Origin of the sequence: Aquibium sp. ELW1220, from assembly GCF_030398385.1 — a bacterium.
In the GTDB taxonomy this organism is placed as follows: domain Bacteria; phylum Pseudomonadota; class Alphaproteobacteria; order Rhizobiales; family Rhizobiaceae; genus Aquibium.
On the sequence record NZ_JAOAOQ010000011.1, the window covers coordinates 1 to 55382 of the forward strand.

General features: G+C 65.9%; 62 protein-coding genes (1 of these 62 running past the window's edge). 17 read left to right on the forward strand and 45 right to left on the reverse strand.

Annotated features, from left to right (window positions below; all coding sequences use genetic code 11):
- Window positions 1-203 precede the first annotated feature (203 nt).
- From N1F91_RS12110 to N1F91_RS12135, 6 genes are all read left to right on the forward strand, one after another.
- The gene (locus tag N1F91_RS12110) at window positions 204-878 is read left to right on the forward strand and encodes a hypothetical protein (RefSeq protein ID WP_289992435.1); all 675 of its coding nucleotides are present in this window, start codon (window positions 204-206) and stop codon (window positions 876-878) included.
- 96 nt (window positions 879-974) lie between these two features.
- Window positions 975-2054 carry a peptide chain release factor 1 gene (gene prfA / locus N1F91_RS12115; RefSeq protein WP_289992436.1) on the forward strand — a complete coding sequence of 360 codons (1080 nt, stop codon included), beginning with the start codon at window positions 975-977 and terminating at the stop codon, window positions 2052-2054.
- The gene (prmC, locus tag N1F91_RS12120) at window positions 2047-2925 is read left to right on the forward strand and encodes a peptide chain release factor N(5)-glutamine methyltransferase (RefSeq protein WP_289992437.1); all 879 of its coding nucleotides are present in this window, start codon (window positions 2047-2049) and stop codon (window positions 2923-2925) included. The genes prfA and prmC overlap by 8 nt, the downstream gene beginning before the upstream one ends.
- Window positions 2926-3261: 336 nt before the next feature.
- Complete coding sequence (locus tag N1F91_RS12125) at window positions 3262-4260, forward strand: DUF4167 domain-containing protein (RefSeq protein ID WP_354670541.1); 999 nt, start codon at window positions 3262-3264, stop codon at window positions 4258-4260.
- Window positions 4261-4533: 273 nt separating this feature from the next.
- On the forward strand, window positions 4534-6396 hold the full coding sequence (locus tag N1F91_RS12130; RefSeq protein ID WP_289992438.1) for a feruloyl-CoA synthase: 1863 nt from the start codon (window positions 4534-4536) through the stop codon (window positions 6394-6396).
- Between the two features lie 35 nt (window positions 6397-6431).
- Window positions 6432-6854 (forward strand): acyl-CoA thioesterase, encoded by a 423-nt coding sequence (locus tag N1F91_RS12135; RefSeq protein ID WP_289992439.1) that lies wholly within the window; start codon window positions 6432-6434, stop codon window positions 6852-6854.
- Here N1F91_RS12135 and N1F91_RS12140 read toward each other — a convergent pair.
- The 6 genes from N1F91_RS12140 to N1F91_RS12165 all read right to left on the reverse strand — a co-directional run bounded on the left by N1F91_RS12140 (window position 6802) and on the right by N1F91_RS12165 (window position 11843).
- Window positions 6802-7812 (reverse strand): alpha/beta hydrolase, encoded by a 1011-nt coding sequence (locus N1F91_RS12140; protein ID WP_289992440.1) that lies wholly within the window; start codon window positions 7810-7812, stop codon window positions 6802-6804. The two genes, N1F91_RS12135 and N1F91_RS12140, sit on opposite strands and share 53 nt — an antisense overlap.
- Window positions 7813-7941: 129 nt before the next feature.
- Window positions 7942-8382, reverse strand: a complete 441-nt coding sequence (locus N1F91_RS12145; protein ID WP_289992441.1) for a MarR family transcriptional regulator — start codon at window positions 8380-8382, stop codon at window positions 7942-7944.
- An 83-nt stretch (window positions 8383-8465) separates the two neighbouring features.
- Complete coding sequence (locus tag N1F91_RS12150) at window positions 8466-8933, reverse strand: DUF3237 domain-containing protein (RefSeq protein WP_289992442.1); 468 nt, start codon at window positions 8931-8933, stop codon at window positions 8466-8468.
- Between the two features lie 5 nt (window positions 8934-8938).
- On the reverse strand, window positions 8939-10234 hold the full coding sequence (locus N1F91_RS12155; protein WP_289992443.1) for a TRAP transporter permease: 1296 nt from the start codon (window positions 10232-10234) through the stop codon (window positions 8939-8941).
- Window positions 10221-10766: a TRAP transporter small permease gene (locus N1F91_RS12160; RefSeq protein ID WP_289992445.1), complete on the reverse strand. Its 546-nt coding sequence runs from the start codon at window positions 10764-10766 to the stop codon at window positions 10221-10223. The genes N1F91_RS12155 and N1F91_RS12160 overlap by 14 nt, the downstream gene beginning before the upstream one ends.
- A 60-nt stretch (window positions 10767-10826) precedes the next feature.
- A complete protein-coding gene (locus N1F91_RS12165) occupies window positions 10827-11843 on the reverse strand; it encodes a TRAP transporter substrate-binding protein (protein ID WP_289992446.1) in 1017 nt (338 codons plus the stop codon).
- 147 nt (window positions 11844-11990) lie between these two features.
- On the opposite strand from N1F91_RS12165, the gene N1F91_RS12170 reads away from it, so the two are divergent.
- Window positions 11991-12785 (forward strand): crotonase/enoyl-CoA hydratase family protein, encoded by a 795-nt coding sequence (locus tag N1F91_RS12170; RefSeq protein WP_289992447.1) that lies wholly within the window; start codon window positions 11991-11993, stop codon window positions 12783-12785.
- A gap of 52 nt (window positions 12786-12837) precedes the next feature.
- Here N1F91_RS12170 and N1F91_RS12175 read toward each other — a convergent pair whose 3' ends face one another.
- The 36 genes from N1F91_RS12175 to N1F91_RS12350 form a co-directional block, all read right to left on the reverse strand.
- Window positions 12838-13377, reverse strand: coding sequence for a hypothetical protein (locus N1F91_RS12175; RefSeq protein WP_289992449.1), 540 nt, complete (start codon window positions 13375-13377; stop codon window positions 12838-12840).
- Complete coding sequence (locus tag N1F91_RS12180; RefSeq protein WP_289992451.1) at window positions 13374-13799, reverse strand: hypothetical protein; 426 nt, start codon at window positions 13797-13799, stop codon at window positions 13374-13376. The genes N1F91_RS12175 and N1F91_RS12180 overlap by 4 nt, the downstream gene beginning before the upstream one ends.
- A 20-nt stretch (window positions 13800-13819) precedes the next feature.
- Window positions 13820-14383, reverse strand: a complete 564-nt coding sequence (locus N1F91_RS12185; RefSeq protein ID WP_289992452.1) for a rod-binding protein — start codon at window positions 14381-14383, stop codon at window positions 13820-13822.
- A gap of 60 nt (window positions 14384-14443) precedes the next feature.
- On the reverse strand, window positions 14444-14851 hold the full coding sequence (locus tag N1F91_RS12190) for a hypothetical protein (protein WP_289992453.1): 408 nt from the start codon (window positions 14849-14851) through the stop codon (window positions 14444-14446).
- Window position 14852: 1 nt separating this feature from the next.
- A complete protein-coding gene (gene fliR / locus N1F91_RS12195; RefSeq protein ID WP_289992454.1) occupies window positions 14853-15605 on the reverse strand; it encodes a flagellar biosynthetic protein FliR in 753 nt (250 codons plus the stop codon).
- On the reverse strand, window positions 15602-17692 hold the full coding sequence (gene flhA, locus N1F91_RS12200; protein WP_289992455.1) for a flagellar biosynthesis protein FlhA: 2091 nt from the start codon (window positions 17690-17692) through the stop codon (window positions 15602-15604). Before flhA ends, fliR begins: the two co-directional genes overlap by 4 nt.
- Window positions 17693-17798: 106 nt before the next feature.
- Complete coding sequence (gene fliQ, locus N1F91_RS12205) at window positions 17799-18065, reverse strand: flagellar biosynthesis protein FliQ (protein ID WP_289992456.1); 267 nt, start codon at window positions 18063-18065, stop codon at window positions 17799-17801.
- 34 nt (window positions 18066-18099) lie between these two features.
- Complete coding sequence (gene flgD, locus N1F91_RS12210) at window positions 18100-18489, reverse strand: flagellar hook assembly protein FlgD (RefSeq protein ID WP_289992458.1); 390 nt, start codon at window positions 18487-18489, stop codon at window positions 18100-18102.
- A complete protein-coding gene (gene flbT / locus N1F91_RS12215) occupies window positions 18486-18932 on the reverse strand; it encodes a flagellar biosynthesis repressor FlbT (protein ID WP_289992460.1) in 447 nt (148 codons plus the stop codon). Before flbT ends, flgD begins: the two co-directional genes overlap by 4 nt.
- Complete coding sequence (gene flaF, locus N1F91_RS12220) at window positions 18929-19276, reverse strand: flagellar biosynthesis regulator FlaF (RefSeq protein WP_289992462.1); 348 nt, start codon at window positions 19274-19276, stop codon at window positions 18929-18931. Before flaF ends, flbT begins: the two co-directional genes overlap by 4 nt.
- 41 nt (window positions 19277-19317) lie before the next feature.
- Entirely contained in the window at window positions 19318-20367 is a 1050-nt protein-coding gene (locus tag N1F91_RS12225; RefSeq protein ID WP_289992464.1) for a flagellar hook-associated family protein, read from the reverse strand.
- A gap of 7 nt (window positions 20368-20374) precedes the next feature.
- Window positions 20375-21835 (reverse strand): flagellar hook-associated protein FlgK, encoded by a 1461-nt coding sequence (flgK, locus tag N1F91_RS12230; protein ID WP_289992466.1) that lies wholly within the window; start codon window positions 21833-21835, stop codon window positions 20375-20377.
- A gap of 32 nt (window positions 21836-21867) precedes the next feature.
- On the reverse strand, window positions 21868-23127 hold the full coding sequence (locus N1F91_RS12235; RefSeq protein ID WP_289992469.1) for a flagellar hook protein FlgE: 1260 nt from the start codon (window positions 23125-23127) through the stop codon (window positions 21868-21870).
- A gap of 142 nt (window positions 23128-23269) precedes the next feature.
- A complete protein-coding gene (locus N1F91_RS12240; protein WP_289992472.1) occupies window positions 23270-23941 on the reverse strand; it encodes a response regulator transcription factor in 672 nt (223 codons plus the stop codon).
- Window positions 23942-24125: 184 nt separating this feature from the next.
- Window positions 24126-24683: a transglycosylase SLT domain-containing protein gene (locus tag N1F91_RS12245; protein ID WP_289992473.1), complete on the reverse strand. Its 558-nt coding sequence runs from the start codon at window positions 24681-24683 to the stop codon at window positions 24126-24128.
- A complete protein-coding gene (locus N1F91_RS12250; RefSeq protein ID WP_289992474.1) occupies window positions 24634-25929 on the reverse strand; it encodes a flagellar hook-length control protein FliK in 1296 nt (431 codons plus the stop codon). Before N1F91_RS12250 ends, N1F91_RS12245 begins: the two co-directional genes overlap by 50 nt.
- A complete protein-coding gene (locus tag N1F91_RS12255; protein ID WP_289992475.1) occupies window positions 25926-27209 on the reverse strand; it encodes a chemotaxis protein MotC in 1284 nt (427 codons plus the stop codon). The genes N1F91_RS12250 and N1F91_RS12255 overlap by 4 nt, the downstream gene beginning before the upstream one ends.
- A complete protein-coding gene (locus N1F91_RS12260; RefSeq protein WP_289992476.1) occupies window positions 27206-28492 on the reverse strand; it encodes a MotB family protein in 1287 nt (428 codons plus the stop codon). The genes N1F91_RS12255 and N1F91_RS12260 overlap by 4 nt, the downstream gene beginning before the upstream one ends.
- Window positions 28489-29148 carry a hypothetical protein gene (locus N1F91_RS12265; RefSeq protein ID WP_289992477.1) on the reverse strand — a complete coding sequence of 220 codons (660 nt, stop codon included), beginning with the start codon at window positions 29146-29148 and terminating at the stop codon, window positions 28489-28491. The genes N1F91_RS12260 and N1F91_RS12265 overlap by 4 nt, the downstream gene beginning before the upstream one ends.
- An 89-nt stretch (window positions 29149-29237) precedes the next feature.
- Window positions 29238-30941, reverse strand: coding sequence for a flagellar basal-body MS-ring/collar protein FliF (gene fliF, locus N1F91_RS12270; RefSeq protein ID WP_289992478.1), 1704 nt, complete (start codon window positions 30939-30941; stop codon window positions 29238-29240).
- 135 nt (window positions 30942-31076) lie between these two features.
- Window positions 31077-32036 (reverse strand): flagellin, encoded by a 960-nt coding sequence (locus N1F91_RS12275; protein WP_289992479.1) that lies wholly within the window; start codon window positions 32034-32036, stop codon window positions 31077-31079.
- A gap of 175 nt (window positions 32037-32211) precedes the next feature.
- Window positions 32212-33177: a flagellin gene (locus N1F91_RS12280; protein WP_289992480.1), complete on the reverse strand. Its 966-nt coding sequence runs from the start codon at window positions 33175-33177 to the stop codon at window positions 32212-32214.
- Window positions 33178-33387: 210 nt separating this feature from the next.
- The gene (gene fliP / locus N1F91_RS12285) at window positions 33388-34125 is read right to left on the reverse strand and encodes a flagellar type III secretion system pore protein FliP (RefSeq protein ID WP_289992481.1); all 738 of its coding nucleotides are present in this window, start codon (window positions 34123-34125) and stop codon (window positions 33388-33390) included.
- Window positions 34122-34694, reverse strand: coding sequence for a flagellar basal body-associated FliL family protein (locus tag N1F91_RS12290; protein WP_289992482.1), 573 nt, complete (start codon window positions 34692-34694; stop codon window positions 34122-34124). The genes fliP and N1F91_RS12290 overlap by 4 nt, the downstream gene beginning before the upstream one ends.
- A 14-nt stretch (window positions 34695-34708) precedes the next feature.
- Window positions 34709-35413: a flagellar basal body L-ring protein FlgH gene (flgH, locus tag N1F91_RS12295; RefSeq protein ID WP_289992483.1), complete on the reverse strand. Its 705-nt coding sequence runs from the start codon at window positions 35411-35413 to the stop codon at window positions 34709-34711.
- Window positions 35410-35940: a MotE family protein gene (locus tag N1F91_RS12300; RefSeq protein WP_289992484.1), complete on the reverse strand. Its 531-nt coding sequence runs from the start codon at window positions 35938-35940 to the stop codon at window positions 35410-35412. Before N1F91_RS12300 ends, flgH begins: the two co-directional genes overlap by 4 nt.
- A gap of 11 nt (window positions 35941-35951) precedes the next feature.
- Window positions 35952-37172 (reverse strand): flagellar basal body P-ring protein FlgI, encoded by a 1221-nt coding sequence (locus tag N1F91_RS12305; protein WP_289992485.1) that lies wholly within the window; start codon window positions 37170-37172, stop codon window positions 35952-35954.
- The gene (flgA, locus tag N1F91_RS12310; RefSeq protein WP_289992486.1) at window positions 37172-37639 is read right to left on the reverse strand and encodes a flagellar basal body P-ring formation chaperone FlgA; all 468 of its coding nucleotides are present in this window, start codon (window positions 37637-37639) and stop codon (window positions 37172-37174) included. The genes N1F91_RS12305 and flgA overlap by 1 nt, the downstream gene beginning before the upstream one ends.
- 6 nt (window positions 37640-37645) lie before the next feature.
- Window positions 37646-38434, reverse strand: a complete 789-nt coding sequence (gene flgG, locus N1F91_RS12315; RefSeq protein ID WP_289992487.1) for a flagellar basal-body rod protein FlgG — start codon at window positions 38432-38434, stop codon at window positions 37646-37648.
- Between the two features lie 11 nt (window positions 38435-38445).
- Complete coding sequence (locus tag N1F91_RS12320) at window positions 38446-38760, reverse strand: flagellar hook-basal body complex protein FliE (protein ID WP_289992488.1); 315 nt, start codon at window positions 38758-38760, stop codon at window positions 38446-38448.
- Complete coding sequence (gene flgC / locus N1F91_RS12325; RefSeq protein WP_289992629.1) at window positions 38760-39176, reverse strand: flagellar basal body rod protein FlgC; 417 nt, start codon at window positions 39174-39176, stop codon at window positions 38760-38762. The genes N1F91_RS12320 and flgC overlap by 1 nt, the downstream gene beginning before the upstream one ends.
- Window positions 39177-39184: 8 nt before the next feature.
- Window positions 39185-39559 (reverse strand): flagellar basal body rod protein FlgB, encoded by a 375-nt coding sequence (gene flgB / locus N1F91_RS12330; protein ID WP_289992489.1) that lies wholly within the window; start codon window positions 39557-39559, stop codon window positions 39185-39187.
- 79 nt (window positions 39560-39638) lie between these two features.
- On the reverse strand, window positions 39639-40250 hold the full coding sequence (locus tag N1F91_RS12335; RefSeq protein ID WP_289992490.1) for a hypothetical protein: 612 nt from the start codon (window positions 40248-40250) through the stop codon (window positions 39639-39641).
- On the reverse strand, window positions 40243-41649 hold the full coding sequence (fliI, locus tag N1F91_RS12340) for a flagellar protein export ATPase FliI (protein ID WP_289992492.1): 1407 nt from the start codon (window positions 41647-41649) through the stop codon (window positions 40243-40245). The genes N1F91_RS12335 and fliI overlap by 8 nt, the downstream gene beginning before the upstream one ends.
- An 8-nt stretch (window positions 41650-41657) precedes the next feature.
- Window positions 41658-42377, reverse strand: a complete 720-nt coding sequence (gene flgF, locus N1F91_RS12345; RefSeq protein WP_289992495.1) for a flagellar basal-body rod protein FlgF — start codon at window positions 42375-42377, stop codon at window positions 41658-41660.
- A gap of 10 nt (window positions 42378-42387) precedes the next feature.
- Complete coding sequence (locus N1F91_RS12350; RefSeq protein WP_289992496.1) at window positions 42388-43164, reverse strand: DUF1217 domain-containing protein; 777 nt, start codon at window positions 43162-43164, stop codon at window positions 42388-42390.
- Between the two features lie 165 nt (window positions 43165-43329).
- Here N1F91_RS12350 and motA point away from each other — a divergent pair, with 165 nt between their 5' ends.
- From motA to N1F91_RS12380, 6 genes are read left to right on the forward strand one after another with little or no spacing between them, the layout of a single operon-like run.
- The gene (motA, locus tag N1F91_RS12355; protein WP_289992497.1) at window positions 43330-44199 is read left to right on the forward strand and encodes a flagellar motor stator protein MotA; all 870 of its coding nucleotides are present in this window, start codon (window positions 43330-43332) and stop codon (window positions 44197-44199) included.
- Window position 44200: 1 nt separating this feature from the next.
- Window positions 44201-45148, forward strand: a complete 948-nt coding sequence (locus N1F91_RS12360) for a FliM/FliN family flagellar motor switch protein (protein WP_289992498.1) — start codon at window positions 44201-44203, stop codon at window positions 45146-45148.
- 39 nt (window positions 45149-45187) lie between these two features.
- Window positions 45188-45682, forward strand: a complete 495-nt coding sequence (gene fliN, locus N1F91_RS12365) for a flagellar motor switch protein FliN (RefSeq protein ID WP_289992500.1) — start codon at window positions 45188-45190, stop codon at window positions 45680-45682.
- Window positions 45683-45689: 7 nt separating this feature from the next.
- A complete protein-coding gene (locus N1F91_RS12370) occupies window positions 45690-46733 on the forward strand; it encodes a flagellar motor switch protein FliG (RefSeq protein WP_289992501.1) in 1044 nt (347 codons plus the stop codon).
- A gap of 45 nt (window positions 46734-46778) precedes the next feature.
- Window positions 46779-47870, forward strand: coding sequence for a flagellar biosynthesis protein FlhB (flhB, locus tag N1F91_RS12375; RefSeq protein ID WP_289992504.1), 1092 nt, complete (start codon window positions 46779-46781; stop codon window positions 47868-47870).
- Window positions 47867-48307 (forward strand): hypothetical protein, encoded by a 441-nt coding sequence (locus tag N1F91_RS12380; RefSeq protein ID WP_289992505.1) that lies wholly within the window; start codon window positions 47867-47869, stop codon window positions 48305-48307. The genes flhB and N1F91_RS12380 overlap by 4 nt, the downstream gene beginning before the upstream one ends.
- A gap of 43 nt (window positions 48308-48350) precedes the next feature.
- Here the strand turns inward: N1F91_RS12380 and N1F91_RS12385 are convergent, their stop codons facing one another.
- From N1F91_RS12385 to N1F91_RS12395, 3 genes are all read right to left on the reverse strand, one after another.
- Entirely contained in the window at window positions 48351-49097 is a 747-nt protein-coding gene (locus N1F91_RS12385) for a helix-turn-helix transcriptional regulator (RefSeq protein ID WP_289992506.1), read from the reverse strand.
- 2 nt (window positions 49098-49099) lie between these two features.
- Complete coding sequence (locus tag N1F91_RS12390) at window positions 49100-49810, reverse strand: helix-turn-helix domain-containing protein (RefSeq protein ID WP_289992508.1); 711 nt, start codon at window positions 49808-49810, stop codon at window positions 49100-49102.
- Window positions 49811-49991: 181 nt separating this feature from the next.
- Entirely contained in the window at window positions 49992-51047 is a 1056-nt protein-coding gene (locus tag N1F91_RS12395; RefSeq protein WP_289992510.1) for a LacI family DNA-binding transcriptional regulator, read from the reverse strand.
- A 362-nt stretch (window positions 51048-51409) separates the two neighbouring features.
- On the opposite strand from N1F91_RS12395, the gene N1F91_RS12400 reads away from it, so the two are divergent.
- The 4 genes from N1F91_RS12400 to ugpC all read left to right on the forward strand — a co-directional run.
- Window positions 51410-52642, forward strand: a complete 1233-nt coding sequence (locus N1F91_RS12400) for an ABC transporter substrate-binding protein (RefSeq protein WP_289992511.1) — start codon at window positions 51410-51412, stop codon at window positions 52640-52642.
- 104 nt (window positions 52643-52746) lie between these two features.
- Window positions 52747-53649 (forward strand): sugar ABC transporter permease, encoded by a 903-nt coding sequence (locus N1F91_RS12405; protein ID WP_289992512.1) that lies wholly within the window; start codon window positions 52747-52749, stop codon window positions 53647-53649.
- A gap of 25 nt (window positions 53650-53674) precedes the next feature.
- Window positions 53675-54577, forward strand: coding sequence for a carbohydrate ABC transporter permease (locus N1F91_RS12410; protein WP_289992630.1), 903 nt, complete (start codon window positions 53675-53677; stop codon window positions 54575-54577).
- Window positions 54578-54582: 5 nt separating this feature from the next.
- On the forward strand, window positions 54583-55382 hold the 5' portion of the coding sequence (ugpC, locus tag N1F91_RS12415) for a sn-glycerol-3-phosphate ABC transporter ATP-binding protein UgpC (protein WP_289992514.1). The gene runs 283 nt beyond the window's last position; 800 of the gene's 1083 nt are visible here — the first part of the coding sequence; its start codon is at window positions 54583-54585; the stop codon falls past the right edge of the window.

Below are 55382 nucleotides of genomic sequence, written 5' to 3' on the forward strand. Positions count from 1 at the left end.
GTGGCTCGCGCGATGTTGTCGGCAGGATTGGCCTAAGCAACCGAATCCTACGCCAAATCAACCGCTTATGCTACATCCGCCAGCCTTGCGAAAACGCCGTCATGAATAAGACGGGCTAGCGATATGTTGTCAGCCGCATTAAATGTCGGTGGAGCCGTCGTTTACATTCGTCTGGACGACGACCTTGCCTGGAGGCGACAGTGATGTCCTTGGCCATGAATCGTTCCGTGGATGATGCAGAGACCGAGTTCCTGGAGAGTATGCGCCCATACTACGAAGGCCTTGGATACCATTTCAAGGTGCACCCGCTCCGGACAGAGGTTCCCGGCTTCCTTGCTTCCCATCTTCCGGACGCGGTGGCATCCAAGGAGGACGGCGGCATCGTGGTCAAGCTGGTTTCGCTACTGCCGCGGACCCTCCAGCCGTCGGTCGTCGAGCTTCGCAACCTGATCAAGGAGCGTCCCGAATGGCAGCTGACCGTCGCTCACATGGGCGGGGATCCATCCGGCAAACATGAAATGCCCGTGGTGGGAAAGGATCCCATACTGCTCAGGGCCGATGAAGCGGAGCAGCTGGCTGCGGATGGTCATGTGGCTGCGGCCTTCGTATTGGGCTGGAGCTTGCTGGAAGCTACTCTCAACAGTCTCCATCCTTCTGCCGACAAGCGTCCTCGAACGCCAGGCACCGTGGTGCAGACGCTGTCGATGAATGGCGATATCTCCTACGAGATGGAAAAAGTGCTGCGACCGTTGATCGATCTGCGGAACAGGGTCGTTCACGGCGATCTGGATGCAATGCCGAGCCTCGACGACGTGGATCAGGTGCTGACCGCTGTACGGACGGCGCTAACGGAGCCTGCCGTAGACGCTGCCAGCTAGACTCTCGGCGGAATATGCGCAATCAGCGGCAGCGCATCCGTGTGCGCAGCCATACGCACTCGTAGCACCTTCAACCGAGACTCCAGTTCAGCGCGCATGACCGCTCTTCCCGCCGATCGCATGGACCAGGTCCTCAAGCGCCACGATTACATCGAGGCGCAGCTGGCGGCCGGGCCGGATTCGGAGACCTATGTCCGACTCGCCTCGGAATATTCCGAGATCCAGGACCTCGTCGTCCAGATCAAGGCGCTACGTGCGGCCGAGCGGGAGCGGGACGGCATCCGGGCGATGCTCGCCGACAAGGCCACCGATGCCGAGATGCGGGCGCTGGCCGAGGCCGAACTCGACGAGGTGGAGGAGCGGATCGAGACCGTCGAGCAGGCGATCCAGCTGCTGCTGCTGCCCCGGGACGCGGCCGATGCCCGCAGCGCCATCCTCGAAATCCGCGCCGGCACCGGCGGCGACGAGGCGGCGATCTTCGCCGGCGACCTGTTTCGCATGTACGAGCGCTACGCCGCCGACCATGGCTGGAAGGTCGAACTCGTCTCGGCGAGCGAAGGTGACGCCGGCGGCTACAAGGAGATCATCGCCACCGTCTCGGGCAAGGGCGTGTTCTCGAAGCTGAAGTTCGAGTCGGGCGTCCACCGCGTACAGCGCGTGCCGGCGACGGAGGCAAGCGGGCGCATCCATACCTCTGCGGCCACCGTCGCGGTGCTGCCGGAGGCCGAGGAGATCGACGTCGAGATCCGCAACGAGGACATCAGAATCGACACGATGCGGGCCTCGGGCGCCGGCGGCCAGCACGTCAACACCACCGATTCGGCGGTGCGCATCACCCATTTGCCGACGGGCGTGGTGGTGGTGCAGGCGGAGAAGTCGCAGCACCAGAACCGGGCGCGGGCCATGCAGATCCTGCGCGCGCGCCTGTTCGACATGCAGCGCACCAAGGCGGCGGACGAGCGCTCGGAAGCGCGCAGGCTGCAGGTCGGCTCCGGCGACCGGTCCGAGCGCATCCGCACCTACAATTTTCCGCAGGGCCGGCTGACGGACCACCGCATCAATCTCACCCTCTACAAGCTCGACCGGGTGATGGAAGGCGACCTCGACGACGTCATCGACGCGCTGATTTCCGATCACCAGACGAAGCTCCTCGCCGAGATGGGCGAGAATGGCTGAGATACCCGCCGGGCCGGGCGAGCCGCTCGACGCCCTGCTGCGGCGACTGCGCGGAACGCTCGCCGCAGCCGGCATCGCGGACGCCGCGCTCGACGCGCGGCTGCTGCTCGAGCACGCGACGTCGACCGACCGGATGGACATGATCCGCGACCCCGGGCGCCTGGTCCCCGCGGAGGCGGTGCTGGCCGCGGAGACGATGGTGTCGCGGCGGCTGGCGGGCGAACCGGTCCATCGGATTCTCGGACAGCGCGGCTTCTACGGCCTGACGCTCCATCTGTCGCCGGACACGCTGGAGCCCAGGCCGGACACCGAGACGCTGGTCGACCTGGTGCTGCCGCGCCTGCGGGCGATCGCGGCCGAGCGCGGACGATGCCGTATCCTCGATCTCGGCACCGGGACCGGCGCCATTGCGCTGGCGCTGCTGTCGCAGATCCCGCAAGCCCGCGCGGTCGCCGCCGACATCGCAACGGGCGCGCTTGCCATGGCACGGCGGAATGCCGAGGCAAATGGTCACGCGGACCGCTTCGAAACGGTGCTGTCGGACTGGCTCGAGGATATTTCCGGCCGCTATGATGCAATCCTGTCGAACCCTCCCTACATAACGCGAAGCGAGTACGACGCGCTTGCACCAGAGGTGAAGGATCACGATCCGCCGCGGGCGCTGCTTGCCGGGTCCGATGGGCTTGAAGCCTACCGTGCGATCGCCGCAGCGGTGACGCTCAACCTGGAAGCAGGCGGTATCGTCGGGCTGGAGATCGGAGCCAGCCAGAAGGACGACGTCACAGAAGTCTTCGAAGCGGCGGGACTGGTCCTGATCGATGCGGCCAAGGATATCGGCGGCCGCGACCGGGCGCTGGTCTTCGGCCTTTGATCTTCAAAATTGTGCCATGCGAAAAAGTGCTTGGCATACGTTGCGATACCGGATAGCTTCCGGCCACCGGATGAGACGAAGCAGGCAGTGCTGATCGGTTCGGTTCCTTCAGGAAACAAGCTGCCGGCCGCGTGACCCACGCAAGTGCTTCGTATGGGGTTCCTCCGGCCCATGGTGAGAAACCAGGAACGTGATGGCTGGGCCGGCGGCCGAGGCATGCCGCGGTGCTCGTAATCGGAAGGCGCTTCAGAAGCCCTTGTCGGCTGTGGCGCCCGCTTATTTCAACATGATTGAATCGAAGAGTATCGGATGAGGCCACAACAGCAGAACAGGCGCATGCGCGGCAGAAACAACAATAATAATAACAGTAACAACAATGCCAATCGCAAGGGCCCCAATCCTCTTACCCGTAGCTACGAGAGCAACGGGCCCGACGTGAAGATCAGGGGCTCAGCCCAGCAGATCGCAGAAAAATACGCTACGCTCGCCCGCGACGCCCATAGCTCGGGGGATCGGGTCATGGCGGAGAACTACCTGCAGCACGCCGAGCACTACAACCGCATCATCATGGCGGCGCAGGGCCAGATGCCGGCTCCCGTGCCGCGCGACCAGCGCGACGAGTTCGACGACGAGGATGGCGACGAGTCGGGCGAGCAGCCCTTCAACCAGCCGCAGGAAGCGCGCCAGCCGGACGCACGCCAGAACGATGGCCGCCAGAACGAGAATCGCGACGGGCGCCAGCAGGATGGCCGCCAGAACGAGTCGCGCCAGAATGACGGCCGGCAGGGCGAGAACCGCGAAGGCCGCCAGCAGGACGGCCGCCAGCGGGAGAATCGTCGGGAAGACGGGCGTCGCGACGACGGGAACCGCCGAGAAGACGGGCGTCGCGAGGACGGTCGCCGCGACAGCGAGAATCAGCCGCGCGAGCATCGTCGCGACCAGCAGCCCCAGCCCGTCGTGGCGCGGGAGACGGCCGGCGCCGGTGAGACCCGGCCGCATGACGGCAGCGGTCCACAGCCCGTGATCGAAGGCATGCCGGCCGAGGTCGCGCTCGAGCAGGAAGCCATGGCCGGCCAGAAGGCAGCCGGTCGCCGCCGCGGTCGTCCGCCGCGCGCCGAGGGTGGAGACGACGTCGCTCCCGTCGCTTCGACGCCCGCTCCCGAACCGGCGGCTTCCGAAGCCGTCGCTGCGCCTGCACCGGCCGAAGCGCCAGCCGCAGCAGCAGCCGACGACGCAGCACCGCGCCGTCCCCGACGGCCCCGCCGTCCGCGCAGCCGCGACGAGGGCGAGCAGGGTACCGAGGATCCTGCCGACGAGACCGTCGCCGCGCAGTAGATAGCGCGACGCGACATCTTCTATCTGCGGAAACGCGCAGAGACCGCCGGGCACTTCCCCGGCATCCAAGGGGGCCGCGAGGCCCCCTTTCGTTTGTCGGCAGCTTGCGCCTTCCCGCGCGGCCGCTGTCGGGTGACGGGTGCAACCGAGGCGACGCTGCGCGCATGCCCGTGCCCGCTTCGGTCGGAACCTCGCAGGTCGGCCTTTGCCGCAGCTTGAAATTCCCACGAGATCGTTATACTCAATAACATTATTTCTCGGGAGGAGATCAGCATGCCGGTCATCGCCGCATCAGGAGTGCGGGCTGTTCGCATGGGCGAGCAATCCGTTATCTCGACCAAAGGGCCCTCCGGCGCGACCTATGTCGAGTCCGTGCGTCCCTTGGGCGACTATCCTCGTTCGATGATCGACTGGCTGCGACGCTGGGCGGTCGAGACTCCCGAACGGGTATTCCTCGCCGACCGCGGGGAGGACGGCGAATGGCGCAAGGTCACGTACGCGCAGGCGCTGGCGAAGGCGCGCTCGATCGCGCAGTACCTGCTCGACCGGAAACTCTCCGCCGAGAGACCGATCGTCATCCTCTCTGGCAACTCCGTCGAACACGGTCTGATCGCGCTCGGCGCGATGATGGCAGGCGTTCCCTTCGCGCCGGTCTCGCCGGCCTACTCGCTGGTCTCTAAGGACCATGCCAAGCTGCGACACATCTTTTCGCTGCTCACGCCAGGTCTCGTCTTCGCAGCCGACGGCAGGCCCTTCGAGGCTGCGCTCCGTTCGGTGATGCAGGACGACATCGGTCTGGTGGTGGCGCGCCATGCCGTCGGCGGTCTTGCGTCCGACAGTTTCGACACGATGGCCTCCACGGTCGCCACCGATGCGGTCGAAGCGGCCGATGCGGCAGTCGACCCCGACCAGCCGGCCAAGTTCCTTTTCACGTCGGGCTCCACCGGCATGCCGAAGGCCGTCATCAACACGCAGCGGATGATGACCTGCAATCAGCTGATGATCGTCTCGGCCATGGCGTTCCTCGCAGACGAGCCGCCGGTGATGGTCGACTGGCTGCCGTGGAACCACACGGCAGGCGGCAACCACAATTTCGGGATCGCGCTTTCCAATGGCGGCACGCTCTACATCGACGACGGCGCGCCGACGCCGGGGGGCATCGACAAGACGGTCCGAAACCTCACCGAGGTCGCGCCGACGCTCTATTTCAACGTTCCGAAGGGCTACGAGATGCTGACCGAGCATCTCGCCCGCAATGCGGCGCTGCGCGAGCGCTTCTTCAGCAAGCTCAAGCTCATGCAGTATGCCGGCGCGAGCCTCGCCAAGCACGTCTGGGACGCGCTGGAGAAGCACGCGATCGACACGACGGGCGAGAAGGTGATGATCATCACCGGCTATGGCTCGACAGAAACGGCGCCCTTCGCCTTCACCACGACCTGGCCGGTCAACCAGCCGGGCGAGGTGGGGCTGCCGGCCCCGGCGCTGAAGATCAAGCTCGTGTCGAACGCCGAGAAGCTGGAGATCCGGCTGAAAGGTCCGAGCATCACACCCGGCTACTGGCGCCAGCCCGACAAGACCGCCGAGTGCTTCGACGACGAGGGCTACTACATGATCGGCGACGCAGTGCGGTTCGTCGATCCCGCCGACGTGTCAAAAGGCTTCATGTTCGATGGCCGCGTGACCGAGGACTTCAAGCTGTCGACCGGCACTTGGGTGAACATGGCCGGCGTGCGCGGCTCGATCGTTTCCGGATTCGCGCCCTATGTGCGCGACGTGGTCCTGACCGGGCTCGACCGCAACCACATCGGCGCGCTGCTGTTCCTCGATATCGATGCCACGCTGCGGCTCGCGCCGGAAGTGCCCGTCGCCGACGAGAAGCATCTGGCGCATCATCCCGCGGTGCTCCTGCATTTCCAGGACAAGCTCGACGCGCTTGCGAAGAAATCGACCGGCAGTTCCAATCTCGTGGCGCGCGTCATCATCCTCGACACACCACCCTCCATCGACGCGCACGAGATCACCGACAAGGGTTCGATCAACCAGCGTGCCGTCATGCAGACGCGGGCGAAGCTGGTCGCGGATCTCTACACCGATCCGGCGCCGCTCCACGTGCTGGTGGCGAACCGGAAGGGCTGACGACCCGCGGCATCCCACCGGAAAAGGAGCCGGCCATGCTGGTCAACCGACGCGACGTGGAGATCGAGTGGGGCGACTGCGATGCCGCAGGCATCGTCTTCTATCCACGCTACTTCGCCATGTTCGATGCCTCGACGGCCTATCTCCTGGAAATGGCGACGGGGATGAAGAAGATCGCCTGGACGAAGGCCTACGGCATCGTCGGTACCCCGATGGTCGATACCGGCGCGAAGTTCATCCTGCCGTCCCGCTATGGCGACGTGATCACGATCGAGACGGCCGCCGGAGAGGTCCGGCGCTCGAGCTTCGACGTCAGGCACCGGGTGTTCAAGGGCGAGACGCTGGCGATCGAAGCGCACGAGACGCGGGTCTGGGCGGGCCGGGATCCCGAGAACCCCGACCGCATCAAGGGGTTTGCGATCCCGGACGCGGTCGTGGCGGCACTGAGGGGCGAATAGCTGCCTCCGTTCCTCTGTGGGAAGCAATGAAAGCCTTGATTGCCGACCAAACCTCCGTTTCATGGCCGACCAGCATGTGTCCGCCGTCGCCGTAGATGTTCAGGCGCGCGCCGGGGGCGGTCGACGCGATGTGGCGCGCTGCCGCTGCCGTCCCGTAGAGATCGTCTTCGGCGCTCAACGCCAGGACTGGACAGGTGATGTCTTGCAGCGGGTAGGGCGGCGGATCGCCTGCCGTGGCCATGTCCATCAGCAATCCCTGCTTCCGCCGGCTCACCGGCAGAATGTGGAAGAGCATGTCGCGGAGGCGGGCGCGTTCGGCGGACCCGGCGACATCCACCAGCGACGGGTCAGTCGCCAGGACCATGCGCGTCATGAAGGCGGGCGCGACCCTGATCGCGGCCCAGAACAGGGCGTCCGAGCCGAGCGCGGCTTCGATGAGCGGCCAGGCGGCTGGCGCGGCGTTGGTGCCGGGCGGTCGGTCGGGCGCATGGCTTGCCGGCACGACGAGGATCAGTGCACGGCAGCGGGCCGGGTGGCGGAGGGCGAACTGGATCGCCGACAGGGCACCCGCCGAGCCTCCCACCACGACGGTCGCGTCGATGCGCAGCGCATCCAGGAGGGCGGCGAAGGCGTCGGCCTGGCTTGCCGGCGTCGCATCGGCCGGCATCGCGCTGCGAAGATAGCCGAAGCGTGACGGGGCGATGACGCGGAAGCCGTCGTCCAGCAGCGGTGCGGCGAAGGCAAGGCCCTGGTCGAAGCCGCCACCGCTGCCGTGGATCATCAGGACGGGCGAGCCATGGCCGACGTCGGCGTATTCGACGGCGCCCCAGGGGCTGTCGGCGAGCCTGCTCGCCACGCTTGATGCTGCCCGTGCGATGGCAATGTCGTGGCGGTAGGCGGCGGCGGCCAGACCCGCCGGGACGAGCAGGACGAGGACGAGCAGGATCGATCGCATCATCGGGAAGGTGTCTCCGGCCGCGGCCGGTGGCCACGAACGCGGATGAGACTGCACCTCGGCGCGGGGCAGCGACATGATCGGAATCAAGCCGGCAGGACGGCGGGCTGCGTCGTCGCGGTGCGCCCGGGGCTAGGTCTCGGAAAGCGGCCCCTCGCCAGCGGGCGGGCAGAGCAGCCTGTCGAGCAGTTCGATCAGCCGGTCGCGTTCGGCGGTGCCACCGAGGCGCTCGATCAGGCGGTTCTCGTGTTCCGCCCACATCGCGGTCATCCTGCGGACGAAACGCGCGCCTTCCTCGGTCAGATGGACGGAATGCGAGCGGCGATCGGTCTGCGCCTTGCGGCGCTCGGCAAGGCCACGCTTTTCCAGATTGTCCATCAGGGCGACGAAGTTGGCGCGCTTGACGCCCAGCATCTCGGCGATCTCGGACTGCTTGAGCCCCGGCGTCTCGGCGATGATGGCGAGCACGGAGAACTCGGTCGGGCGCAGCTTCATGCGCGAGAAGGTTTCGATGAAATCCTGGAAAACGTAGAGCTGCGCGCGTCTGAGCTTGTAGCCGATGATGGTGGCCATCGGCGGGACTTCAAGTCGGCCCGACGCCTTCGCAAGGGTCTCGATGCCCTTGCCTGCACGTCCGGTCCGGGTCTCCCGCGCGGTCATTTCACTTCATAGACCGAAATGAGGACCGCCGCCGCCAGGCGCGCGCCGGTGCCGACGCAGATCATCCGGTTGAGCCAGCCGTAGCGTGGATCGCCGGTCTCGAAACGCGGAAGGGTGCGCATGTAGTAGAGCGCCGGGTCGACCGGTTCGCCGCGGCCAACAGCCGCCAGCACGTCGGCCGGGCCGTGGCGGTAGCCGAAGTTGCGGATGTCGATCAGAGCGCCGTCATGCGTCTCGATCGCATAGCGCGTGTCGAGTTCCGCATTGGCGTCCGCCATGATCGTCTGCCAGTCGGCTCCGAGGTTCAGAATGCGGCCATTGAGGCGCTCCCCCTCCACCTTGCCGCCGATGATGGGAATGATCCGCCGCCTGCCGCGCGGCGCGTCGCCGAGTTCCATGGGCTTTGCCAGTTCGACGGTCAGGTCGCAGAGGTGGACGAGGTCGGGTCTGGCGAGAGCGGTCATCGTCGTCACTTCATGGTCAGGGGCAGGAACAGCACGATCGCGGGAAAGACGATCAGCAGGATCAGCCGGAGAATGTCGGTGAGGACGAAGGGGAAGACGCCCTTGAAGATCGTCACCAGACTGACTTCGCGCGCGATGGTGTTGATGACGAAGACGTTCATGCCGACGGGAGGCGTGATCAGGCCGAGTTCGACCGTCATGACGATGATGACGCCGAACCAGATCGGGTCGAAGCCGAGATGGAGGATGACCGGGAAGACGATCGGCACGAGGAGAATGATCATGGCCATCGCATCCAGGATGCAGCCCATGAGCAGGAAGAAGGCGAGGATCAGGGCCAGCGTGCCGTAGGCGCCGAAGTCGAGCGCGACGAGGAAGGCGGTGATCTTCTGGGGCGTCTGGGTGATGGCGAGGAAATAGCCGAACAGCACCGCGCCGATGAGGATGGTGTAGATCGCAACGGAGGTGCGCAGCGCCTCGATCAGGCTGTCCATGATCTTGTTCAGGTTCAGCCGGCCGCGCAGCACGCCGATCAGGCAGGTGAGGACGGAGCCCACGGCGGCGGCTTCGGTGGCGGTGGCGATGCCGAGATACATCGAGCCGATGATGGCGATGAACAGGATCAGCACCGCCCAGACGTCGCGCAACGACTGCACGGCATCGCGGATCACGAAACGCTCGCCCGGCGGTAGCGAGCGGCCATAGGCGACGCGCACGGTCAGCATGTACATGATGACCGCCAGCGCGCCGGGAATGATGCCGGCGACGAAGAGCTTTCCGACGTCCTGCTCGGTGATGTAGGCATAGACGGCCAGCACCACCGATGGCGGGATGAGGATGCCGAGCGTTCCGCCAGCCGCGATGACCCCGCTCGACACCTCGTTGGAATAGCCGACGCGCCGCATCTCGGGCAGCGCGATCTTGGTCATGGTCGCGGCCGTTGCGACAGACGAGCCGCAGATCGCGGCGAAGCCGCCGCAGGCGGCGATGGTGGACAGGGCCATGCCGCCCTTCAGGAAGCCCAGCCACGCATGGCCGGCCCGGAACAGTTCCCGCGACATGCCCGAATTGGTCGCGAAGACGCCCATCAGGATGAAGAAGGGAATGAGACTCAGGTTGAAGTCGCTGATCACCCGGATCGGCGACTGCGCGAGCAGATTGAGCGCCGGCTTGATGCCGGTGATGGCAGCGAAGCCGCCGACGCCGACGAGGCCCATGGCCACCCCGATCGGGACGCGCAGCGCCATCATGGCGAACAGGACGACGAATCCGGCTACGGCGACGAAATCAGCGTTCGACATCGGTCTTTCCGGTGCGCGCAGCCTGCTCGGCCGCGTCGAAATGGTCGAGCGAGCCGCGCCCGGCGGCGATGATGACGATGCGCGCCAGGGCCGTGAAGACAGCCACCGTCGCGCCGGCGCAGATCAGCGCCAGGAAGGGCCAGGCCGGCAGCCGTAGGTCGAAGGTCGCCTCGCCGCTGCGGAAGGCGCTCATCACGCGGTCGAACATCTTCCAGGACAAGAGCACGGTGAAGACGAGAAGCACCGTCCAGGCGATCAGGTCGACGATTCGCCGCATCAGCGGCGGCATCAGCTCCACGAAGATGTCGACCTTGATGTGCGAGCCGCGGAACGCCACGCTGGCGAATCCCCACATGATGGCGACGCCGAGCATGAGGCGCGAGATGTCGAAGGCCTCGGGGATCGGCGAGGCGAATCCGTAGCGCCCGATGGCGGACGCCACGACCAGCAGGGTGATCGCGGCGAGGAAAAGGCCGGCGATCCGGTCGATCGCCAGCGAGAATCGTTCCAGAGCCCTGATGAGAGCGTCCATGCGGGTCAGCCGTTTTCGATGGAGAGGAGCCGGCCCCGGGGCCGGCTCCTCCATTCCGGATCAGTAACGCGAGTTGTTGCTCTCGAGCGCCGCGACGAAGTCGGCGTAGATCTTCTCGGGATCGCCGCCTGCCTTGGTGACGTCGGCCTTCCAGGAATCGATCAGCGGCTGTGCCGCGTCGCGCCAGAGCTGCACCTCGGCATCCGTCGGCTTGTAAAGCTCATGCTCGCCGGAATCGATCATCTTCTGGCGGCCGGAATATTCGTTGTCGGCCCAGCCGGTGGAGAACTGCTTCGACCACTCCGGCGTGCAGTGATCGTCGATGACCTTCTTGTCCTCCGGCGCGAGGCCATTGTAGGTGTCCTTGTTGAAAAGGAGCATCTGCGAGGAAAGATAGAAGGGCATGTCGAGGTGATACTTCACCTCCGAGTCGATGCCGAAGATGTAGATCGAGTTCCAGGGGAAGGTCATCGCGTCCGCGGTGCCCTTGGCGATCGCCTCGCGGGCCTCCGGCGCCGGCACCTGGACGCTCGCGCCGCCGAGCTGGCTGACGAAGCGGGCCATGGTGGCATGGGCCGGGCGAATGTTCTTGCCCTTGACGTCGGCCGGAACCTTGATCGGGGTCTTGGAGTGCATCGTGCCGGGATCATGCGGATTGATCAGGCAGAAGAAGACGTCCTTCATCTCCGTTTCGGCGATCGGGTCGTACCATTCGTGCAGCGCCTTGGCGCCGTCCTTGGCGTTGGTCGCCTGGAAGGGGATTTCGGCGAGGCTGTAGATCGGGAAACGCCCGGCCTGATAGCCCGGATTGGTGTAGCTGATGTCGACGATGCCGTCGCGCGCCATGTCGTAGTGGTCCGGCGCGGCGCCGAGCTGCTGCGCGGGGAAGATGGTGATGTTGATGCGGCCGTTGGAGGCCTGCTTGATCGATTCGGCCCAGGGCTCGATGCCGAGGGTCTGGATCGGGTGGGTCGCCGGCACCCAGTGCGAGAGGCGCAGCTCGACTTCCGCCGCCTGCGCGGCGAATGCGGTCATGGATATGGATGCGGCAAGAGCCGCTACGGTCTGACGATTCATTGGTCTTCCTCCCTTTTCATCATACTGACAGGGGTCGGGCGATCGCGCCAGCCCCGTGCTTGAATGACGCGAGAACGTTATGGTATGTAACAATATAATCAAGAGGAATTTTCTGCTGGCCGACGGCTGCAGGGGGAGAAGAAGCGCATGAATTCCACCGCCGATGCCGCAGTCGCGTCCGATCGCGCCATGCTGGTCGAGATCCGCGACACGATCGCGGTCCTGTCCTTCAACCGCCCCGACAAGCGCAATGCGATCAACGACATGCTGCTGGACGAGCTTCGCGACTTCTTCTCGAAGCCGCCGAAGGGCGTCCGCGCGGTGGTGCTGCAGGGGCTGGGCGGCCATTTCTCGGCCGGCCTCGACCTGTCGGAACAGTCGCGCCGCGAGCCCGAACAGGTGCTCTACCATTCGCGCAGCTGGCATGCGGTGATGGAACTGATGCAGTTCGGCGGGCTGCCGATCGTCTCGGTGCTGACCGGGGCGGTGATGGGCGGCGGCCTCGAGATCGCGGCGGCCACACATGTGCGGGTCGCCGAACCTTCCGCGATGTTCCAGCTGCCGGAAGGCAAGCGCGGCATCTTCGTCGGCGGGGGCGCGACGGTCCGCGTCGGGCGCATCATCGGTCCGGACCGGATGACCGAGATGATGCTGACCGGGCGTCGCTACGATGCGCAGGACGGGCTGCGGCTCGGCCTCTCGCACTATCTCGTCGAGCCGGGCGAGGGGCTTGCGAAAGCGCTGAAGCTGGCGGCGGAGATCGCGTCGAATGCGACGCTGGTCAACTACCTGATCATCCAGGCCATTTCGCGCATCGACGACATGTCGCGCGCCGACGGTCTGTTTGCCGAAAGCCTCAGCGCAGCGCTGTCGCAGTCGGGCGCCGATGCGCTGGAAGGCCTCAACGCCTTCCTGGAGAAGCGCAAGCCCAGCTTCAGGTGAAGCCGTCGGCGCGGCCGCACGCTGCCGCGACCGTCGTGATGCAGATCTCGGCTCAGTGCCCGGTGCCGTGGGCCTTTTCACCGTCGGCCGTGAATGTCGGGCGATTCTTGCCGCCTTTGGCGTCGCGACGCTTCAGCGCGTTGTCGCGGATCTGCTCCTTGGTCAGATAGTCGACCTGTTCGATCATGACCTCGTAGACCAGATCGTTTCCGACCCGCTTGTTGATGCTGTCCTTGAGCCCGTTGCGCATCGCGTCGAGGTCGACTCCTGCGACCCGGGAGAAGTCGATCGACGGGTTCGAGAAAAGGTAGGTATAGACCTCGTCGACCAGGATGGTGTCGATGGGCAGCGCGAGCTTCTTCAGCTTCTCGACGTCGGCGGCATAGACGAACTTCGACAGGAAGTAGCCCTTCACGGTGCCTTCCTGCACCACCGGAACCGACAGCATGTCGGTCTTCACGAATTCCAGCTTGCCGTTGTAGGGCGAATCGCCCTCGACGACGGGCTGCTCGCCGTTCATCGAGTAGGACATGAAGATCGTCCCGATCGTGACGCCGATGATCCAGACCGCCGCTACGATGAACTTGATCATGCCGAGCGCATCCTAGTGAAGGCGTCCGAACCGTAGGTGCCGTCCGCTTCGGACTGTTCGATCGCATCCTGGATCAGCCCGGCCACCTCCGTTACCGCCTTCAGGTGGGCGGCGATGGCGGCCTGGTTCTCGGCCAGCTTGCCGCGCAGGCGGATGATGCCGTCGCGGTTGGCCTGCAGCACGTCCGGCCTGATGTCGCGCACCGCCTTGTTGAGTTCGTAGAGATAGCGGCTCTTTCGGTCGTTCGAGGCCTGCAGGTCGAAGGTCACGTCGGTGCGGATGGACCTGGTCTCGACCTCGACGGCCTCCTCGATGCGCGCGATGATGCCGGGGAGGCTGGCGCCGCGCAGTCCCGCCTGCGGATCGGCGCGCGGGCGCGGAACGTTCGCGGGAACCTGGGAGTAGAGGTCGTGTTCGCTCATCGCTCCGGTCCTTCCGATCGTCAGCGACCGGCCGTCACGCCGCCGGTGGCGTCACCCGCGAGGTCGACGACGCTGCGCATGATGTTGCGCTGGATCTCGTGCACCATGGCCACGGAGAGCAGCGACTGCGTGTCGGCATGCTCCGTTCCTTCCGGATCGCCGTCGACGCCGCCCACGGGAATGCGCCGGTCCTGCGCCATGTAATAATCGCCGAGCACGCGGTCGGCGATGCCGATGCCGCCGGCCTTGGCCATCTGCTGCCCGAGTTCCTGGGCAAGGAAGCTCTTCCACATGTCACCGGCTATGCCGCCGCCGTAGACGCTCTCGGCGTCCTGCGGAAGCATGGACTGCAGGAAGGTCTGCAGCACCATGGCCTCGAACTTCTGGAACGCCTCGGGCGCCTGGCCGCGGTTCGAGACGGTGACGCCGCGCATGCCCGCAAGGTCTCCGGGAACCTCGAAGCCGGCCGTGGCGGCGGCCTTGTCGACGAATGCCGCAAGCCGTGCCCGTGCGGCTTCCAGCGCCTGCGGCTCTGCCGCGCGGGCCACGTCCATGATGATGTCGCTCGGCGGTGAGATGCTCACGGGAGGCCTTCTTGGACGGTTTCGCTGCGTGTTTTTTCGCAGACCAAGCTTGCCGCAGGCTTACCCGCCGGATTCGCCCCTGGACGGCGGCAAGCCAAGCAGCCGCTCGACCGTCTCCAGTGCATTCCGTTCCTCGGTCGCGCGCTCCTCGACGCGCAGGGCTGCCCGGTAATCCTGGCCGATACGGTCGGTCCGCACGGTCTCCGCAGCGATCTTCTGCGCCTCCTGGCGCGCCGACTCGAGATGGCGGTCTCGCTTGTCGTGCGCCTTCACGATGGCGCGTTCGTAGAGGTCCGGGAACAGCCGCGACAGGGATGTGTCGCCCGCTTTACCCGAAGCGATCTCGGCGGCTTCCGCTTCGGCCGCGTGCGCGGCACGCAGTTCGTTGGCGCGGCGCATCTCGTGCATCGCCTTCAGCTGTTCCTGGACGCGCAGGATGCGCTTCAGCCGGTCGGAGCGGCTCGCCATGCTACCGTCCCACCGTCATCGGAACGAAGCCCTCCGCAAACAGCCTGAGCAGCGGCCCGATGCCGAGATACATCAGGAGCAATCCGCCGACGAGCACGAAGGGCAGCGAGATGAAGTAGATCGGGATCTGCGGCGTCAGCTTGTTGAGGAGCCCGACCGCCAGGTTGACGACGATGCCGTAGGCGATGAAGGGGCTGCCGAGCTGGACCATGACCATGAAGCTCTGTCCGAGCGTGTCGACGAGGTCCGTGAGCGCCGAACCGGGGTTGAACAGCAGGTCCGGCGGGGCGACGCGGTAGGAGTTGACGAGCGCCTTCACCACGTCGTGGTGAAAGTTCATGATGAAGAGCAGCATCAGAGCCGAGAAGGTGATGAGATTGGTGATCGCCGCCTGCGCGTCGTTCTCCTCAACCGCCCCGGTGACCATGTTTCCGTAGCCGGTCATCATGGCGATGGTCGAGCCCATGAACTGCAGCGCTAGCACGTAGACGCGGGTGACGAGGCCGATCAGCGCGCCGATCAGGAGTTCCGAGACGACCAGTCCCGCCAGCACCGCCGGTTCGCGCGAGACGAAGGGCGTCAGGCTGTCCCACAGGTGCACGGTGATGGCGAAGGTGGCGCCGATCGCCACGAAGAGCCGCACCTGGAACGGCACCCGCGCGCTCGAAAGGCCGGGCATGATCATGAAGCAGGCGCCGACGCGGCAGAAGGCCAGGAAGGCTGCGAGGATGATCTGGTCGCTGGGCAGGATCACGAGAAGGAACCGAGAACGCGAATCTCGACGCCCTTGGCGATCTCGACATGCGACAGGACGGGCAGCGTCGGGAAGAAGCGCTCGATGATCATGCGCACGTAGGGTCGCGCGTCCGGAGCCGTGACGATGACGAAGCGCTCGCCTGAATCGAAATGCTTCCGGACGACCTTCGCCGCTTCCTGACCGAACTCCTCGAGCAGGCGCGGGTCGATGTCGAACTCGCGAATCTCGCCCTTGGCGTCGCGCTTGAGCGACTGGTGGAAGGCGAGGTCCCAGCGGTTGCCGAGGCGCAGCACCTTGAGCACGCCGCCAGCGGTCAGGTCGCCGCAGATCTGCTGCGACATGCGGATCCGCACGTGCTCGACGATCTGCTCGGTGCGGCGGACATGCGGCGCGATCTCGGCGATCGCCTCGATGATCAGGTGCAGGTTGCGGATCGACACGCGCTCGGCCAGCAGCAGCTTCAGCACCGCCTGAAGGCCGGGATAGGAGATGTGCGACGAACAGATTTCGTCGGCGAGCTTCTTGTATTCCGGGTCGAGCCGCTCGATCAGCGCCTTCATGTCCTTGTAGGACAGGAGCTGCGGCAGATTGTTGCGGATCACCTCGGAGAGATGCGTCAGCAGGACCGAGAGATTGTCGGCGTAGGCGTAGTTGTCGCGCTTCAGGTCCTCGGCGAAGGTTTCCGGGACCGAATAGGCGCGCATGCCGAAGGCCGGCTCGCGCACCTCCTCGCCTGGCATGTCCGGCGGCTGGTTGCCGCCGAGCAGAACCATGACCTCGCCCACCCGCATCTGGTACTCGGCCACCACGGTGCCGTGGATCTTGATCTGGTAGGCCTTGGGCGGGATGGCGAAGTCGTCGGTCAGCCGCACCTCCGGCACCACGAAGCCGTAGTCGAGCGCGAACTTCTTGCGCATCTTGCCCATGCGGAAGGCGAGTTCCTGGTGGGAAGTGAGCAGCCGGGTCGACAGCTGCTTGCCGATCAGCAGTTCGATCTCGGCGGTCTTGAGCGACGACTTGACCGAGTTCTTGTCCTCCTGGACCTTTTCGGCCTCCTTCTGCTGCGAGGCGGCCGCCTCGGCCTCGCTGCGGCGCCTGGCGCGCTGCGGGATCACGTAGGCGACGAGGCTCAGCGCCACCGCCAGTGCCATGAAGGGAAGGAAGGGCAGGCCTGGCACGATGGCTAGCCCCAGCAGCAGCGCGGCCGCCACGTAGAGCGCGCGCGGATAGGCGGCGAGCTGACCCATGACAGCCTGGTTCGCCGCGCCGCGGGTGCCGCCCTTGGAGACGAGAAGGCCGGCGGCGAGCGAAACGATCAGCGCCGGGATCTGCGTCACCAGACCGTCGCCGACCGAGAGCTTGACGAAGACGTCAGCCGCCTCGCCGATGCTCATGCCGTGCCGGCCGTAGCCGATCGCGATGCCGCCGACGATGTTGACGGCGGTGATGATCAGGCCGGCGATGGCGTCGCCGCGGACGAATTTCGAGGCGCCGTCCATCGAGCCGAAGAAGGAGCTTTCCTCCTCCAGTTCGCGGCGACGCGCCTGCGCCTCCTTCTCGTTGATGATGCCCGCGGAGAGATCCGCGTCGATCGACATCTGCTTGCCGGGAATGGCATCGAGCGTGAAGCGCGCGCCGACTTCGGCGATGCGCGTCGAACCCTTGGTGATGACGATGAAGTTCACGATCACCAGGATCAGGAAGACGATCAGGCCGATGACGAAGTCGCCGCTCATCACCAGGTTGGAGAATCCGCCGATCACGTAGCCGGCCGCATGCGTGCCCTCGTTGCCGTGCGCCAGGATGACGCGCGTGGTGGCGATGTTGAGCGCCAGACGCAGCATGGTCGCCAGCAGGAGGATGGTGGGGAAGGACGAGAAGTCGAGCGGGCGCGGAATCCACAGCGCCACCATCAGGATCAGGACGGACAGGGCGATCGAGATCGCCAGGCCCATGTCGATCATGAAGGAGGGGATCGGCAGGAACAGCACCGACAGGATCGTGACGATGCCCATCGCGAAGTAGATGTCGCGGCTGTTGCGCTCGGCCGCGGCCGGTATCGGCGTGATGGTCACGTTGGCCATCGGTCAGCGTCTCTCCTGGCTTTGCCCACAGGCGACGCAGACTAGCGGCGCAAGCTTGCGCGAGGGTGAGCGCGCGGCGCGCGGGCAGGGGCGGGGAGGCGTCCCGTCAGAACCCGTTCTGGATGCGCTGGAAGATGACGTTGGTGAAGGAGGAGAGCTGGGCGCCGACGAAAGGGCCGGACAGCGCCACGGCGAGCAGGATCGAGATGATCTTCGGCACGAAGGTAAGCGTGATCTCCTGGACCTGCGTCAGCGCCTGGACCAGCGCGATGGAGACGCCCACGAGCATGGCGACGACCACCGCGGGGCCGGACGCCAGAAGGACAGTCCAGATGGCATACTGGACGATTTCCAGCGCGTCGATCTCGTTCATGTGGTTCCTCCGGCGCCCGCGGCCCGGTCCCGCGTCAGCTGATCCGGACGCCGGTTCCGATCACCACTTCCGCGCCGCTCTGGAGCACCGCGGTCACGCCGCTGGCGGTGATCCGGGTCTCGGCCACCACGCCGGTCGTGCCGTCGGTGCCCGTGACCGTGCGGCCGATGATGCTGCTCGCCTGGCCGAGCAGCGACATCTGCAGCAGCGAGTCGAGCTTGCTGTTGGTCTGCACGGTCTGCTCCACCTGCGAGAAGGTGGCAAGCTGCGCGACGTAGTCGGTCGAATCCATCGGTGCGGTCGGATCCTGGTTCTTCATCTGGGTGACGAGGAGCCGCAGGAAGGATTCGTAGTCGACCGTGGTGGCATTCGCCTGGCTGGAGGTCGTGGTCGCGGTCGAACTGGTGACGGCGGGAACGGTCATGATGCGAGCGCCTCCAGCGCGTCGGGTGCGAGGGGGGGAGCGAGGTTGCTCTGTTCGGCGAGGATGGCGGCCTCGATGGGAAAGAGGCTGCGGATGAGCTTGAGCGCGTCATAGACATGCTCTTCCGCCACCAGCCGGTCGGCATGCTTCAGCGAGGCCAGCACCTGCTCGTTGGTAAAGGTGGCGAGCAGCATCGGCAGCGAGCGCTTGAACATCTCCCGCGCCGGTGCGGATTCGCCCGGGTTCATCAGGATCACCTGGACGATGAAGTAGAGCTGGCGCAGCGGCGTCGAGGCCTTTTCCGGCTGCATGACGTGGTTCTCCAGCAGGAACTGCACGTCGTTCAGGAACTCGATCGAGGTCTTGCGGTCGACACGCACCACCGCGCCGTTGATGTAGATCTTCTCGTTCGCCTTGAGCGAGATGCGCAGGGTGTTCTTCATTGTATCCCGTCCCTGATGATCTGCGACACCTCGATCAGGCCGTCGAAATTGTCGGACTGTCCCTGTCGCACTGCCTCGCCCTCGCGCAGCAGCCACAGGCCGATCGAGATGAGATTGGCGCGCAGCTCCGAGGGCAGTTCATTGTCGCTGCTGGCCAGATCCTCGATGAAGGTGGTCCAGACGCGATTGAGGAAATGCAGCGCCTCGATGGCCTGCATGGAGTTGACGCCCTTGTCGCGCGCCGCGACCAGCAGGTCGATCGACCGCGAGAGCAGCTGCCGTTCGCGGTCCTTCGCGTCGGCAACCGAATCGGTTTGGACTTCGGCGTATGAGAACTGATACATCGTTCTTCCGTTTTCGCTGCGCGCCGCACTGGCCGCGGTTGTTACAACAGCCTCGTGAGACTCAATTGCTGGATCCGAGCCGTCAGGGCGTATGAGGTTTCGATCTGCGAGATCAACGCGTTTACGCGAGTGGACGCTTCATACGGGTCGACGCCTTCGAGTTCGTTCAGGAAGGTCTTGAAGATATCGATCTGCATCTCGACGCGCTCGGAGGCGTTCGAGATGCGCTGTTCGGTGAAGCCGACGCGGGCCTGCGTCTGGGCCAGGTCGCCCATCGCCTCGCCCACCATCCTGACGGCCGAATCCGCGATGGCCACCAGCGCCTGATCGTTGAGGTCGCCTTCGAAGAGGTTGGCCACCATGGCTGCGGCCATGGTGAGCTTGCGGATGCCCTCGATGTTGGCGCTGACCGAGGTTTCCGCGGTTTCGTTGAGCGCGATGCGGGTGGTGATGCCCTGGTCCGAGGCGGACGACCAGTTCGTCTCCCAGCCCGGGCCGAAGAACTCGTCACCGAGAGCGCCATCAATGAAGTCCGTCATCTGGATGGCGGTTAAGGCGTCGGCGGCGGGGTCGTCTGCCGAAAAGCCGAACTCGGCGAAGAAGGCGGCGTCGATGGCAGCCTTGGGACCGGGCGCGCTTTCGTCGAAATAGTCGGCGAGAGGGACGACGTCGGTGTTGACGCCGGCGAAGACGTGCTCGCCGTTGAAGCTCGAATTGACGATGCCGGTGAGAGACTGGAGCATCGACACCGCCGCTTGGCGCGTCGTGGCCTGGTCGGCATCGCCCGACACCGCCGCGGCGAGAGCCGACAGGAAAGTCGACGAGCCCTCCGATAGCTGACCGAGCGCGTTCTGCGTGGCAGTGAGCCGTGACGAGACCAGCGAGTTGGTGCCGACGATCGTCTCCATCCGCACGATGTCGCGCGACAGGGTGACCGCCTTGCCGGCGCGGACGCCGATCGACAGACCCAGATCGGCGACCTTTCCGGTCTGAACCTCCTTCTGGCCGGAGATCAGCTCGGACTGCATCTGCGTCAGCGAGTAGCGCAGGGCGTTGCGGATGGCGTCGGTGGAGACGAAATTGACCTTCATGGCGCGATCACACCAGTTCCAGGAGGGCCGCCATCATCCGGTCGACCGTGCTGATGATGCGGGCGGAGGCCTCGTAGGAATGTTCGAGGTCGAGTAGCAACGACATCTCCGTGTCGACGTTCACTCCCGTTTCATTGGACAGCGCCTCGGCGGAGCGCACCATCATGGCGCTCGCGTTCACCTCCGCACCCGAGGACTGCTGGCGCAGCCCCTCGATCCAGCCGATGGCGTTCGCGCCGAAATCGGCGAGACTGACATTCGCCGCAATCCCCGCCGCCGAATCGAAGACGACCGGCTCGTCGATGCGGTCGGCATAGCCGATCAGCAGGGTGGCGAAGGAGGCCCCGCCGGAGGTGTTGGCGAGGTAATCGGTACCGTTTGCCCCGCCGTCGCGCAGCAGCACGGGATCGCCGCCCTGCTCGCTGTCGAAGGCCGGGTTGACCGTGATCATCGCGGCGAGGCCCTGGGTGACCACCCCGTCGGTCGGCAGGTCCGGCCCGCCGCTCCAGGTGAAGAGGCCCGCCAGCGCCGGCGCGCCGCCGCCGGTCTGGTCGACCTCGGCGAAGGCCAGGATCGCGCCGCGGGCGATCTCGTCGATCTGCGTCTGCATGGTGACGGCGACATCGTCGCGCAGCTTCACCAGCGCGCCGAGCGTGCCGGAAATCTCGCCCGCAGCCTGGTCCGCGGCAGTGATCGGGACGCCGTCGACATAGACGGAATTGCCCGTCATGCCGGGGCCGAAGGATGCGGTCGGCTCGAAGGTGACGGCGCGGGGGACCGTCTCGAACAGGGTCGCGCCGTCGCCGGTCATGATGACCATGTCGTCGCTGCCGCGCGTATAGGTCGAGATCGGCATGTATTGCGCGATCTCGGAGAGGATGGCGTTGCGCTGGTCGATGAAGCTGTTGGGGTCGCGCCCGGTGGAGGTCGCGGAGATGACCTGCCGGTTGGCGGCCTCGAAGTCGGCGAGCAGCGTGTTGATGTCGGAGACGGCCGTCCTGATCTCGATGTCGGCGCTGGTGCGGACGCTCTGGATCGCATCCGAGCCGTCGTTCAGGGAGCGCACGAGCTGGCGCGCCGCATCGATGGCGCCTTCGGCGAGATTCGAGCTCGACGGCGTGGCAGAGTAGAGCTGGAGCGCGTCGCGCAGGTTGGCGAGCGCGGTGGTGGGCGACGAGGCGTTGTCCGTGCCGTTGACGGCGGTGGCGAGGCTGTCGAGCCCCGAGAGCAGGCGCTGCTGACCCTGCCAGTCCGACGAGGCGCGCAGGTTCTGCCGGAACAGGGCCTCGTTGGTCGCGCGGCGGACCTCCGCGACCCGGACACCGCCGTCGGTGCTGGCAAGAACGGCCGTCCGCCGGGCGTAGTCCGCATTCCCGGCGTTGGTGATGTTCTGCGAGACGACGCTCGTGCGCTTGGACGTCGCGAGCAACGCGCTCTGGGCGATGTTGAGCGCCGTTGTCAGCGACATCCGTCACCACTCTCCGGGCCGGGCATGCTGGTTTACCTCTTGAGGTTCACGAGGATGTCCATCAGCTCGGAGCCGGTCTGGAACACCTTCGAATTGGCGGTGTAGCTGCGCTGCGCCTCGATCATGGCGGTCAATTCCTCGCCGATGTCGACGTTGGATGCCTCGAGCGCACCGGAGCTGATGGAGCCGAAGCCGCCGGAATCGGCAAAGCCGAGGAAGACGTCGCCCGAGCTCGGGCTCTGGCTGAAGACGTTGCCCGAGCCGATGATCAGCTGGTCGGGGCTGCGCACATTGGCAAGCGGGATCTTGTAGAGAGCCTGCATCGTGCCGTTCTCGTAGCGGGCGTAGACGGTGCCGTCCTCGCCGATCTTGATCTCCTTCACGGCGCTCGCGGCGCTGCCGTTCACATTCGCCTCGCCGGGGGTATAGCTGGTGGCAAGCTGGCTCATCTGGGACAGGTCGAGCGTCAGCGTCTCGCCGCCCGGGACCGGTACCGCAAGTTCAGTGATGCTGGAGACGTCGAGCTGGCCGTTCGTGCCGTCGAAGATCAGCGTGTCGGATGCAAGCGGGCCGGAGGCGTAGGGGAACCCGGTATTGGCCGTACCGTCGGCCTGGTTGAAGATCGAGATTTCCCACTCGTTGTCTGCGGTCTTGGAATAGTAGATATCGAGCAGAACCTCGCCGCCGAGGCTGTCATAGACCACGAGCGATGTCTTGTTGGTGTATTCGGCGCCGCCGGCATTGGTCGAAGGAAGCTGTGCGGCCGCCACGTCGTCCGCGTTTGCCGGAAGGTTGGCAGTGATGCTGCCGGCGGTCGTCGGGACGGCCGACATCGCCTGCTGAACGACCGTTACCGGCTGAAGGCCGGCGAAGGAATTGGCGACCGGGCTCGGATCGCCGTTGGCGAAGCTGTATCCGAGAAGGTAGAAGCCGGCGGCATTCACAAGGCGACCCTGATCGTCGGGGACGAAGGAGCCGGCGCGGGTGAGGAAGGGTTCACCGGACTCGTCCTGGACGACGAAGAAGCCGTTGCCTTCGATCGCAAGGTCGGTCGCCGACGGCGTGTACTGGATGACGCCCTGGCGGGACACCGACGCGCGCACGTCGCTGACGATGCCGCCCGAGGAGTAGTAGCCTTCCGACGAGCCGATCACGAGCGTGGAGAATTCGATGGTCGACTTCTTGTAGCCGTTGGTGCCGGCATTCGCGATGTTGTCGGCGACGGTCCCCAGCCGGTTCGACTGTCCCTGCATGCCGGAAACCCCGGTGCGCATCATCCCGTAGAGGCTCATGGAGACTTTCCTTCGCTGCCAGCGTCGCCCATCACGCAGGCTAGCTTTCCGGACTTGTGCGAAACTGTACTCGAAGGTTAACGAAACCTTTCGGGCGAGGCTTCCGGCGACGACCTTGGCCGCCTTGGCGCCCGTTCCGGGCTCAGACGTTGAGGCAGTAGCCGAGAAACCGCTTCGAATCGATCGGATCGAAGCCGAGCCGCTCACGCAGTTTCTTGCGCAGCTTGCTGACATGGCTCTCGATCACGTTCTCCTCGACCTCCTCGTCGAAGATGCCGTAGATCGAGTTGAAGACCTGCGTCTTGGTCACGCGGCGTCCGCGGTTCTGCGCCAGGAACTCCAGGATTCGGCGCTCGCGTCGCGGCAATGGCAGCGGCACGCCGTCAATCTCGGGGTCGCGGCCGTTCATGAAAATGCGCAGCGCACCCATATCGGTCCAGCTTGCGGATTCGTCGTGTACGCGACGCCGGATCGCTGCGATGCGCGCCAGGATCTCGCGGATGTGGACAGGCTTGCGGATGACGTCGTCGACGCCCGATTCGAACAGCCTGAGCGTGTTCTCCAGCGAGTGCTGGTCCGAGAGCGCGATGACTGGGGCGCCGGTGCGTTCGCGAAGGAGGCGAGGCGATACCGGATGGTCGTCGCATTCGCCGATCAGGAAGGCGCCGATCGACTGGAGGTCTTCGGTCGCGGCGCTGCTCACCCACTCGCCGAACTCGCTCGCACGGAAGCCGGTCGTGGGAACGCCTTCCCTGCCGAAAAGCGATGTAAACCCTTCCTTTACGCGTTCACGTTCATCAACGATGACAATCATCGGTGCGCCCCCCGAATCAGTTGCTTAGCCCGCTGGTGAATGGGGTAGCCGCTGCCGGGAATCGACGACAACTGTCAGAATTCATGTGTCAGATCTGGGGATACTTGCTGAGACCGGAAAACTCCTCGTCCACAGCTTGTTCACAGGCTGCGTATATCACCCGGACGCTCGTCGATACAACCTGTTAGTTGCAGAAACTTCTTGCGCCTTCGGTCCAACGTCCGAAGCCGGTCGCGACCATGTTGGTGATGACGCGGCAGACATAACGCTTCTGGGCGGGGTCGTTGTCGGGGCCTGCATGGTAGCGCGCGACAGCCAGGGACCAGGTCTTGTGACGCTGTTTCAGTTCGACGAGAAAGCGGGCCGCGTAGTCGACATTGTGGCGCGGGTCGAGCATCTCGGCAATGCTGCTGAACGCGGTCGCATGGTAGTGATGATTGATCTGCATGCAGCCCAGGTCGATGAGGGTCTTGCCGTTGCGCCTGGCCGTGGCGAAGAGGCGTTCGGCCTCGGCTGGCGTGCGGGCGAAAACGGCCTTGCCCTCGATGTTGAGGGCATAGGGCTGCAGGCTTCCCTTGTGGCCGGTCTCCGTAAGTCCTATTGCATATAGTATGCCGACAGGGATGTCGTATCTCTTCGAGGCGCGCAGGATCTCCGCCTCGCAGGGATTGGCAAGGGCACCGGAGGTTGCGCTAGATGTAAAGGCCGCCACCAGCAGGGCGTGTCGCAGGAGTGCGCGCATCGCCGTTCTGACCTCCCTGTTCTTCGCCGCGCGGGCGTCCTCCCGACGCGCCGCCGTCGCCCTGATGGCCGCGTCCGGCGCCTTGTGAGAGCCCTCCGGAGGTGTCGCCCTGCCTGCCGCCGGGACTGGCCTGGACCTGCGCGGACGCGGCTGGCTGCTGCTGGATCGAGACGTCGTCCACCGCGAATCCGAGGCCGCGCAGGGCGGTCAGAATGGCGTCCTTTTCGGACGACAGACGACGGAAGGCTTCGCCACTTTCGACGCGAATCTCCACTGATAGTTGCTCTCCAACAATCCGCAGGCGAGCATCGACGGAGCCCAGTTCGGCCGGGTTGAGCTGGATCCGGAGATCGCGCACGGGGCCCGCCGGAACGTTCGCGGCATCCGCGCGGGACGCTGCCGCCCGCTCCATAGCCCCCTTCCACCCGTCATCCGAGGCGACGGCCGCGGCAAGATCCGCGACAGTGCGGCTGTTTTGCGACGGTCCGGGGGCCGGCGCGACGGTTTCGGCGATCACGCGGACCTTCATGTCGCCCGTCTCGGGAGCGGGACTGCGCCTGTTGCCGGCGTCCGATGCCGCTTCGCCCCGCCGTTCGTCGTGCGATGGCTGGCCGTCCTGCCCTGCCTCCTCTTCGGGCGGCGCGGCTGCCGGTGCTGCGGGCTGCGCGGAGGCGGTCTGCTCGGCCGGCCTGGCGGCACCGGCGCCCGCAGGGCGCTGGTCGCGGGGCTGTGGGGGCAGGATGATCGCCACGGCCATGGCGGCCGCGCCGGCCGCAGCCGCGGCATCGACGTCGTCGGTATCTTCGCCGGTTCCGTCCTCTGCCTCGACAGCGGGTTCCTCGTCCGGCTTCGCTGCCTCTTCCGCAACGACCTCGGTCTCGCCCGCGCTACCGGGGACCGGGTTTGCGGACGGTCCATCTCCTCGATCGGCCGGGCTGGCGCGGCCGCCCAGAAGCGACGCGAGCACCTTGTGGAGGCTTCGTACGGGCCAAGGCGGGCTGACCTCGCCGTCGGCCGGGCCGTCCTCGTTCCCCTGCGCGCCGGCCTCACGATCGCCGGTTGGCATTTCGGCGTCGTCCGTGGCGTCCGTCGTGGCGTCGGTGGCGCCCGAAGCGCTTGAAGCCGCCCTGACTGGACCGGGCCGCGCGACGAGATCGGCGAAGCCGCCCGCGGCATCGCGCGAAGCGCCACCGCCCTGGCCGCCCGGCATGGCCGCGGGTCCGGGCGTGGTCGCGATGTCGATCATTTCTGCTTCTCCCCGGACAGAAGGCGGTCCACTTCGTCGAGCTTCGAGCGGACCGAGGTCATGAGCGCGTTCGATTCGGTCTGGTCTGCCGCCACGATGCCGGCTTCCGCCGCCATTTCCGTGAGCCCCGCAGGAACGGCGGGCTCGCCCGGCGGCGGGGCGACGACCGGCTCGGGCGCGGCCTCTGCCGGCGTCTCGACTGCGGCGGCTTCCTCCGTCTCGCCTTCTTCGACGGGCGGCTGCTCGCTTTCAGGCGGCGCGAGCACCTCCGCGGCGATGGCACGCGCTGCGAGCAGCAGGCGCCGGTCGCGGGGCGACAGTTCCCCTGGGTCGACATCCTTCAGCCGCGCCAGCACCTCCTCGATGTTCTCGGAGGTGATCGAGGCGATCGCCTGGTAGAGCATCGCGCGGGGATCTGCCCCCTGCTCGGTGTCCTGCATGGTCTTCCTCGCCTTTTCGGAGGCGAAGGCCGAGCGGTCGATCTGGCCCTTGATCGTGCTGCGACGGGCGAGACGCAGGTAGATCGCCTCCTGCTGGGGTGGCGACATCAGCGAGACGATGGTGTCGATCTGCGTCTCGTCGATGTCGTCGTGGAAGGTGACGAGCCCTTCGACAAAGGCGTCGGCGAATTCGCTCGCATAGGGCGAACGCAAGAAGCGGCGCGTGTACTGTTCGGAGAGGCGCAGGAACCGGTCGGGCTGCCGCATCGTCAGCACCAGCGGCAGGGAACGCCGCAGCGCGGCCTCCTCGACCAGCGTGCCCGGTGCAAGCAGCCGCGCCTGGTCCATCAGCTCGAGCGCCGGGGCAGGGGACTTTCCGCCGATGATCGATCCCTTGACCAGGGCGATGAAAGCGCCGGTGTCGTCGCGGCGGGCCATCGGGTCGATCGGATCGAGGATGGCGGCCGCCCGCACGAGCTGGCCGCGCATGTAGGCCAGAACGCCCTTGCCGACGACGGCGTCGTCGCCTTCCAGCTGCAGCCGCGACAGAGTCACCTCGACCGTCGTCGGATTGCCGCCGCTCATGGCCCACACCAGTAGGGCCGAGAGATTGCGCGGATCCTCGAAATCCGCCTTGCCGGCGCTGCGGAAGCGCGCGTCGGTGAGTTCGAGCAGCTTCTGCTGCATGGGCAGCGAGGCGTGGTCGCCATTGGCGATCTGGTCCTGCACGATCTGCAGGGAGCGAACCATCTTGTAGGGCGCGATGTCGTCTGCCGCCTGCGCGGCTATGGGCAGGCAGGCTGAAAGCAGCACCGAAGCGGTGCGCGCCCGCCAGTTCATCCGCCGGTCTCCAGCAGGATCTCGATGCGCCGGTTGGTGTCGGAATAGGGGTCGTCCGCGAGCTTCAGCTGCCGGTCTGCGTAGCCCGTGATCTCCCGCACGCGCCTTTCCTCGAGGCCGCCGCGCACGAGCATGTAGTAGGCGCTCTGGGCCCGGGCGCTCGAAAGCCGCCAGTTGTCGTACTTGTCGTTGCGGAACGGCCGCGCGTCGGTATGGCCGTTGATGATGATCGCGCCCGGCTTGCCGTTGAGGATCGAGGCGACCTTCTCCATCGCCAGGACGAGATCGCGGCGAGGGACGGCGGAGCCGATTTCGAACATGCCGTAGTCGAGCTGATCGGTCAGCGAGATCATGACGCCGCGATCCGTCGGCGTGACGGTGATGCCGTCGGTGATCTTCTCGTTGACGCCGAAGGCCTCGGCCAGTTCCGCCTTGATCTCTTCCGCCATCCGGGCGGCGGCCGGATCGATGCCGGGCTCGCCTGCCTCGGCCTTGCCGCCCGGCTTGCTGCCCTCGCCGGCTTCGGCCTCCCCGTCGCTGGACACCGGCTTCGCGACCTTGTCGGGGTCGGTGAACACGTCCTGCGCGAAGGGGTCGTCCTCCGGGGCCACGGCGACCAGGCCGCTGCGCGGATCGGCGCCCTCGGCCGGGTTCTGTGCCTTCGGCTGCTCGAACAGGTCGGGCTCGCCGGGCTGGTCCTGCTCCACCTGCTTCGACCAGAAGTCCGGCGCGAAGGGATCGCGGAAGGATTCGCCGCCCGACGCACCCGTGGCTGCGCCGGACTGGCCCGCGCCGCCGTCGCCCCTCTCGCTGAGGTTCTGCAACTCGCCGGATTCGGCGGCGATCTCGGCGAGGATGGCGTAGGGGTCGGAGAACAGGTTCTCGTCGGATTGCAGTTCCGCCTTCTCGCCGGCCTTGGAGCTCATCTCCTGGCCTTCGCCTGCGGTGGCCGGGCCCTTGGCGTCGTTGGCCGTGCTCTCCTTGTCGGGCGTCTCGCTGGATCCCTGCTGCGTTTCGGGGCCGGCGCCAGCCTCGTCGAGGCCGCGCCGGCTGGCATTGCGGTCGGTGAGCTTGATCGGGTTGAAATAGCTCGCGACCGAGACCTTCGTCTCCTCGTTGGCGGCATTGATCAGCCACATCACCAGGAAGAAGCACATCAGCGCCGTCATGAAGTCGGCAAAGGCGATCTTCCAGACACCACCGTGGTGGTCGTCATGATCATCGCCATGTCTCCTGACGATGATGATCTCCTCGACGTGGTGATCCGCGTTGCTCATGCTCATGGGACGGCCTCGGCGAGCGATTGCGACCATTCGGAAAGCCGCGTCTCGTAGAGGCTTTCGTCGACAGCCACCTGCAGGTCGAGTTCCTGCGTTTCGGTAAATACGAGGCGCCCGGAATGCTCGCCGAGGCGGGCTTCCAGCATTTCGAACAGCGACAGCGGTCCGCGCACACGGATTCGCACCGCGCCGGAATCGCGGATTGCCGCGTCGATGACCGTGGTGAGGGCGGCGACGGCCTTTCGCTGCAGATCCTCGGTCATCACGGGGGCGAGGAGCCGCGCCACGACGTCGGACGTGTAGGCGCTCAGGCGCTTCTCCAGGGCGGCGAACTCATCGGCGATCCGCATGCCGGCGGCCTCGCCCGCTTCCCGCCGCAGGTGCTCCAGTTCCTCGCCATGGGCCTTGTCCCGGGCTTCGAGCCGTTCGGCGAATTCCGCTTCCAGCCGCTCGGCCAGGCTCGCCTCGGCCTGCGCGACCGCTTCCGCGACGAGGGCGTCGACATCGACGGCCGGCGGCGGGGCAGCAAAGCCGAATTCGGGGTCGTGCGAGCCGAAGGGGGGGTGGGGCGGCTCGAAGGCCATGCCCGGCATGCCATCCAGGGCGTCGTCGTCGCGCGGGGCATCGCCTCCCGGCGGCGCGAAGGCGAAATCCGGCATCGACAGGGCGGCGGGAGCGGAACCGCCGAAGGCGGATTGCTTCGCCTTCGGCTTTCCGAAATCGACCAGGAGATCGGCCAGCGTCGGCATCAGCTCGCCATCGCCTCTCCGCCGACCCATTTGCGCAGGATCGCGGCGGTGCGCTCTTCGTTGAGCTCAACCATGTGCGCCAGGCGTTCCTGCGGCGCCGGTCGCAGCCGCATCTTGAGCTCCTCCATCACGTCGGTCTCGTTGGGCATGCCCATGCCGCCCATGCCGCCCATCCCACCCATGCCGGCGATGCCGGGGAAGCCGCCGCCGTCGTTGCCGCCCATTCCCGCCAGGGGGTCGGGCAGCGCCATGTTGTTCAGCGGCGAATCGAAGGGCAGCTGCAGGTCGCCGAAATCGGGTCCGGCGACGCTTTCGCTCTTCGTCAGCGCTCCGGCCAGCGGCCGGAGCCCGAACCACGAGACGAGAAAGGCCACGATCACGAAGGCAAGCGCGTTGATCATAGAGCCGGTGTACTGGCTCGCTGTCTCGAGGATGCCCGGCGAAGCCAGCCCCTCGGCGACCGCGTCCTCGACGAAGGAGAGCGCGGTGACCGAGACCTTGTCGCCGCGCTCGCCGTCGAGGCCGGCGGCGGTCGCAACCACGTTCTCGATCTCGGCCACCCGCGCCTGGATCTGTTCGGCGGTGGCGCCCTCGCCGAGGGCTGCCGCGATCTGGTCGCGGTTCACGACGACGGCGATCGAAAGCTTCGAGATCTGGTAACCGTTGCTGGTGGTGGCGATCCGCTTCGAGTTCAGCTCGTAGTTGGTGATCTCCTCGCGGCGCTCGCGCTCCTCCGACGAGGACGGGTTCGTGCCGGCGTCTCCCTGGTCGGGAATGTTCTGCTCCACCGTCGCGGGCGCGGCGGCACCGCTCTCGTTCGCGGTGTTGCTCTCGCGGATGGTGCGGATCGACCGCTCCACCTTGGAATCGGGATCGAACACTGTCTCTTCGATCTGGCGCGCATCGGTGTTGACGACGGCCTTGACGCTGGCGCGGAAGTTGTCGCGGCCGAGGAAGGGCGCGAGGGCGCGGTAGATGTTGTCGGCGACCTGGCTCTCCACGGTCCGCTCGATGCTCATCGAGCGGTTGATCGAGCTGTTGGAGGGGTCGTCGCCGGTCGCCAGCAGCGCCCCGTTGGTGTCGAGCACCGTCACGTTGTCGGAGGTCAGGCCGGGGACGGCCGCCGCCACCAGGTGGCGGATCGAGTTCGCCGTTCGAATCTCGTCCACACCGCCCGAGCGGATGACCACCGAGGCCGTCGGCTGCTGCTCCTCGCGACGGAAACTCGCCTGCTGGGACATGACGATGTGGACGCGCGCGGACTTGATGCCGGCGATCGACTGGATGGTGCGCGCGATCTCGCCTTCGAGGGCGCGCACGCGGGTGACTTCCTGCATGAAGGAGGTGAGGCCGAGCGAGCCGACATTGTCGAAGAGTTCGTAGCCTGCGTTGGAACTGCTGGGCAGGCCCTTCTCGGCCAGGATCATGCGCGCCCGCCCGGTGAAGCCGGTGGGGACGAGCACGCTCGTGCCATCCGACCCGACGTCGTAGGACATGCCGGCTTCCGAAAGCACGACGCCGATCTTCGAGACGTCGCTGCGGTCGAGGCCGATGTAGAGCGTCTCGCTGGCGGGCCTGTTCAGGTAGATCGCGCCGATGAGGATCGTCACCACCACCGTGGCGAGGATTCCTCCCATGATGGCGAGCCGCCTGGCCCCCAGCGACATGAGGTTTTCGGCGATTTTCTGAAGCTGTTCCGGCACAGGCCACGGTCCCCGAATTGCAGGGCTCCGAAACTAGATGCTGAAGCTTGTGCGAAAATGATATCGGGCCGCCGCGCGGACGCGGCGACCCGACTGGAGGTGCGTCGCCCGGCTGCCCGGGCGTCGCGGAAACCCTTAGCGGAAGAGCGACAGGATGGTCTGCGAATTGCCGTTGGCGATCGACAGCGCCTGGATGCCCAGCTGCTGCTGCACCTGGAGCGCCTGCAGGCGGGTCGATTCCTGGTTCATGTCCGCGTCGACCAGCGTGCCGACGCCCTTGCTGATCGTGTCCGACAGGTTGGAGACGAACTCGCTCTGGAGGCTGACGCGCTTCTTGGCGGCGCCGAGGTCGGCGGCGGCATCGGTCATCTGGGTCAGGATCGAGTCAACGGCGCGAACCATCGCACCTATCTCTTCGCCGGTGTTGGAGCCGGTCAGGGCGATCTCGGTGCCGGTGGCGGCCGTGGTCGAGCCGGTGTCGAGCAGGAAGTAGTTGTCGGCCGTGCCGGTCGGCGTCGTCTGGAGCGCGTCGGCGTCGATGTCCTTGGTCAGGATGCCGTTGGCCGCGTCGTCGGACGAGGTCAGCGTGACGGCGTCGACATCGACGTCCAGCGTGCCGATCGAGACGTTACCGGAGGCGTCGCGGGTGAAGGAGCCGACGATCGACTTGGTGCCGGTGGCGCCGTCATTGGCGAGCCAGTTCTCGCCCGAGAACGACGCGGAGGTCGTGATGGAGACCAGCTGGTCCTTGAGAGCGGTGATTTCCTTGTTGATCTTCGACTGGTCGACACCCGGCTCGCTGGCGGCGACGAGCTTGGTCTTGATCTCGTCGACGACCTCGATGGCGGCGTTCATGCCGGTGTAGGCGGTGTCGATCTTGGCCTGGCCGAGACCCAGCGCATCCTTGACGGTGCCCAGCGCCTTGTTGTCCGAGCGCATCGTGGTGGCGATCGACCAGTAGGCGGCGTTGTCGCTCGCTTCACCGACCTTGAAGCCGGTCGAAATCCGGGTCTGCGTCGTCTCCAGCGCCTTGTTCGTCATGTTCAGAGATTTCAGAGCCGTCATGGCCTGAACGTTGGTATTGATGCTCGACATGGGTGTCCCCTTACATACGCTTGTACACGACATACCGGGCTGGACCGGTAAGACGGGGCGGCGTCATGCCTATCGGGAACCCGAGGGGGTAAGCGATCCGTCCTGAAACGACAATGTCCCAGCCTTGTACAGCCGGGACATTGTTTTCCAGTTAAGTCGCTTAGTTAAGAAAGGACTAACCGCGGAACAGCGACAGGATCTGCTGCGAATTGCCGTTGGCGATCGACAGAGACTGGATACCCAGCTGCTGCTGCACCTGGAGAGCCTGCAGACGGGTCGATTCCTCGCTCATGTCCGCATCGACCAGACCACCCACACCCTTGTCGATCGTGTCCATGAGGTTGGACACGAAGGTGTTCTGCATGTCGATGCGCTTCTTGGAGGCGCCGAGATCGGCAGCGGCATCGGTCAGCTGGGTGAGGATGGAATCCACCGCCCGCACCATGGCCGAAATCTCGTCCACGGAGTTGGTTCCGGTCAGGGTGATCTCGGTACCGGTGGCGGCGGTGGTGGAACCGGTGTCGAGCAGGAAGTAGTTGTCGGCCGTACCGGTGGGCGTTGTCTGAAGGGCATCGGCGTCGATGTCCTTCGTCAGGATGCCGTTGGCGGCATCGTCGGACGACGTCAGCGTGATGGCGTCGACGTCCACGTCCAGGGTGCCGATCGACACGAAGCCGGACGAGTCTCGGGTGAAGGCGCCGACGATCGACTTGGTGCCGACGGCGCCGTCATTGGCAAGCCAGTTCTCGCCGGAGAACGAAGCCGACGTGGTGATCGACTTCAGCTGTTCCTTGAGAGCTGTGATTTCCTTGTTGATCTTGTCCTGATCGACGCCCGGTTCACGCGCGGCGACGAGCTTGGTCTTGATCTCGTCGACCACTTCGATCGACGCATTCATGCCGGTGTAGGCGGTATCGACCTTGGCCATGCCGAGGCCGAGCGCGTCCTGCACCGTGGAGAGAGCCTTGTTGTCCGAGCGCATCGTCGTTGCGATCGACCAGTAGGCGGCGTTGTCGCTGGCTTCGCCGACCTTGAACCCGGTGGAGATCCGGGTCTGCGTCGTCTCCAGCGCCTTGTTCGTCATATTGAGGGATTTGAGCGCCGTCATCGCCGACGCGTTGGTCAGAATACTACTCGCCATGGGAAATGTCCCCTACTCACAAACGCAACAAAAAACAGGGACATACCGGACTCTACCGGTAGAGCGGCACGGCGTCATGCCTTCCGGTGTGGCGACTACAACGCCCTCCGGCCCGCTCTGTTAATCATGTTCTGGCAGGAAAAATTTACCAAACCGATAACTTGCGGACGGGAAACGGAAAAAGTTGTAAACGAAACCTTACCGCGGTCGTCAGTTGAAGGAGCGGACGAGGCTGCCGACGAGCAGGTTCCATCCGTCGATCAGGACGAAGAACAGGATCTTGAACGGCAGCGAGATCACGGTCGGCGGGAGCATCATCATGCCCATCGCCATGGTGACGGTGGCCACCACCAGGTCGATGACGAGGAAGGGCAGGACGATCAGGAAGCCGATCTCGAAGCCGCGCCGGATCTCCGAGATCATGAAGGCGGGCACGAGGATGCGCAGGTCGACCTGATCTCCCGTCACGACCGTCTGCCCGCGTTCGCGCGCCAGGTCCGCGAACAGGTTGAAGTCCTCCTCGCGGACATTGTTCAGCATGAAGGTGCGGAAGGGATCGCTGATGCGCGCGAGGGCTTCCTCCTCGGTGATCTCGTTGGCGATCAGCGGCCTGACGCCGTTGTTCCACGCCTGGTCGAAGGTCGGCGCCATGACGTAGAAGGTCATGAACAAGGCGAGGCTGATCAGGATCAGGTTGGCCGGCGTGGTCTGCAGGCCGATGCCGGCGCGCAGGATCGAGAAGGCGATGATGAAGCGCGTGAAGCTCGTCACCATGATCAGCAGGCCAGGTGCGATCGACAGGACGGTGAGCAGCCCGACGAGCTGGATGATGTAGCCGATGGTCTCGCCCGTCAGCTGTTCGCCGAAGGGACCAAGGCCGAGTTGCTGGGCCCGTGCCGCCGCGGCGGTGACGAGCAGGGCCGCGAGGGCAAGGGCTGCGCGTCTCATTCGAACAGCAGAGTCCTGATCATGAGCTGCGTGGCGAGGCCGTCGCTGCGGATCCGGGCGCGTTCCTCGAGGTCCGTCTTGAGGTGGCGGAAACCGCTGGCGCCCTGCACCTGCTGCAGCGTCACCGTGCGCATGTAGGCGAGGATGTCCTCGTGGATCGTTCGCACCAGCTGCGGCGGCGGCGGTGCCGAGAAGACGATCGCCAGTTCCATGCGCACCCAGATGTCGCGGGGCGCGGCCAGATTGGTCGTCACGGGCTCGAGCGGTACGAGACGCGGGATCAGGATGATGTTGCCGTTCTCGTCGCGGGCCACGTCGTCGTGGCCGCCGCCCTCGGCTGCGCCACCATGGGCGTCCGCCGCTTCCTCCGCCTCGGGGGAACCCGGCACAGGGTCGACCTGTATCTTGACGGTTTCGGCAGGCTCGTCGGCGGCGCTGCCCGACTGCAGCTTCATGCCCGAGAACCAGCCGCCGCCGGCCGCCGCGACCGTCAGCACGAGCAGCACCACGGCCTGAATGACCGGCGAAGGCCCCTTCTTGCGCGTGCTATCCGTTGCTTCGGCGGCCATCGCGGTTACCCTCCTCAGAACGGCGCGACGAGGTCGACGATCTGCTGGCCGATCGGGGGCTGCTGGACCTCCGTGATCCGCCCGCGGCCGCCGTAGGAGATGCGCGCCTCGGCGATGCGCTCGTAGTTGATCGAGTTCTCGGCGCCGATATCGGCGGGCCGCACGATGCCGGCGATGGTCAGGATGCGCATCTCGTAATTCACCCGCACTTCCTGGGAGCCGCGGATGACGAGATTGCCGTTGGGCAGAACGTCGGTGACGACGGCGGCGACCTGCAGGCGGATGTTCTCAGACCGGGCTGTGGCGCCGGAGCCGGCACTGTCGGATTTCGACGACAGGTCCAGATCGCTCGACCCTCCCTGACCGATGCCCTGCCATTCGTAGGCGCCGTTGATTCCGAACTTGCGGCTGGTCGTTCGCGACCGGTCCGACTCGTTGCTGAGCGTCGCCTTGTCGTTGATGGAGATGTTGACCGTCATGATGTCGCCGACGGAGAGCGCGCGCGCGTCCTTGAAGAGCTGGCTCTGCTCGTCGTTCCAAAGCGAGAAACGCTTGACCGGCCGCGCCGGCGGCTCCGGATAGGCATGGGCGGTCACGGCGGCGGGCTCGAGTCCCGAGCCAACCGGCGAGAGGGCCGGCGCCCGGCCGATTTCCTTCAGTTCGCCGGCGCAACCGCCGAGCGCCAAGCATGCGAGCGCGATGATGGACGAAGGCTTCATGTCGGATCCTCGGACTTCGCGACGTCGGCGATGATGCTGGTCAGCCGGGCCGCAGACTTGCTGTCCATCTCGTTCAGGATGATGCCGGCCTGGCGAGAATTGAGCTTGAGCAGGATGGCGGCGGCCAGGTTTTCGTCGAGCTGCGCCATGCGCTCGGCAGCGGCGTCCGGCCGCATGCGGGAGTAGATGCCGACGACGCTGTCTTCGGCACGGTTGATCACCTCGTCGCGGCGGGCCAGCCAGTCCTCGTACTCGGCCCGCTTGGTCTCCAGCGCGGCGATGCGCTCGTCGATCTCCTGGCGAAGCTTCTCGAGTTCGCGGGTCTGCACCGCATAGCGGCGGTCGCGTGCGGCATCGACGATATTGGCGCAGAACTCGCGGATCTCGTCGGTGACCTGGCCGGGAATTGCCTGGGCGGCTGCCAGCGTGCCGGTCGCGGCGAGCGTCGCCATGCCGATCCCGGCCGCCGTCGACGCACCCACGAGGAAGGTGGCGGCGGTCCTGAAGAAGCGGGCTTGAAGCGTCATCGCGGCCTCCGTCACTGGAACACGAGGTCGGCCTGCAGGGCGCCCGCCGATTTGATGCCCTGGAGGATGGCGATGATGCCGTCGGGCTTGACGCCGATGCGGTTGAGTCCGGCCACCAGCGTCTGGAGGTCCGGTCCGTCCAGCACCGCGACCTGGCCGTTGCCCTGGTCGGCCTCGATCACCGTGGACGGCTCGTTCGCCGTCTCGCCGCGCGAGAAGGGCGCCGGCTGGACGACCCTCGGCTGTTCGGTGATCCGCACGGTCAGCTGACCATAGCTGACGGCAACCTGCGAGATCTTCACGTCCTGGCCGATGACGATGGTTCCGGTCCGCTCGTCCACCACGACCTTGGCCGGCGTATCGGTGGCAACGAGCAGGTTCTCGATCTCGGCCACGAAGCGCGCGGCGGTGACGTTGGCAGGGCGCTTTACCAGGATCGTGCGCGAGTCCTGCTCGCTGGCGGTCCGGTTGCCGAAGCGGCTGGCCGTATATTCGTTGATGATGTCGGTGACGCGGATGGCGGTCGAGAAATCCGGGTTGCGGAGCTGGAGAGTGAGCACGCCGTCGTCGTTGAAGCGTGCCTCGATCTGGCGCTCCACGATGGCGCCATTGGGTATGCGGCCGGCGGTCGGGACACCCTTGGTCAGGCTCTCGGCCTCGCCCTGAGCGCTGAAGCCGGAGATGAAGACCGGACCCTGCGCCACGGCGTAGATGTCCCCGTCCGGGGCGCGCAGCGGCGTCATGACCAGCGTTCCGCCCTGCAGCGAGGTCGCGTCGCCGAGCGAGGAGACGCTGACGTCGATGCGGGCACCGGACTGGACGAAGGCCGGCAGCGTGGCGGTCACGATCACGGCGGCCACGTTGCGGGCGCGGGCCTGGCCGCCTTCCATGGCGATGCCGAGGTTCTGAAGCATGGCGCGGATGGACTGTTCGGTGAAGGGCGAGTTGCGCAGCCCGTCGCCGCTGCCCTGGAGGCCGATCACCAGGCCGTAGCCGATCAGCTGGTTGTCGCGCGCCGTCTGGATGGTGGCGATGTCCTTGATGCGCGACACCGGACCGACGACGGTTGGCAGCGTCGAGGGGCCGGCCGCGATCTCGATGCGATAGTTGACGTCCTGACCTGCGCCGATCTGGCCGGGGCCGACCTGGCGTGCCGGGAGGTCGGCGGCGAACGCCGGCGCGACCGCCAGTCCGACCGCGACGAGAAAGCGCAGTGCCAGAGAGCGCAACATCAGTTCCCCACCCGCAGGGTGCCGTTGGCCATGACGATCCCGCTGAACACGGCACCGCTGTCGACGTTACGCACGCGGATCATGTCGCCGATCGAGCCCGGCTGGAGCGGAATGGCCATGGTGGTGATCTGCAGGCCGTTCTGTATGAAGTTGACTTCGACCGGAGAGCCGGCCTCCACCACGTAGGCTTCGCGGACGGAGCTCAGCGGAATGAAGCGGCCTGGCAGCAAGGTGCGCTTGGCGACCTTTCCGTCGATGTCTTCCGCCATATAGGCGATCTCTGTGGTGATGCGTGCAGGATTGCGGACCGGAACCTCCGACAGCGCCCCTGCATCGATGGTCTCGCCGGGATAGATGACCCGCTTGGGGATGACTGCGGTGTCGGTGGCCATCGCCGCGCCGTGAAGGGCGACGACGAGCAGCGTTGCAGTCGCGACCTTGACCATCGTGCGGAGTGGGCTCGACATGACGGCCTACCGGATGCTCTGCGAGACGACGGACGCCATCTCGTCGGCGGCCTTGATGACCTTGGAATTCATCTCGTAGGCGCGCTGCGCGGAGATGAGTTCGGTGATTTCCTTGACCGGATCGACGTTCGAGCTCTCGAGATACCCTTGCTCGATCGTTGCGAAACCCAGGTCGCCCGGGATGCCGACTGTCGCGGCACCCGAGGCTTCGGTCTCCCGGAAAAGGTTGTCGCCCATGGGCGAGAGGCCGGCTTCGTTGGCGAAGGTTGCCAGCGTGAGCTGGCCGAGGTCCTGCAGCGCCGCCTGTCCATCGATGCGGGCGAAGACCTGGCCGGACTTGTTGACGATCACCTCCACCGTCTCCGCCGGCACCACGATCGCCGGGATGACGTTGAACCCGTCGATCGTGACGAGCGCGCCTTCGGCATTGGTGTTGAAGGCGCCGGAGCGGCTGTAGAGGGTGGTGCCGTCGGCGCCCTCGATCTGGAACCAGCCCGGACCGGTGAGCGCCAGATCGAAGCGGTTGCCGGTGGCGGCGAGCGCGCCCTGCAGGTGGACGTTGCGGACTGCCGACGTCTTCACGCCAAGGCCGATGTTGGCGCCTTCGGGGACGATGCTCTGGTCCGCGCGGTTGGGGACACCCTGCAGCCGCTCGGTCTGGTAGAGCAGGTCGGAGAACTCCGCGCGCGCCCGCTTGAAGCCCGTGGTGTTGATGTTGGCGATGTTGTTGGCGATGACCTCCAGGTTCAGCTGCTGGGCGTTCATGCCGGTCGCGGCAATGGCTAGAGCTTTCATTGTCCTGGTCCTCAGATCGCCATACGGCTGATTTCGAGATAGGCGGTGACGATCTTGTCGCGAATCGAGATCGCCGCCTGCAGCGTCTGCTCGGCGCTCATCACGGCATCGACGACTTCGCGCGCCTGGACGTTGCCGCCCTCGAGCGCGGTCATGGAGACGCTCTCGGCCTGCCCGAGAGTGTGGATGGTGCGGTTCGCCGCCTCCGCCACCGCGCTGGCGAAGTCGCTCGCCTGGACAGACGGCTGTGCCGCGAGCGGGCCGGTCGCGCCGCCGAGGCGCATGCCGCCGGAAAGGGCGTCGAGAGCTCCCAGACCGCTGATCATCACTGCGCCCTCATCAGGTCGATGGTCATGGAGATGAGTTCGCGCGCCTGGCGGATCACCTGCAGGTTCGCCTCGTAGGAGCGGTTGGCCTCCGTCATGTCGGCCATCTCGATCAGTGGGTTGACGTTGGGCAGCTTGACGAAGCCGTTCTCGTCGGCGGCCTGGTGGGTGGGATCGTATTCGACGGGGAACTCGGACCCGTCGACCTCCACCGACTGGATGCGGACATAGGCGCCACCGCTGTCGGAATCGAGCGTGGAGGCGAAGGAGACGGTCTTTCGCTGGTAGGGATCGGCGCCCGACGTGCGGCCGGTGGACTGGGCGTTGGCGAGGTTCTCGGAGACGATCCGGATACGCTCCGACTGGGCCTTGAGCCCCGAGGCGGCAACGTCGACGGACAGGGCAAGCGGGTCGATCGTCATCTCTACCTCGAAGCCAGCATGACCATGCGGTGGAAAGCCTTCACGACCGCGGTGTTGAGTTCGACGCCGCGGCGCACCTCGCCGGCCTTGACCAGCTCTTCCTCGACGGAAACGGAGTTGCCCGAGGTCGAGACGACGGGCGAATCATCCACGGCGAGGCCAAAGTCGCCGCTGGCGCCGCCGAAGGCGATGTGACCCGGCTGGGTGGAGGCGACCGTCAGCGTCCGGTCGGCCAGCAGATCCTGGAACGGCTGGACGTCCACGGCGCGGTAGCCGGGCGTGTTGATGTTGGCCACGTTGCCGGCCACGGCTGCCTGGCGCACCGACAGCCATCGCGCCTGATGAGAGGCAAGTTCAAAGAGACTGACGGGTTGCATCGTAATTCCCCTGCTGGAGGAGAATCATAGGGAGCCAGTCTTGCGTGGAACTTGCGCGCGGCGGCGGGGCCGCGGGCGGTCACTCGGCGAGTTCGACGATCTGGTTGCGGCTGGTTCTGAGCAGCCACTTGCCGTTGTCGTTCTCGATCGACACGACGCTGGAATTGTCGGGCAGGACGGAGCCGCGCTCGACGACGAAGAAGCCGTTCGCATCGCTGATCATGGCGCGGCCCTTGGCGACGTGAACCAGCGTGAAGCTTGGCGGCAAGCCCGGGAAAGGCTGGGTCTCGGAGCCCGGGTCGGCCAGATCGCGGTCGATCGCGCCGACAACCGTGCCGGTCGCGGCAAAGTCGAGCGCCAGCGCCTCGATATCCTCCGGGCTCGCCGGCTTCGGTCGCCACTGGACGCGCTGGGTGTAGAACGGACCCGACAGATCCGATTCAAGCGGCGTCTGCTCGAACTCCACGACGGCATAGCCAAACTGGTCCTGGTTCATGAAGACATACCAGGGAAACGTCGCGGCGGCGGCGGCGAGACCCACGCCGACACCGACGAGCACGGCATCGGTGACGCTGAAGTCGCGCTTCTGCCAGAAGCGAAAAGGTCGCTGCTCGCGCGGGACGTTCATGCCGGCGAGCGGGGGCACCGGTTCGCGTTGTGCGCGGCGGAGCCAGGAACGCCAATCAGCCATCCGGCTTCTCCTGCTTCTTCAGATGTCGTGCGAGTTCGGCGAAGGGGTCGGCGACGGGGCCATCCTGCGGCGACTGGACCAGCGCGTCGTAGATCAGCGGAACCTGGCGCACGGCGGCGTCGAGATCGGGATCGGCGCCCTGCTGGTAGCCGCCAAGCAGGCGGATGTCGCGGGTTTCCTCGTAGCGTCCGATCAGCGCGCGCAGCCGCGTGACGAGCAGGCGTTCGCCGTCGTTCCAGGCGCGGTTCGCCAGGCGCGAGACGGAGCCGAGCGGGTCGACGGCCGGATAGCGACCCTGCTCGGCAATGCTGCGGCTGAGCACGATGTGACCGTCGAGGATGCCGCGGACGGAATCGGCGACGGGATCGTTGTGGTCGTCGCCGTCGACCAGGACCGAGATGATCGCGGTGATCGAGCCGGCGCCGGTCGCGCCGGGGCCGGCGCGCTCCAGCATTCGCGGCATGTCGGTGAAAACGGAGGCGGGATAGCCGCGCGCCACCGGCGGTTCGCCGGCGCCGATCGCCACTTCGCGCAGCGCATGGGCGAATCGGGTGATGGAATCGACGACCAGAAGCACGCGATCGCCCCGATCGCGGAAATGTTCCGCCACCGACATCGCCGTGCCGGAGGCACGCTTGCGCATCATGGCGCTTTCGTCGCTGGTGGCGACCACGGCGACCGTCTTCTTCATCGCCTGCTCGCCGATCGTGTCTTCCAGGAATTCGCGCACCTCGCGACCGCGTTCTCCCACCAGCGCCACCACGACCGTGTCGAAGGCGTGGGCGGCGGCGAGCATGGCGAGAAGCGTCGACTTTCCAACGCCCGAGCCCGCGAAGACGCCGAGGCGCTGGCCGAAGCAGAGCGGGGTGAAGAGGTCGATGACCTTGACGCCGGTCTGGAACGGCTGATCGACGCGTTGTCGCTTCAACGCACCGGGGATGCCGTTGGCGATCGCCGTGCCGGCTGCAAGCGGCGAACCGCCGTCGACGGGGCGGCCGAGCGCGTCGATGACGCGTCCGCGCCAGCTCGCGTCCGGCGACACCCGGAAGGAGCCGCGGATGTAGACCGGGTCGGCGACGCCCGCGTCCGCCGACTGGTCGAACGGAGCAACGAGGATGTCGCGCTCGGTGATCTGCACGACCTCGCCGGTCCTGACGCCCTGCCGGCCATGATGTTCGACCACGTCGCCGAGCCGCGCCGCGGACGAAAGGCCGCGCACGCGATAATGCGTCGGCGACACTTCGGTGACACGGCCGCCGCGGCGCAGCAGCGCCGCCTCCTCGCCGGCCTTGCGGAAAAGCTGCTCGAGGAGTTCGAGCGAGGCCGGCCGGCCGCCTGCCGCCGAAGGGGGGAGGGAAGGGTGGCCGGGCGTAGCGGGCGCGTATTCCTCCTCGAGCATCTAGCCGCTCAGGTGCCCAGCGCCTTGACCGCCTCGCCCAGCGTCTGGTCACCGACCCGGATCAGGGCGGAGGCATTCTCGAAGGAACGCTGGACCATGATGAGCTGGGTCATCTCGGAGACGGGGTTGACGTTCGACTGCTCGACGAAGCCCTGCACCACGCCGACGTCGGGCTGGTCGACCACAGGCTCGGGCGGGGTCGGCGGGATCAGGCCGGAATTGCCGAAGCGCACGAAGTTCTCGCCGGGCGTGAAGGCGAAGAGGCCGATGGCGGCGACGGGCTGGCCGTTCTGGCGCAGCATGCCGTCGGCGGCGGCTTCCGGCGCGCCTTCCTGCGGGTTGAGCTGGATCGCCGCGCCGCCGGCGTCCAGGACCGGGTAGCCTTCGAGCGTGACGATGTCGCCGGTCTCCTGCATGGTGAAGCGGCCGTCGCGGGTCATGACTGTTCCGGCAGGGGTCTGGATGCCAAACCAGGCCTCGCCGCGCACGGCAAAATCGAGCGGATTGCCCGTCTGCGTGTATCCGCCCGCCTTGCCCGAGAGATAGGTCGTTCCGGGCGAGACGAAGGCGACCTTCCTGTCGCCGAGCGACGCGACCACGTCCTCGAACTTCACCTCGGTGGCGCGGAATCCAACGGTGTTGGCGTTGGCGACGTTGTCGGCGATGGTGTCCAGCCGCTTCTGAAGGGCGATCTGGGCGGAGATGGCGACGTAGAGACCTGACTGCATGATCCGGTCCTCAGGCCTTCAACTGCTGCATCGTCAGCAGCAGATCGGTGGAGATGCCGAACTCCGCCGGCTGGCTGAAGAGGATGCTCACGTTCGCGACGCCGCTGCTGGTCTGGTTCTGGACGTCCCACATGCTGGTGAAGCGGGTAATCAGCTTGGCGAGCGCCTCGGGCTCCTTGAAATCCTCGATGTCGATCTTCGACCCGAGGAACTCCACCTGCTTGTCGATGTCGAGCAGCGCGAAGGAATCTGGCAGGCCGAGAGTCGTGCGGACGACCTTTGCGAGAGCGGTGTCGGCAAGAATTTCGTACATGTCGGTGATCTCGGGCGCCTTGCGCTCGAAATAGAGAGCGAGACGGACGGCCTCGTTCGTCGCTCCGGCGTCCTCCTCGAGGGTCTGGCGCATGTAGTTGTCCACGGTGCCCTGCTGGGCACGGGTGAAGACGGTCGCGGTCTCGCCGTGGCGGGCAAAATTGAAGGTCTCGGCGAATTCCCTGTAGCGCGTGTCGCTGAGCGTGTTGGCGAAGCTGTCGTCGTCCTCGACACCGCCTTCGAGCACCTTGACCATGAAGGCCTTGGCGTAGGTCATGTCTTCGAGGCCATGGGCCTTCATCGCATAGGAGAAGAGACGGCTATCGCTTACAAACTCGTCGATCGTCTTAACCTTCTCGATAGCCTTGAGGTAGTACTCCGTTTCACGCTGCACGAAGGGCTGCTTCTCCACCCGCTTGAGCGAGAGGTCCAGGTCGCGCGTTATCGCGGAATAGCTGGCGTTGGTGCTGACCAATTGCAGTCCCCGGATGGAGGTCGTCGTACTGCACGATAATCCTCAATCCTTGCCCGAACCTTTCGGATATTTCGCGGAACGCACTGCACTGGAGCACCAAACAAGCTTCACACAAGGCAGGACGGCTACTCGTGCAAGCAAGGCGTACCGCATGGAGGGGCTGAGTTGGGGATTCTCATCGGACTGGTCGTGACGTTCGGCTGCGTGCTGGGCGGCTTCATGGCCATGGGCGGCCATATCGAAGTCCTCGTCCAGCCGTGGGAGTTCGTCATCATCCTCGGTGCCGCCGTCGGCGTCTTCCTCATCGCCAATCCAATGAAGACGGTGAAGGACACGGGCAAGGCCATCATGGAGGCTTTCAAGAACGCCGTCCCGGGGGAGCAGGACTACCTCCAGACGCTGGGCGTGCTGCACAGCCTGATGCGGGAACTGAAGACCAAGTCCCGCAGCGAGGTCGAAGGACACATCGACAATCCCGACGAGTCGGCGGTGTTCCAGGCCTATCCCGTGGTGCTGAAGAACAAGGAACTGACGAACTTCATTTGCGACTACTGCCGCCTCATCATCATCGGCAATGCCCGCTCCTTCGAGATCGAGGCACTGATGGACGAGGAGATCCAGACCATCCGGCACGACAAGCTGAAGCCCTATCAGGCGCTGACCGCGGTGGGCGACGCGCTGCCGGCGATCGGCATCGTCGCGGCGGTGCTGGGCGTCATCAAGGCCATGGGTGCGCTCAACGAATCGCCCGAGGTGCTGGGCGGCCTGATCGGTGCGGCGCTGGTGGGCACCTTCGTCGGCATCTTCGCATCCTACGGCATGGTCGGGCCTGTGGCCACCAAGGTGAAGATCGTGCGCGAGAAGAAGAACCGCCTGTTCGTGATCGTGAAGCAGACGCTGCTCGCCTACATGAACGGTGCGCTGCCGCAGGTCGCGCTGGAGTTCGGCCGCAAGACGATTTCGGCGCACGATCGCCCGTCGATCGACGCCGTCGAGCAGCAGACGCTGAACAGCCACGCGGAGAAGGCAGCCTGACATGCAGGACGCGGCGATCAACCCATCCCCCCCGCCGATAGCCTCCTCGATCCTGGAGCGGCTGCTTGGCGCGACCGGGGATCCGGAGGAAGTCGTCAAGGCCGGCCGCAGCATCGCCGAACGCATCCTCAAGCCCCTGCGCGCGAGCCTGGAGGATGCCGCCAGCGAACCGGTCCCCGTCGAGATCGAGGCCGTCACGGTCGAGCGGACGACGGAGCTTCTGGTCGGCGCCGGGCCGCACGACGCGCTGACGGTGGGTTCGTCGAAAGCCTCTCCGGATGCGCTTTCCATCCGCCTGGAGGCGAAGGCGATCGCAGTCCTGGTCAACGCGCTTTTCGGCGCCGAGGCCGAGGTCGGTGCAGGCGGTATCGATCGCGATCTGTCGCCGGTGGAGATCGAGGTGGCCAATCTGGTGTGCCGGCTCCTCGCGGTCGCCTACAATGGCTTCAACGGACCGGCGCAGCGGCTGAAACTGCCCCTTCCCTCCGTCGCATCCGGCGACGGCCTGAAGGAATTCGCCGTCCGCGATGGTCCTGGCCTCCGCATCGACTTCGCCATCGGCGCCGAGGCGGAACGGGGGCTCGTGTCGCTCTTCATGCCGCAGCGCATCGTGCTGCAGCGTGGCGAGGAAGAGGCGGCGGATCCCGCCGTCGCCGAGGCGCAGTCGGCGGAGTGGGCTGCGCGTTTCAACGAGGAGGTGATGCGCGCGCGCGTGACGCTGCAGGCAACGCTGTCCGTGGGGCGCATGACGCTCGGCCAGGTCGCTTCCTTCCGGAGGGGGCAGGTGATCGAACTGTCCCGCACCGCGCCGACCGAAACGCGGCTTTCGGCGCGGAACAAGCAGCTCTTCGTTTGCGAGTTCGGGCGTCTTGACGAAAACTACACGGTACGAATCAGAACGCCGGTGGCCGAGGGCCAGGACATCATCGACGGGCTCGTTTCCCCGTGACGCCGATGACCGGTCGGCCGAGCGGCATGGAGTGACGGTATGAGCAAGGCCAAGGCCCAAGTGCCGGGCGAGGAAGAACTGGACCGCGCGATCAGCGAGTTGCGCGGCGTCCTGAAGGAGGATGCGAGCCCGCTGGGCGCATCGTCCTTCGGTGACGATGCGGGCGCGTTCGACTCGCCTGCCTTCGGTGACACCGGAATGCCGTCCTTCGATGCGCCGGAGATGCCGTCCTTCGGCGCGGCCATGCCCGACTTCGCCGACGATGCCGGCGGCGGAGCGACCAACTCCGGCGTCATCATGACCATTCCGGTGGACGTGCAGATCGTGCTCGGCAGCGCCGAGATGCAGGTCTCCGAACTGATGGCGCTGAAGAAGGGTGCAACCGTCGCGCTGGACCGCCGGATCGGCGAGCCGGTCGACGTGGTGGTGAACGGGCGCAAGGTCGCACGCGGCGAGATCACCGTACTCGACAGCGATCCGACGCGCTTCGGCATCCGCCTCACCGAGATCATCTCCGCCGGAAAGGGCAGCTGAAGCCGTGATGGACTTCGGGATCGGCTCGATCGAAGAACCTTCCTACACGTCGTCCTCCCTGACGCCGCCGCAGAAGGCCGCCGCGATCCTGGTCGCCATGGGGAAGCCGGCCGCTGGCAGGCTGCTCAAGTTCTTCAAGCAGGACGAACTGAAGGCGCTGATCGAGGCGGCGCGGATGCTGAAGACCATTCCGCAGGGCGAACTCGAGAAGATCATCGCGGAGTTCGAGGACGAGTTCGCCGAGGGCGCCGGCCTGATGGATTCGGCTGCGACGATGGACAAGATCCTGAGCGAGTCGCTGTCGCCCGAGGAAGTCGACGCGATCATGAATCCCGGCTCCGCGACGGGCGAGGCCGATGCACCGCCGCCGGTCTGGCCGGCGATCGAGGCGCTGGAGCCGGCGCGGGTCGGCGCCTTCCTGGCGGCCGAACATCCGCAGACGGCGGCGCTCGTGCTGACCAATCTCGCCCCCGGTGCGGCGGCCAACGTCCTGCTCACGCTGCCGAAGGCGCTGCGCGGAGACGTGGCGAAGCGCATGGTGACGATCGGCACGGTCAAGCCGGCGGCGCTCCGCATCGTGGAGAACCAGCTCCGGACCCGCTTGCTCGGAGACACCGGAGCCAAGTCGCCTGCCATCGGACATGCCCGTGTCGCCAACGTCCTCAACGAACTCGACAAGTCGCAGCTCGACGAGATCCTGTCAGACATGGAGAGCGCGGGCTTTTCCGACGTCAAGGCGATCAAGGCGCAGCTGTTCTCGTTCGAGGACCTGCCCATGCTGGACCAGCGCTCGCGCCTCACGCTGTTCGACGGCATGTCGTCGGAGATCGTCACGCTGGCGCTGCGCGGCGCCGACAAGGCGATCGTCGAGGCGGTGCTCACCGCCGTCGGCGCGCGGGCGCGGCGCATGATCGAAGCCGAGCTCGCGGCCGATCCCGGGAATGTCCAGCAGGCTGCCGTCATCCGGGCGCGGCGCGAGATCGCATCGACCGCCATCCGCATGGGCAAGAGCGGGCAAATCACGATGCCGGCCGCCAAGGAAGCGGCCTGATCCGCGTCCCGGTCCTCCGATTCCGCCTGAACCGAGTGCCTTCGCATGGCCGATGACGACGACAAGGAAAGCAAGACAGAGCAGGCGAGCGAGAAGAAGATCCGCGACGCCGTGGAGAAGGGCAACCTGCCGTTCTCGAAGGAAGCGCCGATCTTCGCGACGCTGCTCGCGGTGCTCGTGTTCGCGCTGTTCTTCGCCTACGACGCGATGGTCCGGCTGGCGGTTTTCCTGTCGACCTTTCTCGAGCGGCCGAACGAATGGAGCCTGTCCAATTCGGCCGACGCCATTTCGCTCTACCAGATCGTCTTCATGGAAATCGCCCGTGCGATCGTGGTGGTGATGGCGCTGCTCGTCGCTGCCGGCGTCGGCGCGTCGGTGATGCAGAACCTGCCGCAGTTCGTCGGCGACCGGATCATGCCGAAATTGAACCGCATCTCGCCGATGGCGGGGTGGAAGCGGCTGTTCGGCGTCCAGGGCCTCGTCGAGTTTCTCAAGTCGCTGGGAAAGGTGCTCTTCGCCGGCGTGTTCCTGGGCTTCGCCATGAGCGACGTGCATGTCAGGCTGCTCGAGGGGATGCTGATGCTGCCATCGGCCTTCGGCATGCAGATCCGCGACATCGTGGTGGACCTGGTGATGGTCGTCGCCTTCGCCATGGCGCTGATAGCCGGCGCAGACCTCCTGTGGACCCGCTTCCACTGGATGCAGGAGCTGCGGATGACCAAGCAGGAGGTCAAGGACGAGCACAAGCAGGCCGAAGGCGATCCGATCCTGAAGTCGCGCATGCGGTCGCTGGCGCGAGACCGGGCGCGGCAGCGCATGATGGCGTCGGTTCCGCGTGCCACGCTCGTCATCGCCAATCCGACCCATTTCTCCATCGCGCTCCGCTACGTGCGGGAGGAGACGGCCGCGCCGATCGTGGTAGCCAAGGGGCAGGACCTCATCGCGCTCAAGATCCGCGAAGTGGCGGAGGAGCATGGAATTCCGATTTTCGAGGACGTGACGCTCGCCCGTTCCATGTTCAAACAAGTTTCGGTCGATAGCATGATCCCGCCGCAGTTCTACCAGGCGGTCGCAGAGCTCATCCGCATCATCCAGGGCAACCGCAAGGCCCCGAAGGCAGGCACGTCAGCTTCATGAATCGGCAGCCGCATTCCTCCGCACGCGAGATCATCGTGGCCAGCGTCCTGCGCGAGGTCGTATCGGAACTGAGGATGGTGGACGTCGCCGACTACATCGCGTTCATCCGGCTGGAACAGCACGGCAATCTCGCCGATCTCGTGGACTCGGCAGCCGAACTCTACCTCATGCCCGGAACGCTCGGTTTCGGCCATGGCGGCGACGTCAACGTGGGATGGACGGGCGAACCGACGATCACGCTCGACCTGCAGCTGAAGCCGCGCGGCGCGACGATCTACTTCGCGCTGAAGATGTCGGCGCTCAAGGCGAGCGTCGACGTCAACTACGTTTCGTTCGAGGACCCGTCGCCGGACCCGGCCGAAAACACGCGGTTCCTGGCGGAGACCCTGGAAGCGAGCCGCATCCACCGCGCGACGCCGATGGCGATGCGGGGCTGACCGGGGCAAGGTTGACCGGGGCGCGGCCGCGAGACGGCGGCCGTCAGTCGATCAGACCCAGCCGCAAGGCCTTGGCGACCGCGTGCATGCGGTTGACGGCATCGAGCTTCTGCGTCGTCGCCGTGAGGTACTGGTTGGCGGTGTGGATCGACAGGCCGAGCGCGGCGGCGATCTCGTCGCTGGTCTTGCCCTGGGCGGTAAGCCGCAGGCACTGGAGCTCGCGTTTCGACATGGCGGGAACCTCGCCGGTCTGCGACAGCAGCATGCGCGCGACGGTGCCGAACAGCGTGAGCGTCCGGAGGTGGAGGTCGCAGACCAGCGCGTCGTCGACGCCGATCCCGCCGCCCGCCAGAACCACGAAGCCCTGCGCACCGTCGTCGGCAAAGGCCGGCAGCGCCAACCCCGGAAGGTCGGGTGTGAGCGGTGGCGTTTCCTGGCCGACCACGAGCAGCGGAAAGGCCGGGCAACGATCATGCGCGATCTCGCCGTGCCACCAGAACGGCGTCATGGAGCGACCCGCGGCGGCCAGCCAGGCGACTCCGCGTTCGCCGCAGAGGATGCGGGACGTCTCCGAGCTGCGCGGAAACTTCCGGTCGAAGCAGAGCGCCAGCGCGGGCTGCGGCGTGGTGCGCGATACCAGGAAGACGCCGTAGTAAGTGGCTCCGGCCTCCACCGACATGCGGCGAACCTGGCGGACGGTGTCGAGGAGCAAGCCCACGTTCTGCGTGGTGACGATGAGGCCGCGCCCGGCCACCTCGATCCAGCTGCCATCCGTCGCCCAGGCGGTCATCGTCAGATCACCCCGGCGCGGATGGCGGTGGCGATGGCCATGGCGCGGTTGCTCGCCCCGACCTTGCGGATCGCGTGGCTCAGATAGCTGTTGACGGTGTTGGCGGTGACGCCGAGGATCATGGCCACTTCGCTGGCGGTCTTGCCTTCGGCGACCCAGTACAGGCATTCCCGCTCGCGGTCAGACAGGACTTCGTCTGCCTGGTCGTCGAAGAGGCCGGGGAAGGGACGGGCAAGCAGGTAGCAGCAGGCGAGCTGTGCCGACGGCAGCATCGCGAGGTCGATCGCGCCGGTCGTTCCGCAGGACAGCAGCAGATGGCAGCGACGCGAGGCGTCCCTGAGCGGCAGGGCATGCAGTTCGACGTGCCCGAGCCGGCGCAACGTCTCGCGCAGCCTCTGGTCGGCCGAGATGCGATCCGCGCCGCCCGGGCTGGGGCGCAGGGCCTGCATCGACACGCCCTGCGGCGCAGCCGCGTGCGCGAGACGCTCGATCGCCTCGGCACCGATCGTCTGCACGGCGTCGAAGATCCAGTTGCTCGCCACGACAAGCGGCTGGCTCTTTCCGCGGACATGCCTTTCCAGCAGCAGGAGATAGTGCGACGCACCCGTCTCCCGCGCGATCCTGCCGAGGCAGTCCGTCAACTGCTCCCGGTCCTGGGCCTGACGGATCGCGGCGAGGGTCTCGCGGGAGAGCGTCGGCCGAGGAAGCTTCATGGCTGCGCCGATCCGATCTGACCGTGTCCGGGCACCCGAAAAACGTCATCCGAAGTGGGCGACGCACGAGACCTGCCTGCGACACACATCGAATCCTGGCTCATGACGAACGCATTCCATGCCGTGCCGGCAGGGTCAAGCAGGTGAGCGACGGGATCGGGAGCGCGGCAGCGGGGCGATGTCAGGTGGTCGACGGCATGCGGCACGAGACGACTTCTCCGGGAGCGGCGAGGCTCTGCAGGGCGGCGACGGGCCTGCCCTCGATCCGGCCGAGCACGGCCCTTGCGACCTCGCGCCCGGCGAGCCGGAAATCCTCCTGCGAAATCCACAGTTCGGGCCGGTACCAGCGCAGCAGCTTCGACGACTGCTTGGAAACGACGTCGACGTCGCTGCCGAGTGTCAGCCCGGCTTCCTCGATGCCGGCGACCAGCGCGAAGGTCGCGCCTCCGCTCGCCGCCACCAGCCCGTCGGGCCGGTCGGCGCGCCGCATGAGCCGGGCCGTCTTCGCGCGGATGACGTCGATCGGATCGTCGATGGAGATGCCGCTCCAGGCGACCTCCGTCGCGCCGAGTTCCTGCACCGCGTCGGAGAAGCCGTCGCGCATGTGCTGGTGATAGGTCAGGTCCGGGGGCGGAGGCAGCAGCGCCAGCCTGCGTCGTCCGAGCTCCACCAGTTTGCGAACGGCTGCGGCCGAGAAGGCACGATTGTCGAAATCATGGAACGGATGGTCCTCGCCGATGGCCGTGCGGCCATGGGTGGCAAAGGGGAAATGATGCTCGAGGAGATAGGCGACCCGCGGGTCGTTCGGCTCGGTGCGCGACAGGATGATCCCATCGGCCGACCCCGTCTCGACGACGTAGCGTACCGGATCCATCGGGTCGTTGCGCCGCGAATAGGGGGTGACGATCAGGTGGTAGGGCGTCTCGGCGATGGTCTCGGAGATGCCGTAGATCATGTCGGACACGAAACCGGTCAGGTCCTCCTCGGTGTCGAGGACGAGGCTGATGACGTTGGTCTTGCCGGTGCGCAGCCGCACGCCCGCGCGATTGGGACGGTAGCCGATCTGCTTGGCCACGAGCCTGACGCGCCGCTTCGTCTCCTCGCCGATCTCGGGCGCATCCTTCAGTGCGCGCGAGACCGTCGTCACGCCGAGGCCGGTCATGAACGCGATCGTCTTCAGCGTCGGGCGGGTGCCCTCGGCCGGTGCGGAATCGGAACTGGGATCGAGGCTGTCCATCGGCTTCGCCTATCAGCCCCCCATTCGGCTGGCAACATTGCCGGCCGGCGTTGCGGAGGGACGCCTTTCACGCGACAGCTGAAACGTTACAGAAAAGACGCGCCCGGAGCTAGGACGAGGAACGAAGCGGCGGTCGCACAGGCAAAGGCTGCCGGCTGAGCGTGTCGCTTTGGCATTCCATTCGATTGCTCATTGTGTGCTGCAGCAGCAGAAATGCTGCATTGCAGCGCGATAAGCGGGCAAATGCATTAGTTCGGCGCTCGAAAAAAAGGTTGGCCGTCTGCGTTTTCCCGATTGCCACCTATTTTGGCTTCCCCTATGCTCCAACCTGTAACGTTTCAGAATTCCAGGGAGGAACACCAGTGCGTTATCATCTCATGACGGCCGCGTTCGCAGCTTCGGTCGCTTTCGCGGCTCCGGCCGCAGCCACGGATCTCGAGGTCACACATTGGTGGACCTCCGGTGGCGAGGCGGCGGCGGTCGCCGAACTCGCCAAGGCGTTCGACGCCACCGGCAACAAATGGGTCGACGGCGCCATCGCCGGATCGGGCGGCACCGCCCGCCCGATCATGATCAGCCGCATCACCGGTGGCGACCCGATGGCCGCCACGCAGTTCAACCACGGCCGCCAGGCCGAGGAACTGGTCCAGTCCGGTCTCATGCGCGACCTGACCGACATCGCCGAGAAGGAAGGCTGGAAGGACATCGTCCGTCCGTCGAGCCTGCTCGATTCCTGCACGCTCGACGGCAAGATCTACTGCGTGCCGGTGAACATCCACTCGCAGCAGTGGCTGTGGCTCTCCAACGCCGCCTTCGAGAAGGCCGGCGTCGCTGTGCCGACCAACTGGGACGAGTTCGTCGCGGCCGCTCCGGCGCTGGAGAAGGCGGGCATCACTCCGCTCGCGCTCGGCCAGCAGCCCTGGCAGGCCTCGCTCGCCTTCCAGGTGCTCGTCGTCGCGCTGGGCGGCACGGATCTCTACAACAAGGTCTATGGCGAGAAGGATGCGGACGCCGCGGCCGGGCCGGAGATGGCCACCGTGTTCAAGGCCGCGGACGATGCCCGCAGGATGGCCAAGGGCTCCAACGTGCAGGACTGGAACCAGGCGACCAACCTCGTCATCTCCGGACAGGCCGCCGGCCAGATCATGGGTGACTGGGCACAGGGCGAATTCGCGGTCGCAGGCAAGGTCGCCGGCACGGACTATTCCTGCCTTCCCGGGCTTGGCGTCAACGAGGTCATCCAGACCGGCGGCGACGCCTTCTACTTCCCGGTCCTGAAGGACGCAGAGAAGTCGGCCGCGCAGGATGTCCTGGCCTCTACCATGCTGGCGCCGGCAACGCAGGTTGCCTTCAACCTCAAGAAGGGCTCGCTCCCGGTGCGTGGCGACGTCGACATCACCGCCGCCAACGACTGCATGAAGAAGGGTCTCGACATCCTGGCCAAGGGCAACGTCATCCAGTCGCCCGACCAGCTGATGTCGGCCGACTCTCTGACGCAGGTGAACGACCTGTTCGTGCAGTTCTTCAACACGCCGTCCATGACTGCCGAGGACGCGCAGAAGACCTTCGCCGAGATCGTCGCGGCCGCCGACTGACGGTACCCGACGCGGAACGGTCACCGGTCCCGCCAATCCTGGCGGGACCGGCGGCTCCGCCCCGTCGCCCGTGCGACGGAACCCGGCATACGGGAGGCTTCTTCATGGCAGATACCCGGAACGGACGGCCGAGCCAGGTCTTCCGCAACCTCAATTCCAAGGTCGCCTCCATACCGATGGTGCTGACGGCATCCGTCGTCTTCGTGGGGGGCACCATCTGGACGGTCATCCACTCCTTCACGAACTCCAAGCTGCTGCCGCGGCTCAACTTCATCGGCCTCGACCAGTACGAGCGGCTGTGGAATTCGAACAAGTGGCTGATCTCGATCGAGAACCTGTTCATATACGGCGTGCTCTCGCTGATCTTCTCGCTCGTCATCGGCTTCATGCTGGCGGCGCTGCTCGACCAGAAGATCCGCTTCGAGGACACGTTCCGGACGATCTTCCTCTATCCCTTCGCGTTGTCCTTCATCGTCACCGGCCTCGTCTGGCAGTGGATCCTGAACCCGGATTTCGGCGTGCAGGCCGTGGTGCGCAGCCTTGGCTGGGAAAGTTTCGCCTTCGATCCGCTCTACAACCAGGACATCGTCATCTACGGCATCCTGATCGCCGGGCTGTGGCAGGGAACGGGCCTCGTCATGTGCCTGATGCTGGCGGGTCTCCGCGGCATCGACGAAGACATCTGGAAGGCGTCGCGCGTCGACGGCATTCCGATGTGGAAGACCTATCTGTTCATCGTCATCCCGATGATGCGGCCGGTCTTCGTGACCACGCTCGTCATCATCGCCTCGGGCATCGTGCGCGTCTACGATCTCGTGGTGGCCCAGACCAGCGGCGGCCCCGGCATCGCGTCCGAAGTGCCTGCCAAATACGTCTACGATGCGATGTTCCTGTCGCAGAATCTCGGCCAGGGCTTCGCGGCCTCCACCATGATGCTGGTCACGGTGCTGATCGTCATCGTGCCCTGGGCCTATCTCGAATTCGGCAGGAGGCGTCACCGTGGCTGAACAGGGAACCCTTTCCGCTGCCGGCCTGGGCGCGTCGCGGGCGTCCGCCTCCGAGGCCTGGGGACCGCGCCCCCGCCGCGCGCTATCGCGCCGAAACATCATCATCTACGGCACGCTGACGGTGGTGGCGCTGTACTACCTCCTGCCGCTCTACGTGATGATCGTCACGTCGCTGAAGGGCATGCCCGAGATCCGCATGGGCAACATCTTCTCGCCGCCGATGGAGATCACCTTCGAACCGTGGGTGAAGGCCTGGGCCACCGCCTGCACGGGGCTCAACTGCGAGGGCCTGTCGCGCGGCTTCTGGAACTCCGTGCGCATCACCGTGCCGTCGGTGATCATCTCGATCCTGATCGCTTCGGTGAACGGCTATGCGCTCGCCAACTGGCGGTTCCGCGGGGCCGACATCTTCTTCACGATCCTGATCGTCGGCGCCTTCATTCCCTACCAGGTGATGATCTATCCGATCGTCATCATCCTGCGCGAGATGGGCCTCTACGGCACGCTGACCGGACTGGTCATGGTCCACACGATCTTCGGCATGCCGATCCTGACGCTGCTGTTCCGCAACTATTTCGCCTCGGTGCCGGAGGAATTGTTCAAGGCGGCCCGCGTCGATGGCGCCGGCTTCTGGGCGATCTACTTCAAGATCATGCTGCCGATGAGCCTGCCGATCTTCGTCGTCGCCGTCATCCTGCAGATCACCGGCATCTGGAACGACTTCCTGTTCGGCGTCGTCTACACCAAGCCGGACGTCTACCCGATGACGGTGCAGCTCAACAACATCGTCAATTCCGTGCAGGGCGTGAAGGAGTACAACGTCAATATGGCCGCAACGCTTCTGACGGGCCTCGTGCCGCTGATCGTCTACTTCATCTCCGGCAAGTTGTTCGTGCGCGGCATCGCCGCGGGCGCGGTGAAGGGCTGAGCATCATGTCCAGTGTCATCGTTCGCGACGTTTCGCTCAATTTCGGTGCCGTCGAGGTGCTGAAATCGCTCAACCTCGACGTTGCGGAGGGGGAATTCATCGTCCTTCTCGGCCCCTCGGGCTGCGGCAAGTCCACGCTGTTGAACTGCATCGCCGGCCTGCTCGACGTCTCGCAGGGACAGATCTTCATCAAGGGCAAGAACGTCACCTGGGAGGAGCCGAAGGACCGCGGCATCGGCATGGTGTTCCAGTCCTACGCGCTCTATCCGCAGATGACGGTGGAGGGAAACCTGTCGTTCGGTCTCAAGAACGCCGGGCTGCCGAAGGACGAGATCGCCAAACGGGTGGCACGCGCATCCGAGATCCTGCAGATCGAACCGCTGCTGCAGCGCAAGCCCGCCGCGCTCTCGGGAGGCCAGCGGCAGCGTGTGGCAATCGGTCGAGCGCTGGTGCGCGACGTCGACGTGTTCCTGTTCGACGAGCCGCTGTCGAACCTCGATGCGAAACTTCGATCCGAACTGCGCGTGGAGATCAAGCGCCTTCACCAGAAGCTCGCCAACACGATGATCTACGTGACCCACGACCAGATCGAGGCGTTGACGCTCGCCGACCGCATCGCGGTCATGAAGGGCGGGGTCATCCAGCAACTGGACGGACCGCAGGAGATCTACAACCGGCCGGTCAACCGCTTCGTGGCAGGCTTCATCGGCTCGCCCGGGATGAACTTCCTCGAGGGCCAGGTGTCGCGCGACGGATCACCGTCCTTCCTGGTCGGCGATCTGCGCATTCCGCTCGATCGATACGA

Coding starts and splice junctions, on each gene's coding strand:
- N1F91_RS12110 (WP_289992435.1), top strand. CDS start 204: ATGTCCTTGGCCATGAATCGTTCCGTGGATGATGCAGAGACCGAGTTC.
- prfA (WP_289992436.1), top strand. CDS start 975: ATGACCGCTCTTCCCGCCGATCGCATGGACCAGGTCCTCAAGCGCCAC.
- prmC (WP_289992437.1), top strand. CDS start 2,047: ATGGCTGAGATACCCGCCGGGCCGGGCGAGCCGCTCGACGCCCTGCTG.
- N1F91_RS12125 (WP_354670541.1), top strand. CDS start 3,262: ATGCGCGGCAGAAACAACAATAATAATAACAGTAACAACAATGCCAAT.
- N1F91_RS12130 (WP_289992438.1), top strand. CDS start 4,534: ATGCCGGTCATCGCCGCATCAGGAGTGCGGGCTGTTCGCATGGGCGAG.
- N1F91_RS12135 (WP_289992439.1), top strand. CDS start 6,432: ATGCTGGTCAACCGACGCGACGTGGAGATCGAGTGGGGCGACTGCGAT.
- N1F91_RS12140 (WP_289992440.1), bottom strand. CDS start 7,812: ATGATGCGATCGATCCTGCTCGTCCTCGTCCTGCTCGTCCCGGCGGGT.
- N1F91_RS12145 (WP_289992441.1), bottom strand. CDS start 8,382: ATGGCCACCATCATCGGCTACAAGCTCAGACGCGCGCAGCTCTACGTT.
- N1F91_RS12150 (WP_289992442.1), bottom strand. CDS start 8,933: ATGACCGCTCTCGCCAGACCCGACCTCGTCCACCTCTGCGACCTGACC.
- N1F91_RS12155 (WP_289992443.1), bottom strand. CDS start 10,234: ATGTCGAACGCTGATTTCGTCGCCGTAGCCGGATTCGTCGTCCTGTTC.
- N1F91_RS12160 (WP_289992445.1), bottom strand. CDS start 10,766: ATGGACGCTCTCATCAGGGCTCTGGAACGATTCTCGCTGGCGATCGAC.
- N1F91_RS12165 (WP_289992446.1), bottom strand. CDS start 11,843: ATGAATCGTCAGACCGTAGCGGCTCTTGCCGCATCCATATCCATGACC.
- N1F91_RS12170 (WP_289992447.1), top strand. CDS start 11,991: ATGAATTCCACCGCCGATGCCGCAGTCGCGTCCGATCGCGCCATGCTG.
- N1F91_RS12175 (WP_289992449.1), bottom strand. CDS start 13,377: ATGATCAAGTTCATCGTAGCGGCGGTCTGGATCATCGGCGTCACGATC.
- N1F91_RS12180 (WP_289992451.1), bottom strand. CDS start 13,799: ATGAGCGAACACGACCTCTACTCCCAGGTTCCCGCGAACGTTCCGCGC.
- N1F91_RS12190 (WP_289992453.1), bottom strand. CDS start 14,851: ATGGCGAGCCGCTCCGACCGGCTGAAGCGCATCCTGCGCGTCCAGGAA.
- flhA (WP_289992455.1), bottom strand. CDS start 17,692: ATGGCCAACGTGACCATCACGCCGATACCGGCCGCGGCCGAGCGCAAC.
- fliQ (WP_289992456.1), bottom strand. CDS start 18,065: ATGAACGAGATCGACGCGCTGGAAATCGTCCAGTATGCCATCTGGACT.
- flgD (WP_289992458.1), bottom strand. CDS start 18,489: ATGACCGTTCCCGCCGTCACCAGTTCGACCGCGACCACGACCTCCAGC.
- flbT (WP_289992460.1), bottom strand. CDS start 18,932: ATGAAGAACACCCTGCGCATCTCGCTCAAGGCGAACGAGAAGATCTAC.
- flaF (WP_289992462.1), bottom strand. CDS start 19,276: ATGTATCAGTTCTCATACGCCGAAGTCCAAACCGATTCGGTTGCCGAC.
- N1F91_RS12225 (WP_289992464.1), bottom strand. CDS start 20,367: ATGAAGGTCAATTTCGTCTCCACCGACGCCATCCGCAACGCCCTGCGC.
- flgK (WP_289992466.1), bottom strand. CDS start 21,835: ATGTCGCTGACAACGGCGCTCAACATCGCCCAGAGCGCGTTGCTCGCG.
- N1F91_RS12235 (WP_289992469.1), bottom strand. CDS start 23,127: ATGAGCCTCTACGGGATGATGCGCACCGGGGTTTCCGGCATGCAGGGA.
- N1F91_RS12240 (WP_289992472.1), bottom strand. CDS start 23,941: ATGATTGTCATCGTTGATGAACGTGAACGCGTAAAGGAAGGGTTTACA.
- N1F91_RS12245 (WP_289992473.1), bottom strand. CDS start 24,683: ATGCGCGCACTCCTGCGACACGCCCTGCTGGTGGCGGCCTTTACATCT.
- N1F91_RS12250 (WP_289992474.1), bottom strand. CDS start 25,929: ATGATCGACATCGCGACCACGCCCGGACCCGCGGCCATGCCGGGCGGC.
- N1F91_RS12255 (WP_289992475.1), bottom strand. CDS start 27,209: ATGAACTGGCGGGCGCGCACCGCTTCGGTGCTGCTTTCAGCCTGCCTG.
- N1F91_RS12260 (WP_289992476.1), bottom strand. CDS start 28,492: ATGAGCATGAGCAACGCGGATCACCACGTCGAGGAGATCATCATCGTC.
- N1F91_RS12265 (WP_289992477.1), bottom strand. CDS start 29,148: ATGCCGGATTTCGCCTTCGCGCCGCCGGGAGGCGATGCCCCGCGCGAC.
- N1F91_RS12275 (WP_289992479.1), bottom strand. CDS start 32,036: ATGTCGAGCATCAATACCAACGTTCAGGCCATGACGGCTCTGAAATCT.
- N1F91_RS12280 (WP_289992480.1), bottom strand. CDS start 33,177: ATGGCGAGTAGTATTCTGACCAACGCGTCGGCGATGACGGCGCTCAAA.
- fliP (WP_289992481.1), bottom strand. CDS start 34,125: ATGAGACGCGCAGCCCTTGCCCTCGCGGCCCTGCTCGTCACCGCCGCG.
- N1F91_RS12290 (WP_289992482.1), bottom strand. CDS start 34,694: ATGGCCGCCGAAGCAACGGATAGCACGCGCAAGAAGGGGCCTTCGCCG.
- flgH (WP_289992483.1), bottom strand. CDS start 35,413: ATGAAGCCTTCGTCCATCATCGCGCTCGCATGCTTGGCGCTCGGCGGT.
- N1F91_RS12300 (WP_289992484.1), bottom strand. CDS start 35,940: ATGACGCTTCAAGCCCGCTTCTTCAGGACCGCCGCCACCTTCCTCGTG.
- N1F91_RS12305 (WP_289992485.1), bottom strand. CDS start 37,172: ATGTTGCGCTCTCTGGCACTGCGCTTTCTCGTCGCGGTCGGACTGGCG.
- flgA (WP_289992486.1), bottom strand. CDS start 37,639: ATGTCGAGCCCACTCCGCACGATGGTCAAGGTCGCGACTGCAACGCTG.
- flgG (WP_289992487.1), bottom strand. CDS start 38,434: ATGAAAGCTCTAGCCATTGCCGCGACCGGCATGAACGCCCAGCAGCTG.
- N1F91_RS12320 (WP_289992488.1), bottom strand. CDS start 38,760: ATGATCAGCGGTCTGGGAGCTCTCGACGCCCTTTCCGGCGGCATGCGC.
- flgB (WP_289992489.1), bottom strand. CDS start 39,559: ATGCAACCCGTCAGTCTCTTTGAACTTGCCTCTCATCAGGCGCGATGG.
- N1F91_RS12335 (WP_289992490.1), bottom strand. CDS start 40,250: ATGGCTGATTGGCGTTCCTGGCTCCGCCGCGCACAACGCGAACCGGTG.
- fliI (WP_289992492.1), bottom strand. CDS start 41,649: ATGCTCGAGGAGGAATACGCGCCCGCTACGCCCGGCCACCCTTCCCTC.
- flgF (WP_289992495.1), bottom strand. CDS start 42,377: ATGCAGTCAGGTCTCTACGTCGCCATCTCCGCCCAGATCGCCCTTCAG.
- N1F91_RS12360 (WP_289992498.1), top strand. CDS start 44,201: ATGCAGGACGCGGCGATCAACCCATCCCCCCCGCCGATAGCCTCCTCG.
- fliN (WP_289992500.1), top strand. CDS start 45,188: ATGAGCAAGGCCAAGGCCCAAGTGCCGGGCGAGGAAGAACTGGACCGC.
- N1F91_RS12370 (WP_289992501.1), top strand. CDS start 45,690: ATGGACTTCGGGATCGGCTCGATCGAAGAACCTTCCTACACGTCGTCC.
- flhB (WP_289992504.1), top strand. CDS start 46,779: ATGGCCGATGACGACGACAAGGAAAGCAAGACAGAGCAGGCGAGCGAG.
- N1F91_RS12380 (WP_289992505.1), top strand. CDS start 47,867: ATGAATCGGCAGCCGCATTCCTCCGCACGCGAGATCATCGTGGCCAGC.
- N1F91_RS12385 (WP_289992506.1), bottom strand. CDS start 49,097: ATGACCGCCTGGGCGACGGATGGCAGCTGGATCGAGGTGGCCGGGCGC.
- N1F91_RS12390 (WP_289992508.1), bottom strand. CDS start 49,810: ATGAAGCTTCCTCGGCCGACGCTCTCCCGCGAGACCCTCGCCGCGATC.
- N1F91_RS12395 (WP_289992510.1), bottom strand. CDS start 51,047: ATGGACAGCCTCGATCCCAGTTCCGATTCCGCACCGGCCGAGGGCACC.
- N1F91_RS12405 (WP_289992512.1), top strand. CDS start 52,747: ATGGCAGATACCCGGAACGGACGGCCGAGCCAGGTCTTCCGCAACCTC.